Here is a 57,479-nt window from a genome sequence, read left to right as displayed (position 1 = left end):
AGATCATCAAGATTGCTCGCAGCATCGGCTACCCAGTCATCATCAAGGCCGCAGGCGGCGGCGGCGGGCGCGGTATGCGTGTAGTGCATACGGAAGCAGCGCTGCTTAATGCGGTAACCATGACCAAGACGGAAGCTCAGGCCGCCTTCAATAATCCCATGGTTTACATGGAGAAATTCCTCGAAAATCCGCGTCACATCGAGATTCAGATCCTAGCAGACCAGCACGGCAACGCCGTTTACTTGGGTGAGCGCGACTGCTCCATGCAGCGACGCCACCAAAAGATCATCGAAGAGGCTCCAGCCCCGCTGCTCAATCCGAGATTGCGCAACAAGATCGGTGAGCGCTGCGCAGAAGCTTGTCGCAAAATCGGCTATCGAGGCGCGGGCACGTTCGAGTTCCTGTATGAGAACGGAGACTTCTTTTTCATCGAGATGAATACTCGCGTACAGGTTGAGCATCCGGTCAGCGAAATGATTACCGGCATTGACATCGTACAGCAGCAGATTCGCATCGCCGCAGGTGAGAAGCTTAGCTTCCGCCAAAAGGACATTGAGTTCCGTGGTCACGCCATCGAGTGTCGCATCAATGCGGAGCACCCGTATAAATTCATCCCATCGCCAGGCCGCATCACCACTTGGCACGTTCCTGGCGGACCTGGCATTCGCGTTGATTCACATGTATATGCAAATTATTTCGTCCCGCCAAATTACGATTCCATGATCGGCAAGCTGATCGCCTACGGCGATACTCGCGAACAGGCACTAGCAAGAATGCGTACGGCTCTGTCTGAAATGGCGGTCGAGGGTATCGACACTAATATCGCGCTACATCAGGAGCTATTGCAAGATGCCGCCTTTATTCGTGGCGGTACGAACATCCATTATCTTGAGCACAAGCTGGCCGAGAAATCGAAGGTCAAATAATGGCCTGGCAAACGCTGACGGTTCATGCCGATGCCAGTTATGCCGAAGCCCTGAGTGAAGCGCTGCTGGAAAGTGGCGCTTTATCAGTGGATATGCTCGATGCGGATGCCGATACGCCGGATGAGCAAGCGATATTCGGTGAGCCGGGTGAGCCAACCACCTCTGTTTGGCAACACAATCTTGTGACGGCGCTGTTCGATAGTGCAGCTCAAGCGGAGTCGGCGCTTCGCAGTGCCTGCTCTGCCATCGGTCTAGTTGAGCTGCCGATGTTTTCGATGGCCGCGCTACCTGACAACGACTGGGTGCGCCTGACTCAATCACAGTTCGATCCCATACGCATTTCCGAACGCCTTTGGATTGTTCCTACGTGGCATTCGCCTACGGACAGTCAGGCGATCAACATCGCTTTGGATCCAGGCTTGGCTTTCGGTACCGGTAGCCACCCAACTACTCGCCTATGTCTTCGCTGGCTGGACAAGCAGATCAAGGGCCAAGAGAGTGTGCTCGATTATGGTTGCGGGTCTGGCATTTTAGCAATTGCCGCGCTCAAACTCGGGGCGGGCAGTGCCGTCGGGGTGGACGTGGATGCGCAGGCGGTGCAAGCCAGCCACGATAACGCCATGGCCAATCATGTCACCGCGACGTTCTCCTTGCCCAACTCCGCATCAAATGAACAGTTTGACGTGGTCATCGCCAACATTCTGACTAACCCTCTCCGAGTTTTGGCACCTCTGTTAGCGGCTGCCACGAAATCCGGTGGGCAAATTGTCCTATCTGGAATATTGGCTGAGCAGGCGACGGATGTAATTGCGATATACAGTGCATGGTTCGACTTCGATCCGCCTGAATTCGAGGACGGCTGGACTCGCCTGTCAGGCTGCAAGCGCTGAGACCATGAGCTGGATCACCCAGTGTCCCCATTGCAAGACACGGTTTCGCATTCATCAGGAACAACTTGATGTTCGGCGTGGCTTGGTGTGTTGTGGCCGATGCCAACATGCGTTCAATGCCCGCGAGCAGCTTTTTCCTAATGCCGATATTGACCATCCGAAGGAGCCATCTGATGGACAGGATGCCATATCGTCTCCCCTGATGGACGGCTCCAATCAGCCTTCCGCGATCCAGCCTAACAAAGCCATTCCAGAAAATATTGCTATCACGGCCATCTCGCCAACAATAGCTCCCAATATCGCATCCTCTGCCCAATTAGCGCCGCCAGAGGCAGCGCTAGAGATTCAGACACAACCTCCCCCGGCGCCTTCAGATATTCCTGCGTTGGCCAACTCCAACTCTCCTTGGTGGATTGCAGGAGTATTGGGCTTGTCGCTTATGTTGCTACTGCAACTGGGGTACTCTTTCCGAGTTGTGCTAATAGCACGTGCGCCCATGCTTGAGCCCATATTCGCTACTTACTGCAAACTTGCTGGCTGTACGATTGAGCTACCGCAGCAAGCTGAGCTATTGCTACTTGAAACCTCGGGTCTGGAGGCCATCGAAGGGAAGGGTAATCAGATAGAGCTCTCCGCCCTGATTCGAAATCGTGCCAACTTTTCGCAGACATATCCGAGTCTGCAGCTGGCATTGACTAACCAACAGGACACTGTGATCGCCCGTCGAAGCTTCGCGCCCGAGGACTACTTGCCTACAGAGATGGAGGAGAAGAAGGGGATAGGGGCCGGCCAAATACTTGAGGTGCACACTCCTTTAGACATCAACGGCTTAGCACCGGTCGGCTATAAACTATTGCTATTCTATCCGCACAGCTCAGCCAAAATTTGAGGCCATCTTTTTAGCTTGCTCAGTTTGCTCCTGAATCAAAGAGGCAATATCCTCCGCACGACTCGGGTCTATACCAAATGAGAGCCATTCATCTTCGGTAATCTCTGGCGTAACAAACTCGGCGATACCAAATGCTGGCAGCAGCTTTTCAGCGAGGTTTAGCAAGCCAACCAAGGGCTGACCTACGTCAGAGCCTTCATCAGCTGGTAAGTGGTGATAGCGCAATACTGAAACTACGTTTTCCGGCAAATCCCAGTGAGTAGCCAACTGCGCTCCCATCTCGGCATGCCCAAGCTCTAGCAACCCAGCCTCAACCTCCTGAACAGGACTCTCTGGATTCTCAGCCAGTCGGGCATGTAATTCGTCACTCAGTTTAGGATCAATGTAGTTCAGCACCAGAAACCCGATGTCATGCAATAGGCCGGCAAGGAATATCTCATCTTCTAAGGGCCGAGTGCGCAGCGGCATAGCACGTGCCAATACACGCATCGCTAGGGCAACTCCCATACTATGCAACCACAGATCCTGAACCTTTAGCTTGCCCATGGGATGCCGTGTCAGCGTTGACATGACCGCAATCCCCACTGCTACAGATTTGACCCGAGTAATGCCCAGCAACATAGCGGCATCGGAAACCGAGCTGACCTTTTTAGAGGCCCCGAACATGGGAGTGTTTGACAACCCAATGATCCGAGCAGAGATTTGTGGATCGGTGCCTATCAGCTTGAGTAAATCCCGCTCGCCTTCTTCGGTATCAAGCGGCAAAGACAGAATCCTCTGAACCACACTAGGCATGGCAGGAAGGGCTTCCAGGTTTTTGATTGAAACTTTCAAATTAGCGGACGTATTTTCACTCATCTCTACTCTCAAAACGTGTTGTTTTAGATCGAAAGCTACCGATGACATTGTAACCAAATCAGGAACAAGAGGTAGAGGAACTCTAGTAATTAATCGGACTAAATTACTAGCCACCATGTATCTCTGAGTTACTCCTGTTCTCGCTGGATGTAACTAAGCTCTGTGGACCTGCTTTGGTGAAAGGGAGGCCCACTAAGCCACTTAAAGATTATTAAAGCTTTGAGTAGATTGATTATATTCCAATAACCGCCCATGCTCTATGTCGAAATACCAGCCATGCAAGGTCAGCGTTCTACGCTCTACCCGCTCACGTATCCAATCGAAAGTCATCAGATTATTGAGTGAGCCCAAGATGGCACGCTGCTCACAGGCTTCGAGCTGCACCTCTAAGGGTGCATCCGGCAGATCGCGCAAGACGCTCGTCCTTGCATCTTCGGCCAAACGCATCCAGCTATTGATAAAAGATTCCTGCGCTTGGCCACCTCCGCCCATTAGTAGCGCACGAATGCCGCCACAATGAGCATGTCCCAAGACAATGATGTGCTCGACTCCTAATGTTCGCACGGCATAGTCGAGAGCAGCACTGGTGCCATGACGACCGCCGTAGCGTGTTTCTACAGGCGGCACCAAGTTGGCCACATTACGAATGACGAACAAATCACCTGGGGCGCAGTCGAGCACTAGCGCTGGGTCAACGCGGGAATCACAACAGGCAACGACCAGCGTCTTGGGCGTTTGTCCGTCAATCACTAATTGCCGGTAAAGCGCATCGTCTTCCGCGAAATGCTGTTCGCGGAAACGGCGAAAGCCTTCGATGAGCTGGCTGGGTGCAGTCATCAGGCGGTCAGGCGTTGCAGTGCTTCGCTGTACTTCTCAGCGGTCTTTTCCAGCACATCAGATGGCGCATTGGGTGCGGGCGGTTGCTTATTCCAGCCAGTGGACTCTAGCCAGTCGCGCACGAATTGCTTATCGTAGCTGGGTGGGTTGCTGCCTACTTGGTATTGCTCCGCAGGCCAAAAGCGGGAAGAGTCTGGCGTCAGCGCCTCGTCAATCAGATACATCTTACCTGCCGCGTCCGTACCGAATTCGAACTTGGTATCAGCGATGATGATGCCTTTAGTCAGGGCAAAATCAGCTGCCTGAGTGTAGAGCGCCAGCGTAGCCGCCTTCACTTCTTCAGCACGAGCCGCGCCGAGCAGCTTCACTACTTCGTCGAACGAGATATTCTCGTCATGGTCGCCCACGGCGGCTTTGGTCGAGGGTGTGAATAGCGGCTGCGGCAACTTCTGCGCTTCCTGCAAGCCTGCCGGCAGGGCGATGCCGCACACCGCGCCGGTCTTTTTGTAATCCTTCCAGCCAGAGCCGACCAGATACCCGCGCACAATGGCTTCGACTGGCAGCGGCTTGAGGCGCTTAACCACGAACGCGCGTCCCTGGACCTGAGCACGGTCAGCATCCGTTTTAACCACGTCTTCTGGCGCGATGCCGGAGAGATGGTTGGGGATGACGTGGCCGAGCTTGGCGAACCAGAAGTTGGACAGCGAGGTCAGCACTTCGCCCTTGCCGGGAACTGGGTCCGGCAAGATCACATCGAAGGCGGACAAACGGTCGGTTTGCACGATCAGCAGGTGCTGGTCATCTACCTCGTAGAGGTCGCGCACTTTGCCGCGATGCAGGAACTTCAGGCTGGTCAGGTTGGATTCGTGTAGAGCGGACATGATGGTCTCGGTAGTGATTCGCTCACCCGGCACAATCGTCGGGTGAGCGTGAAAGTTACAGGGTAGGCAAAGTCGTCGAGGCAATCTGGTCGGCTTGCTTTTGGCGGTAGGCTTTCAGCTTGTCGGCCAGTACAACATCGTTCAGCGCCAACATGGACACAGCGAACAGCCCGGCATTAGCCGCGCCCGCTTCGCCAATCGCGAACGTGGCCACTGGAATGCCCTTGGGCATCTGCACGATGGACAGCAGTGAATCCATGCCTTTCAAATATTTGGATGGAATCGGCACACCCAGCACCGGCAGGGTGGTCTTGCTGGCAATCACGCCAGCCAAGTGAGCTGCCGCACCGGCACCGGCGATGAAGCACTGCACACCGCTGTCGGACATCTCCTTGATGTAGGAGAACAGCAGATCGGGAGCGCGATGCGCAGAGATGACGCGCGCGTCATACTCCACACCGAAATCCTTCAAGGCCTGAGCGGATTGCTGCATAACATCCCAGTCATTGGCGCTACCCATGATGATGGAAACTAATGGCTTGTTCATGTTGCTTTCCCTCTCCTCTATCCTCGCCCGCAAGCGGGCGAGGAGGCGAACGAACCGCTACGCGGATTGTATATTTTGGACGTGAAAACGCCCCCGAACTGGGGGCGCGTTCGGAGTTAAACGCCTTGGTGGTAAGAAACCACGCGATCAACCTCGTTCTTAGAACCCAGAATCACTGGCACGCGCTGGTGCAAACCGTTCGGCTGGATTTCCATGATGCGTTGACGGCCGGTGGAAGACACCCCGCCCGCTTGTTCCACGATGAAGGACATCGGGTTGGCTTCATACATCAGGCGCAGCTTGCCAGCCTTGGTCGGATCCTTGGTGTCGAACGGGTACATGAACACACCGCCACGGCACAGGATACGGTGAACTTCCGCCACCATGGATGCGACCCAACGCATATTGAAGTTCTTCTCGCGACCGCCATCCTTGCCCTTGACACATTCTTCGACGTAGCGCTGAACGGGCGCTTCCCAGAAGCGGCGGTTAGACATATTGATCGCGAATTCAGCGGTGTCAGCTGGGATCATCATGCCGGGGTTGGTCAGCACGAATTCGCCGGTCTCGACATCCAGTGTAAAGCCATTCACGCCGTGGCCCGTGGTCAGCACCATCATGGTGGAAGAACCATACAGTGCATAGCCGCCGCACAGTTGCTGAACACCAGGTTGCAGGAAGTCAGCCACGGCTGGGTTCTTGTTCGGTGCCTTCAGGATCGAGAAGATGGTACCCACAGAAATGTTCACGTCCACGTTGGAGGAGCCGTCCAAGGGATCGTACACCAGCAGATAGTCGCCACGCTGGATGCCTGCGCTGATTTCATAGGGATCATCCATTTCTTCAGAAGCCAAGCCAGCGTAGAAGCCGGTGATTTCGTTATCGTGGGTGAAAATGTCGTTGGTGATCACATCCAGTTTCTTCTGGGTCTCACCCTGAATGTTCTCGCTAGCAGCGTAGCCCATCACACCAGACAGCGCGCCGCGATTCACAGCAACGGCGATCCTGCGGCAGGAATCAGCAATTTCAAAGATCAGTGCGGAAATATCTGGGCCGCCATGCTGGCGTTGTTCTTCAACGATAAACTCTTGCAAACTCTTGGCCATGCTGTTTCTCCTCGTAAAAATTTTTTGTGATTGCGCGATTTTACAGGTTTTCGGGCACTCACTCCATGACAACCTTGTTTATTTGAACACAATGGTCTTGTTACCGCAGACCAGTACCCTATCCTCGATGTGGTAACGCAGGCCACGCGACAGCACCGTTTTCTCGATATCGCGACCGTAGCGCACCAGATCGTCCACCGTATCACCGTGGTCGATGCGCACGGTATCTTGCTCAATGATCGGCCCCGCATCTAACTCATCCGTAACGAAATGGCAGGTCGCACCGATGAGTTTAACGCCGCGTTGGTGCGCTTGATGGTAAGGCTTGGCACCCACAAAGGATGGTAGAAAACTGTGGTGGATGTTGATGATGCGCCGAGGAAAGCGCTGACACAGCGACGGCGGCAAAATTTGCATGAAGCGCGCCAGCACCATCGTATCGCCGCGATGCTCCTCGAACAGCGCCGCAATACGCTCGAACGCGGCGGACTTATCGCTCATGTCCACATGAATGAACGGGATACCGTGCCATTCGACAAAGCTGCGCAAATCCTCGTGATTAGAGATGACGCAGGGAATATCCACCTGCAACTCGCCGCTACGCCAACGGTACAGCAAGTCGTCCAGACAATGATCCTGCTTGCTGACCAGCACTACCAGCCGCTTCTTGATGGCGGAATCTGAAAGCTGCCATTCCATGCCAAATTCGGCGGCGAGTGGCGCAAAGCGACGACAAAACTCGTCCGCATCGAACGGCAACGAGTCCGCCCGGACCTCTTGACGCATGAAGAAGCGCTGCTCCTCGTGCTCGGTGTGATAACTCGCTTCAACGATGAAGCCACCATGCTGTGCGATAAAGCCGGAAACGGCAGCAATGATGCCTGCGCGGTCAGGGCAGGAGATGGTCAGGGTGTAGTGCCGCGACATGCTAATCCTCAGAGGCTATGCGATTGGGTTGCGCTTTGTCTCACAAAACAGCCAACAAGTCTATTGTCGGAAAAAGCCATCACCAATGCTTAACAGACGTCAGGATTCCATACCTGCATCCACCTCAACCAGGTTTCGCCCTTGAGCCTTTGCACGGTACAGCGCACGATCGACACGCTGAAAAAAGGATGACTCATCTTCATTGACCGAATATTCACCCACACCGGCGCTGATCGAAACCGATACATCATCCTGATAGCTGAGATGCTCAACCATTTCCCGCAGCCTGTTGGCAAAGAGCGTAGCATCCACTAACTTAGTATTTGCCAGCAGCACAGCGAACTCCTCACCACCCCAACGTACTGCAGTATCAGTTTTCCGCACCAAACTCTCCATGATACCGGCGATGACTTTGAGTATTTCATCACCAATCAAGTGGCCGTGCTTATCGTTAATGAGCTTAAAGCGGTCAATGTCGAGAATGACCAGCGAAAATGCATCGCCTCCATAACGCCGCATCCGCTCGATCTCTTCGAGCATACGCAAATGCAACATCCGGCGATTACCCAAGCCCGTCAGCACGTCGGTCACCGTCAATTTCTCGAGGCTACGCGTGCGCTGCTCCAAAATCTCGACCAGCTCATGCAGCTCGGCAGTATGACTCTTAATCAGATTCACCCAAGAGCCGTAGGCGAACCCAACCAGTTCACTTTGCTTGAGCACGCCGACTACTCGATCCTGCTCATCCACCACAATTGCTCGCTTGATGTTGAACTCACGCAGTTGCAACAGCGCATTGCTGATGGAGAAATTAACCGGTGTGGTAATTACCGGACTAGTCATGTAATAGGCAAGTGACTGATCCATGGCCGCCCCCGACGTGACCAAGCCAAAGATGTCTTGCGCGGTAATGATGCCAACCGCTCGACCCGATTCGACGACGATGATGGAGTCTTCTTGCTTCTTGATGTGATGAGCCACATCTTCCAATATCCAGTCCGCCGTGAACATAACGGGAGCGGATCGAGCGACGATGTCCCCTACCGTCTTTCGCTCCATTAGTACCGATGGGTCGATCGAGTGCAGAATGTCGCTGTAGGTCACGATGCCGACTAGGTTGCCTGCTTGATCGGTCACGCCCAAGTGACGCCGACCAGCCCGTTCCATCAACTCAAAGGCGACCAGCACCCGCTCCGCCTCGGACAGACAGTCGATCATATGGATAGGTGTTTCATGCAGCGGCGTATTAAGGTCGCCGCCAGCATGGACAAATTCAAGCAAATCCTCCATGGAAAAGATGTGTTTTTTTCCGCCGTGTTCAATGGCAATGGAGCTAACTTTTTGCTCGCTCATCAGCTTGGCTGCGACCATAACGGTCAGATCCAAATCACCTCGCAACAAGGTTCTTTGCGCAATTGAACCAACGGTAGGAAACGCTTGGAAATCCATAATCTTCACCAAATTTTGAGCATGCTCAGCAGACGCTGGGCCGACTACTCACCCCTGATACTTAATTGCGAAAAGCTATCAAAACACCTTACCAAGTCCACCAACGAGTCAGAATTCGTTTTCTCCATCACTCTAGCGCGATGCGCTTTGACCGTTTTGATCGAGATGCCCAGTTCCGCCGCGATCTCCTGATTGGTCAGCCCCCTCACCACCAGCGACCCAACCTCACGCTCGCGCTTACTCAGGCAGGTGATCCGCTCGGTGATATGCGCAGCACCACTCAATAGTTTCTCGTGGTAGTCAAATGCGGACATCACACCCGCACCGAGCTGACCAACTGTGCAAGGCTTCTCGATAAAGCTGTAGAAGCCCATCCTTGCCAGCTTGGACAACTCACAAGAAAAATTCGGCACCCCGATGTAAATCTTGGGTATGTCACGGACAGCGTTTGGAAACGAATTTTCGTTGATCAACCTCAGTACTTGTACCTCAATCACTAAACAGCACGCCCGCTTTATGATTGTCGGATTGGCACTCTGACTCGCCATCCATTCGATGAATTCCGAGTGATTGTTGAATGTTTCGACGGAAAATTGTTGGCGCCAAGCGAAGCGAGAAAGTGCCTTGTACGTTGCGGAATCAGCATCCACCACGATTGCAGTTCTCTCCAAACTCTGCTGCATACTCCTCGGCTCCCCTATAAGTACAACTCACATATTATTATTTTGCGAGGGTGTTTGGATGATTGTATAGAAGCTACGCGAGCCCCACTATTGGACTTAAGGCTTAAATTCCTTGTTTCACATTCACAACCCGCAGTAAATTGAATATCCTTCGGTGCCGACTACCTTCACCCATCCACTAGGAGTTCTCATGTCCGCCACCCCTCCCCAATTTGAACGGACTCACATTCTTGTCGGAGACTCCGGCATCACCAAGCTCGCCAATAAACATGTGTTCGTCGCCGGAATGGGCGGTGTCGGCTCCTACTGCACCGAGGCTCTGGCGCGTGCTGGCATTGGGCGACTGACCTTGCTCGACCACGATGTGATTGCCGTCAGCAATATCAATCGCCAACTGCCTGCGCTGCTTTCCACCGTCGGCCAGTCCAAGGCTGAGTTAATGCGCGCCCGTATTGCTGACATTAACCCGGACTGTCAGGTCACGGTGCTGAGTGTCTTTCTGAACACGGAGAACGTCAATGAACTGGTGCCCGCCGACGCGGATTACGTAGTGGACTGCATCGATTCGCTGGCCTGCAAAGAGGCGCTGGTGGCAGAAAGCTTCAAGCGCGGGCTCAAGGTCGCGTCCAGTATGGGGGCAGGTAACCGCCTCGATCCGACATACATCAAGACGGCTGACATCAGCAAGACCGAAGTCTGCCCGCTAGCACGCCAACTGCGCAAACGTCTGTTGCGCCATCACAATATCCGCCGGGGCATCATCACCGTGTTCTCCAATGAATCCCCCAGCGACCCGCTACCGCCGCAACCCGTCGATGGCAGCGGTCGCCCGCGCGCCGTGAACGGCACCATCAGTTACATGCCGCCATTGTTCGGCTACACCTTGGCGGGCGCAGTGATCCAACGACTGCTTGAAGCAGATTAAACTGCATTCGCAAATTCACACTGCCGCCAAGCTTCATAAACTGCAATAGCAACGGTGTTGGAGAGGTTGAGGCTGCGGTTATCCGGCAGCATGGGCAAGCGCAAGCGCTGTTCGGGCGGGAGTGAAGCGCGCACCTCTTCCGGCAGGCCACGGCTTTCTGGACCGAACAGGAAAGCGTCGCTGGGTTGAAAGCTCACGGAGTGGTAGGGCTGTGAGCCCTTGGTGGTGAAGGCGAACACGCGCGCATCCGGCAGGGTTCGCAGGCAGGCAGCAAGATCGTCGTGGACTTTCAGCGTGGCGTACTCGTGGTAATCCAGACCGGCGCGTTTGAGCTGCTTATCGTCCAGTGCAAAACCCAACGGGCGAATTAGGTGCAATTGCGCGCCGGTGTTGGCGCACAAACGAATGACATTACCGGTGTTGGGCGGAATCTCAGGCTGGAACAGAATGACGTGGAACATCGGTACAGGCACGATCTAAAGGAGCGACGATTCTACCTCGAATGCGGCAAGGTCCGCGCCACCACCCACGCGCTCACCTCGCACGCCCCCGCCGCTTTTAGTGTCTTTGCCAACTCATTGAGCGACGCGCCGGTGGTCATCACATCGTCCACGATGGCGACATGTAGGCCCGCCACTTCGCTGCCGCAGGCAAATGCCTGTTTGAGGTTCTTCTTGCGCTCTTTCCACGGCAAGCCAGATTGCGGCGAAGTGTCGCGTACGCGCTGGGTGACGGTTGGCAATAGCGGAATATCCAAGTGGCGGGCGAGATACCGCGACAGCTCTAATGACTGATTGAAGCCGCGCTCCCGCAGCCGCGCTGGATGTAAGGGCATAGGAATAATGCAGCTCGGATGTGCCTTGATAAGCGGCAGCATCGACTCGGCTAGGCTGCGCGCCAAGGTCAATTGCTCGTTGAACTTGAGCGCTTGCACCAACTTGTCCACGGGAAAGCTGTAAGCGAACGCAGCAACAGTACGCTCAAATTGTGGCGGGCGCTGCAAACAATGACCACACACCGCGCTGTCGTGGGTAGGCAACGCACATTGCGGGCAATGGGCGGGAGATAGATAGGGCAAGGCCACATCGCAAGCATCGCACCAAGCGCGTTGGCGGCTGGGGGCTCCACACAGCAAACAGGGATGATCTGGCAAAATCCGCTCCATTTCAAGGCGAATGTTCAGCAATGCTGCGCTCAAAATTGACAAGGTAAACCCCTTCGAGGATGATGCTGCCTTGCTCCGATTCTACCTTCAAGCTCAACGATGAACACACTCAACCCACATTTTTCCCAGCACGGCGACACCCCCGAAAGCACGCACCACTGGCCGGTCGCCGAAGTCGAGGCACTGTTTAATTTGCCTTTCAGCGACCTGCTCTATCACGCACAACAGGTACATCGCGCCCACTTCGATCCGAACGCGGTACAACTTTCCACCTTGCTGTCGATCAAGACCGGCGGCTGCTCCGAGGACTGCGGCTACTGCCCACAGTCCGCGTTCCACAAGAGCGGCGTGGAGAACCAGCGAATGTTGGACGTGGCGGCAGTGGTCAAGGCTGCCGAAGCCGCGAAAGCGTGCGGCGCTGACCGCTTCTGCATGGGCGCAGCTTGGCGTGAGCCGACCGAGGCCGACCTCGACAGCGTGGTCGATATGATCAAAGCCGTGCGCGGCTTGGGCATGGAGACCTGCGCCACACTGGGAATGCTGACCGAATCTCAGGCCCAGCGCTTGAAGGGTGCCGGGCTGGACTACTACAACCACAACCTCGATACCTCGCCCGAATTTTACGGCAGCATCATTAGCACCCGCGACTATCAAGATCGGCTCGACACCCTAGAGCGGGTGCGCAGCGCGGGGATGAACGTCTGTAGCGGGGGTATCGTCGGCATGGGCGAGAGTCTTACCGAGCGCGCCGGCCTGATCGCCCAACTGGCCAATATGCAGCCCTATCCCGAAAGCGTGCCGATCAACCATCTAGTCAAGGTGGAAGGCACGGCACTGGCCAACCAGCAAGACCTCGACCCGCTGGACTTCGTCCGCACCATCGCCGTCGCGCGCATCACCATGCCAAAAGCGCGTGTACGCTTGTCCGCCGGTCGTCAGCAAATGAGCGATGCCGTGCAGACACTGTGCTTCCTCGCCGGCGCGAATTCTATCTTCTACGGCGAGCAACTGCTCACTACTGGCAATCCTGATGTAGAGCGTGACCGCGCCCTGCTTGATAAGTTGGGTATGTACGCTTACTCGGAAGATCATTGATGCAGATCGAGTTGTCGGCCGTGCCGCGCAACTCAACAGCGTATGCCATTCACTCCACTAAACCTAGAGCTCGAAACCCGCACCGAACAAGGCCTGCTGCGCCGCCGCCGTCTGCTGGACTCGCCTCAGGACGTCCATCTTTTGGCGGACGGCAAGCCCTACCTCTCCTTTTGCAGTAACGATTACCTAGGCTTGGCCAGTGACCCGCGCCTGACTGCCGCCATGCAACGCGGGGCAGCGGAGTGGGGTGTCGGTTCGGGCGCTTCGCACTTGGTCAGCGGCCACTTCTCCCCGCACCACGAACTTGAAGTCGCCCTAGCGAAATTCGTTGGCAAGCCGGAAGCTCTGCTGTTCTCTACCGGCTACCTCGCCAACCTTGGCGTAGTGCAGGCGTTGGTCGGACGCGACGATGGCGTGTTTGCCGACAAACTCAACCACGCTTCGCTCAACGACGCCATGCTGCTATCGCGCGCCGAGGTGCAGCGCTACCGCCACAACGATGTCGAACACCTAGCGCTGTTGCTGGAGAAGAGCACAAGCAAGCGCAAACTAATCATCACGGATACCGTGTTCAGCATGGACGGTGACCTTGCCCCGTTGCCAGAATTATTGGCGCTGTGTGAGCAGCACGACGCTTGGCTACTGGTCGATGATGCTCACGGTTTCGGCGTAGTGGGCGATCAGGGGCGTGGTGCGCTCTCAAACTTTGGGCTGAGCTCCCCACGCATCATTTACATGGCCACGCTGGGCAAAGCGGCGGGTATCTCCGGCGCGTTCGTCGCCGCTGAACCGGTCGTTATCGACACATTGGTGAACCAAGCGCGCAGCTACATCTACACCACCGCCAGCTCACCCGCTCTCTCGGTGGCTTTGCTTGAAAGTCTCAATATCATTCGAGTAGAAGGCTGGCGACGTGAGCGCTTGCAAGAGCTGATCCAAATACTGCGTGCAGGATTAACCGAGCTTCCGTGGAAATTGATGTCATCCGCCACACCGATCCAGCCTTTGTTGGTAGGTGGCAATCAGGATGCCGTAGAATTGAGTGATGGACTGCGCGCGCGCGGCATTCTAGTTCCGGCGATCCGCCCGCCCACCGTCCCGCAAGGTACGGCACGGCTACGCATCTCACTTTCGGCCGCGCATACCGAAGCCGATGTGAACCAACTGATCGAGGCATTACATGAGCTTGCATGTTGAAACTCACGGCAGAGGCGAACCACTCCTGCTGATCCACGGCTGGGGAATGCACGGTGGCGTGTGGGACAACCTCGTGCCTCGCTTGGCAGAGAGGTTTCAAGTACTGGTGGTGGATCTGCCGGGACATGGCCGCAGCCCCACCGGCGGTGATGGCAGCTTGGACAATATCGTCAGCACCTTCACCGCAGAATTTCCTGAAGCGCTAAACGTTTGTGGCTGGTCGCTGGGTGGGCAGATCGCTTTACGTTGGGCTGCGCTGTATCCGGCGCAGATCAAACAGATGGTGCTGGTGTGCAGCACCCCCTGCTTTGCCGAGCGTGATGATTGGCTGTTCGGCATGGAGGCTGCGACTTTGCAAAAATTCGCAGCCGAACTAGAGCAAAACCACACCGCCACTCTACGCCGTTTCCTCGCCTTACAGCTACGCGGCAGCGAACAAGAACGTGAGTTGTTGGCGCAACTACGCGCCCGTCTATTCGCCCACGGCGAACCGGATCTCGCCGCATTACGGAGCGGATTGGAGATTTTGCGCGATGCTGACCTCCGCCCGCTCCTACCCGAAATCTTGCAACCGACACTGGCGATCGCTGGCGAGCGCGACAAACTCACCTCACCCGTGGCGTCCTACTATCTGGCGCAATCCATGCCCAACGCACAGGTGGTCGAGATCGACGGCGCAGCCCATGCGCCCTTTCTCTCGCACTCGGACATCTTTATCGAACACATGACGAATTTCCTGCATGAACGAATTTGAAATCGACAAATTGGCCGTCCGCCGTGCCTTCAGCCGCGCAGCCACCCAGTATGACGCAGCCGCTGTGTTGCAACGCGAAGTATGCGGCCAGATGCTGGAGCGGCTGGATCTGGTGAAACTACAACCGGCCCGCGTGCTGGATGCTGGCTGCGGAACCGGCTGGGGCACGCGGCAGTTGTCGCTGCGCTATCCGTCCGCACAGGTCGTCGCACTCGACATCGCCTACGGCATGTTGCAGGCTGCACGTGGCGACACGGGCTGGTGGAAGAAACTGTTCGGCGGCGCGAAACAGAACCATCTTTGCGCGGACATCGAAGCGCTGCCGCTGGCGGCCAACAGTGTGGAGTTGGTCTGGTCTAACCTTGCCGTACAGTGGGTCAACGACCTACCGGGCGCGCTCGCTGAGTTGCACCGCACTCTCAAGGTCGATGGACTGCTGATGTTCTCCACCTTCGGCCCGGACACGCTGAAAGAGCTTCGCGCTGCCTTCGCCCATGTGGACAGCCACAACCACGTCAGCCGCTTCATCGACATGCACGACATCGGCGACATGCTGGTCGGCGCAGGTTTCGCCGAGCCAGTGATGGACATGGAAATGCTGACGCTGACCTACGAGGATATGCGCGCAGTGATGCAAGACCTGAAGAGCATAGGCGCACACAATGCCACCGCTGGGCGCAGCAACGGCCTCATGGGAAAAGCGGCTTGGCAACAAGTGATGGCTAACTACGAGCGCTTCCGTCGCGACGGAAAGCTCCCCGCCACCTTCGAGATCGTCTATGGCCACGCTTGGAAGGTTCCCGCAAAAAAATCGGCTGACGGGCGTGCGATCATCCAGACCCCGTTCAAGTTATGAGCTATTTCGTTACCGGCACTGACACGGGCGTGGGCAAGACGATGATCTCTTGCGCGCTGTTGCACGCGTTTGCAGCGCAGGGCAAGCGTGTGGTCGGCATGAAGCCGGTCGCGGCCGGGCTAGACGACGAGGGCAGGAACGAGGACGTGCTCGCCTTGCGCTCCGCCAGCAATGTGTCGGCTACACCGGGGCAGATCAATCCTTACAGTTTCTACCCAGCAGCAGCTCCCCATCTGGCGGCACAGCACGTCGGAGTACGCATCGAATTAGCGCGCATCTCCACTTCGTTCCACGAACTTGCCGGACAGGCGGACGTTGTCATTGTCGAGGGGGTGGGCGGATTTCGCGTGCCGCTGAACGATAAACAGGATACCGCCGACCTGGCTCGCGAATTAGCGCTACCGGTGATTCTGATCGTAGGCATACGCTTGGGCTGCATCAACCACGCCCTGCTGTCGGCGGATGCCATTGCTGCTTCTGGGCTAAAATGTGCAGGCTGGGTAGCGAATTGCGTGACATCAGGTATGACCTTGCAACAGGAGAACATCGACGCCATCCAACAACGGCTGGCCACGCCCTTGCTGGGCGTGGTCGAATATCAACCGCAACCTGACGCTTGTATCGCCGCTCGCTCACTGGATCTGAGTTTACTTAATGATTGAGTTCAGCCTCATTGCCGTTTTCTTCGTCGGCTTGCTAGGTGGCGTGCACTGTCTCGGCATGTGCGGCAGTCTGGTCGGCATCTTCACTGCGCAACTACCCACGGGTGGTAATCGCTGGCCATTCCATCTCGCCTACAGCAGTGGCCGCATCGCTAGTTACACCCTAGCTGGAGCATTGGTCGGCCTGCTCGGGCAAACAGGAATGCTCTTGCGCGATCAGGTACCGGTACAACATCTGCTGTTCGCCCTATCCAGTCTAATGCTGATCGCATTAGGGCTGTATCTGGCTGGACTATCGGGCGCAGTGCGCAGCATAGAAAAACTAGGCAGCGGCCTGTGGCAACGCATCCAGCCTTACACCAAACGGCTGCTGCCGGTAACCAGCGTGCCGCGAGCACTGGCGCTGGGCGCACTGTGGGGTTGGCTTCCGTGCGGACTGGTGTATAGCGTGCTCATCACTGCACTGGCTAGCGGCGACGCAACGCAAGGCGCGTCCATCATGATGGCGTTCGGGCTCGGCACACTGCCCAATCTGCTGGCCATCGGCCTATTCTGGGAGCGGCTACGGCACTGGGTGCAATCACCAAGCGTGCGCTTGGCGGCAGGACTGATTGTGGCGGGACTCGGTGCTTACGGCTTAGCGAAAGTCGGCTACACCTTTGCGGTGCACGGCTGGAGCGGGAGTTGCCATGTGGCGGCATAGCTCTTATCTTGGCCGCTTAATGTTAGCGCTCACCCTGATAGCATTCATTGCCATGACTGGATGTGAGGAACCTAAATTACCGTCACCCTTCGCTGCCAGCGATATGAGCGGCCAATATGCCCAAGCTGATTTCCACCTACGCGACCCGGCAGGCAATCCTCGCTCACTGGCCGATTATCACGGCAAAGTAGTCGTTCTGTTCTTTGGCTACACCCATTGCCCAGACGTGTGTCCAACCACATTGGCCGACTTGGCGCAGGTGATGAGCAAGCTGGGAAAAGATGCCGCGTCAGTTCAAGTTCTATTCGTCTCGCTCGACCCTGAGCGCGATACACCACAGATGCTGGCGGACTACGTGCCGGCCTTCCATCCCTCCTTCTTAGGTCTGACCGGCAACGCTGCAGAGATCAAGCAGGCAGCTCAAGCGTTTGGCATCATCTGGCAAAAGCGCCCGAGCAGTAATGGCAACTATACCTTGGACCATTCCGCAGGAAGTTTTCTGATCGAAGCAGCGGGTCGCCGAGTGTTACTCGCGCCTTATGCGCAACGGGCCGATTTGCTGGCGCAGGACATCAAGCTGTTGCTGGCACTTCGCCAGAAACCCTAGCAGAGGGGAGCATCATGGACAGTAAAAACCTGCCCACCTTAGTCGAGGAGCTACGATTCCATATAGATGAAAGCACCTTGCTGATCCGTGCCGATCAGATACGCACGCGTCTTGATGCCTATCCCGTAATGATTGTAAGTCAGGCATTACTCGCCCTCGCCTTGGTTTGGATGATGTGGGGAGTCGTTGCTACCCATATTCTGTCGGGATGGCTAGCGCTGATGCTCACGGGGTTGGCACTCGATGGGCTATTCCTATTCCAACATCGCGCTGAAGTAACCACGGTAGAGCAATGTCAACGCTGGGCACGCCATTTCGTGATCTTTGTCACGTTGCTGGGAGGGTTGTGGGGAGCCGCTGGAGTAGTGATGTTCGTTGCCGACAATCTCGGCTTTCAGGCGCTGCTAATCTCAGTCGCACTTGGACTCGCAGCAGGCGCAGTTACGATCAACCCAATTTTCGTACCCGCTCTGATTATCTGGGAAATACTCGTGCTAACGCCGATCACTCTGCGAGTTTTCGCCGAGGGCGATGAAATTCATTTGGCGCTAGGTGCGATGCTGTTGTTGTATTCCATCACAGTGCTCAACGATGGGTATAAATTAAGCCGTCGTTTACTCGAAGCGCTCTTGCGCGGCCACGAAAATACCGCGTTGCTGAAAGACTTATCACATGAGCAAATCATTTCCGAACAAGCGCGTGAAAAGGCCGAGACCGCCAACCGCGAGAAATCGCGCTTTCTAGCTGCTGCAAGCCACGATCTACGCCAACCTTTGCAGGCCCTGATGCTGTTCAGCGATGCGTTAAGCAGCCATATCCATGGCCGAGATCCCATTGCGCAAAAGCTGGCTGGGCAAATCGAAAGCTCGGTGAATTCGCTGACCGATATGCTTAGTGCCTTGCTCAACATTTCGCGCTTGGAGTCTGGCGTGGTCCAGCCGCAGCTGCAGCACTTCAATCTTCAGCACCTACTTGATCGCCTTTATCTGGAGTTTCATCGCATTGCACAAGAGCAGGGTTTGGCCTTCACTATTCCGGTGTTCTCTGAACAGTTTGACGGAGTGGTGATTCATAGTGATCCGCATCTACTGGAACAAATCATTCGCAACTTGGCCTCGAATGCGATTCGCTATACCACCGAAGGCAAGGTCGAGGTCATGTGTCATCTGGTTGGCGACAAAGTAAAAATCTGCGTGGCTGATACCGGTATTGGCATCAGCAAAGAAGACCTGCCGCGCATCTTTGATGAGTATTTTCAATCGAACAACTCACAACGAGATCGTCGACAGGGATTGGGGCTGGGACTTTCCATTGTGCGCCGCGTAGAAAAGCTACTCGGTTACCATTTGGTGGTTAAGTCAGAGCTAGGGCGTGGAACATCAATTTGTTTCACCGTTCCTCTGGGTGATGCGGATCGAGAGACTTTCCCTTATCGGGTCTTAGAAGAGGCGGAAGATATTTATGCCACGCACGTTGCTTTGCTGGAGGATGATGCAGAGATACGCGAGGCGACGCAGGCGCTACTGGAGTCATGGGGCTGCATCGTGTTTGCTGCTGCATTACCTGATGAATTGATCGCTCAGTACGAAAAAGAGAAGCAGCGCCCAGATGTTCTGCTCAGTGATTACCGCCTGCCTGCTGGAGTGACGGCTATCCACGCACTCAAACAAATGCGGGAGTTATGGGGGCCGTCGTTACCCGTTATCGTAGTTACTGGCGATACGGGTAGCGAAGCGCTTCGGGAAATTCAATCCAATCAAGCCATCTTGTTACATAAACCACTATCCCCAGTGCGCTTACGCGCTGTAATCTACCAATCCGTGCAAGGGCCGCGTTGACCACGCACCTCTCCGCGTCTTGCGGTATGATTACACTGAGATATTAGAAAATCAGGGGAAAACCATGAAAATACTGATCGCAGACGATCACGCGCTGTTTCGCGATGGAATGCGCTACGTATTGCAGCAACTCGGCGATGAAGTGGAGATCATCGAAGCCGCCAATTTTCCCGAAGCATTACGCCGCATGGAGGTCAGCCCTAAGTTCGATTTGGTATTGATGGATCTATCCATGCCGGGGAGCGAGGGTGCCGCATCCGTGCGGCAATTTCATCACCGTTACCCCGATGCGGTCATAGTTGTGATTTCTGGGTTGGATCATCGCGAGGAGATTGAACGGGTCATGGAAAGTGGAGCCGTAGGCTTCATCTCCAAAAGTACACCAAGCAAGGTTATGCTCAATGCTCTCAGGCTAGTATTGGAGGGAGGCATCTACCTGCCGCCACAGTTGTTGCAAGTGGCACTTCCGCATGATCAGCCTCTGAGCACACCGGTAGGATCGCGCAGACAGACAAATGCTCACGGCCTCAGCACTCGTCAGAACGAAGCGCTCACTTTGCTTGGACGAGGTCTGTCGAATAAGGAGATTGCAGAAATCATGGGCTTGGCAGAAGGTACGGTGAAGATTCACATTGCTGCCGTGTATCAGGTCCTCCACATTAGCAGTCGTTTTGAAGCCATGCGCGTAGCTGAGCGCATGGGATTAGTCCCACCTAAAGAGCAGTGAGCGCCAACCTTTGAACTTCTTAGTTTTTTCTCGTCCCTCCGTCCTAATAAGCGAAAGTTTGGCATGGCACTGAATGATGTGTCAGGTAAAACATCCTCCTTGCCTAGTCAGTTGACGACGCTGTTGCGCGAATCGCGCTGGCTGGTGCTGGCCGCTATCGCTGTTTATCTGGTATTGATTCTCTACGGATATGACCCTGCCGACCCTGCCTGGTCGCACAATGAAACCGTAGGCGTGACACGCAATCCCGGCGGCACGATCGGGGCCTGGTTGGCGGATGTGTTACTTTCGCTGTTCGGCCTATCGGCTTGGTGGTGGACAGTCTTTCTATTACAACAAGTGTGGGCGGGTTACCGTCAGCTGCGTGCCGACAGTTTGTTCGACCGCCGCGCACTCTCTGTTGCTTTGATAGGATTTTTCTTACTGTTACTATGCAGCAGCGCACTGGAATCATTACGGCTGCACAGTCTAAAAGCACTGCTACCGCAAGCGCCAGGAGGGATGTTGGGCGCATTGTTGGGTGACCCGTTGGCGCTGTCGCTAGGCTTCACCGGCTCGACGCTGATCTTGCTGGTACTAATGGCTGTAGGATTTAGCCTGTTCAGTGGATTATCTTGGCTGCGATTCTCCGACTGGCTGGGGGGCGTGATCGAGACCACTTTCATGCACTCCCGTATTCGCTGGCAAACTCGCCAAGATAAGCGTATCGGTGAGCAAGCCGCGAGCGAACGATTGGTTGAGGTGGTTGAAGAGAAGCGGCGTGTGGAGGAAAACAAACCTATTCGGTTTGAACCAGCCATAGTCGATGTGCCGCAATCCAACCGTATGGCAGTGGAACGGCAAACCCCGTTGTTCGCCGAGATGCCTGATTCGGCCTTACCTCCGCTGCATCTGCTCGACCCGCCACCGCAAGAGACCGAGACAATCTCGCAAGATACGCTGGAGTTCACCTCGCGTTTGATCGAACGCAAGCTGATGGACTTCGGAGTCGAGGTCAAAGTCATGGCTGCGTTGCCGGGGCCGGTCATCACTCGCTACGAGATCGAGCCCGCCGTGGGCGTAAAGGGAAGCCAGATCATGAATCTGGTCAAAGACTTGGCCCGTGCGCTATCAGTCATCAGCATCCGCGTAGTCGAGACCATCCCCGGCAAGGCTTACATGGCACTGGAACTACCCAACCCGCGCCGACAGGTGGTTAAGCTATCCGAGATACTCAGCTCCAAGGTCTATGCCGACATGGCATCGCATCTGACCATTGCCATGGGTAAGGATATTTCTGGCAACCCTATCGTTGCGGATCTGGGCAAGATGCCACATGCGCTGGTGGCAGGCACAACCGGCTCAGGCAAGTCGGTGGCAATCAACGCCATGATCCTCAGCCTGCTGTACAAAGCCACGCCACAGGAAGTTCGATTGATCCTGATCGACCCAAAAATGCTGGAACTGTCAGTCTATGAAGGCATTCCGCACCTACTGGCACCGGTCGTGACCGACATGCGCCAAGCCGCTTCTGCGCTCAACTGGGCCGTGCAGGAGATGGACAAGCGCTACAAGCTGATGTCAGCACTGGGCGTGCGCAACATCGGTGGCTATAACCAGAAAGTGCGTGAAGCCGCTAAGGCTGGGCAGCCACTGACCAATCCGTTCACGCTCACGCCGGACAATCCTGAAGCATTAGAAGAGATGCCGCTCATCGTCATCTTCATCGACGAGCTGGCCGACCTGATGATGGTGGTAGGCAAAAAGATCGAGGAGTTGATCGCCCGCTTGGCGCAGAAGGCACGCGCCTCGGGTATCCATCTGGTGCTAGCCACCCAGCGCCCTTCGGTGGATGTCATCACTGGCCTGATTAAAGCCAACGTGCCAACGCGCGTGGCCTTCCAAGTGTCCAGCAAGATCGACTCGCGCACCATTCTCGACCAAATGGGCGCAGAAGCGCTGCTCGGGCAGGGCGACATGCTGTATCTATCGCCCGGCACCGGTTACCCGACGCGGGTACATGGCGCCTTCGTCTCCGATCAGGAGGTTCATCGTATTGCTGAACACCTCAAGGCGCAGTCCGAACCGAACTACATCGATGGCATTCTGACGTCGATGGACGAGTCTAGCGAAGGTGGTGAAGTAAGCGAGGGTGGAAGCGATGCAGAAGCTGATCCGCTCTACGATCAAGCGGTTGAGATCGTGGTCAGTTCACGCCGCGCCTCGATTTCTCTGGTGCAGCGCCATCTGCGCATCGGCTACAACCGCGCCGCCCGCCTAGTGGAGCAGATGGAACGCGCAGGCGTGGTGACTCCGATGCAAAGCAACGGCAACCGCGAAGTGATCGCACCTACCCGTACGGAGTGAGTATGCTGCGCACAACTACCGCCCTCTTGTTTTCCCTGCTTCCACTGCTTAGTCACGCTGGCAGCATTGATCGCCTGAAAGCGTTCATGGAAGGAAGTCGCAGCGCTCAGGCCGACTTCAGCCAAACCGTGATGGACAAGAACGGCAGGAAGCTTCAGTCTGCCTCGGGCATCATGCAGTTCGTCCGCCCCGGAAAATTCCGCTGGCAGTATCAAAAACCCTATGAGCAACTCATTGTCGGCGATGGCGCTAAATTCTGGCTATACGACGTCGACCTGAATCAGGTCACGGTGAAAAAACTGGATGCCGCGCTTGGCAGCAGTCCAGCGGCATTGCTCGCGGGTAACAACGAGATCGAACGCAGCTTCAGCCTGAAAGACATTGGCAATCAGGCTGGGCTCGATTGGGTCGAGGCCACGCCCAAGAGCCGAGAAACCAATTTTGAAGTGATCCTTCTGGGCTTCAGCGCTCAGGGTGAGCTGGCTGCGATGGAGCTACATGACAACTTCGGCCACGCTACCGTGCTGCGCTTCTCCAACCTCAAGCGCAACCCGACACTCGCACCTGGGCTATTCAAGTTCACCCCACCCAAGGGTGCGGATGTATTAGGCGATTAGCTCGGCGATCAGTGTCAAAGCTTTTGCTGTCGCGCCGCGATGGGCGATCACGAATGCTTTGCCCTGCTCGCCCATCGCGGCAAGCGCAGCGCTGTCATCGCGTAGCTGGTTGACTCGTTCCAGCAACTGATTCGCATCCTTAACGCGCTCTGCCGCACCCGCCGCCACCGCCTGTTGCGCGGCTTGGGTAAAATTGTACGTGTGCAGCCCCAACAACACCGGCTTACCCACCGCACAGGCTTCCAGCAGATTTTGCCCGCCAAACTCCAGCAGGCTGCCGCCGATGAAGGCCAGATCGCACGCCTCATAGTAAGCGAACATCTCACCCATGCTGTCACCCAGCACCACTTGGGTGTCGGCTGCGATGGGCTGATTGGCGCTGCGGCGCTGATAGCGCAGACCGTATCTTTCGATCAACGCGGCGACTTCGTCGAACCGTTGTGGATGCCGCGGCACGATTACGGTCAGCAGATCGGTTTCTGTCAGCTTGGCAAGCTCGGCCAGCAGCAGCGCCTCCTCGCCTTCGCGAGTGCTCGCCGCGAGGAATACGCGACGCGACGCACCAAACAGTTCGCGCAGTTGATGTCCAAGTTCACGCTGAGCGTCAGGCGGAACGATCTCGAATTTCAAATTACCCATCACTGACACCTCGCGCGCGCCCAGTCGGCCCAAGCGTGTAGCATCATCAAAGGTCTGTGCCGCCACACCGGCCAACTCCGCCAAAGCTGCGCTCGTCAGCCCACCGAATCGAGCGTAGCCGGCCGCAGAACGCTCGGATAACCGCGCATTGAGCAACAACATGGGAATACGACACTCATGGCAATGGTGGATCAGATTTGGCCAGATTTCAGTTTCCAGCAGCACGCCTAACTTGGGACGAAAATGCTCCAGAAATCGCTGCACGGCGAAAGGATAGTCATAGGGCAAATAGACACGATGTACGCTGTCACCAAACAACTGTTCGCTCATCGCCATGCCCGTGGGCGTGGTATGGGTGAGCAGAATGTGATGGTTTGGATAATCGCGCTGTAAAGCTTGTACCAGCGTCACCGCTGCGCGCGTTTCGCCAACCGAAACTGTGTGTAGCCAGAGCACCGGGCGAATGGGAGCGGGCGTTTCATAAAGCCCAAAGCGTTCTGGGATACGCTGGCGATACTCCGGTTGTTTGCGCCCGCGCCACAATAAATGGATGAAGATGTACGGCAGCAACAACCAGAGCAGGATGTTGTAATACAGCCTAGGCACGACGCACTTGCCCCAGCGCCGCCATGACTGCTTCCACGCTGGGCGATTGCGCCTTGCCACCCAGATTGACAGCACGCGCCCCCGCGTAAAGCCCGGTCAATACCGGATCGGTAGCGGTGTAGATGCCCACGGTAGGCACAGCAAGGGCGGCGGCAAGGTGTGCCAAACCGGTGTCCACGCCGACGACGGCTTGCGCTCCTCCCAACAGCGTAGCGGCTTCGGCCAAGTCTAGGCGCGGAGCGCAGATAGCTGCGGGGATGGCCGCAGCAAGTCGTTGGGCGCGTGCCAGTTCGCTCGGGCTACCCCACGGCAAGACGCTACGCACTCCCTGTCGCTGTAGTTGTTTACCTAACTCGACCCAGTTGGCCTCTTCCCATAACTTGTCGGCGCGGCTGGTAGCATGCAGCAACACGGCATACGTACTGGCTTTCAGCCATTTCAACGCAATGTCAGGAGGCTGAATGCCGTAGTCGGCAGGTGTATCAAGCGTGTAGCCCAAGGCTTGTGCGACCAATTGGCGGTTGCGTTCAACCGCATGTTGCTTCTTCGGAACCGAAAAGCATTTGTGATAAAAAAGGCTGGCTAACGGCTCACGCGCCGATAGAAAGCTGTAGCCACAGCGCACGCCAAAGGCGTTACGCATCACCAGCGCACTTTTCAACAGGCCTTGAGTGTCAATCACAAAGTCGTAGTCGTGCTCACGGATGGCGGCAACCGATCGGCGGATCTCTTCTCGCGCAGTTTTTCGTTCTCTGCGCCAGCGACGGATCGCCACGGTAAGTACGCGTTGCACGCCAGGATGCAACTTGGGCAGCTCGGCAAAGTTCTCTTCCACCACCCAGTCGATCTCGGCTTCAGGAAAGTGATGCAGAATGTCCGTGACCACCGGCAGGTTGTGCAGCACGTCTCCCAGCGACGATGTTTTGACCAGCAAGATGCGCATCTCAGCTTAGCTCCGCGATGACAGGCGTGTGATCAGAAGGGCGCTCAAGCTTGCGTGGCGCGCGGTCGATGGTGCAGGAAGTACAACCGGCTACCAGCGGGACAGAGAGCAGGATATGATCAATGCGCAGCCCCATGTTACGGCGGAAAGCCATCATGCGGTAATCCCACCAAGAATAGGATTTCTCCGGCTGCTCGAACAGGCGGAAGCTGTCCTTCAGTCCCAGCCCTTCCAGCCGGTAGAACGCTGCGCGTTCAGGTTCACTCACCAAGATATTGCCCGCCCAGCCCTCTGGGTCGTACAGATCGCGGTCATCCGGCGCGATGTTGTAGTCGCCCAGCAAGGCTAGCTTAGGGTGGCGAGACATCTCATCGCGTAGCCAGTGAGTAAGCGCTTCCAGCCAGCGTAATTTGTACTGATACTTGTCGGAATCTAGGCTCTGACCGTTGGGGATATAGACACACACGATGCGCAAACCATCCACGGTGGCAGCAATCACGCGCCTTTGCTCATCATCGAAATTGGGAATGCCCATCTGCACATCGGAGAGCTCAGATTTAGCGAGGATCGCTACACCGTTGTAGGTTTTCTGTCCGCTGAATACCACGTGATAGCCCGCCTGCTGCAACTCTGCCAACGGGAAGTTCTTATCCTCGGTCTTGGTCTCTTGCAGGCACACGACATCGGGCTGCGTCGCCGCCATCCAGTCCAGCAAATGCGGCAGACGCACCTTGAGGGAGTTCACATTCCAGGTAGCGATTTTCATGGTTTATAGAGAATTCAGCTTGTTCAGCAGGTCGCGGATCTTCAGCGGATCATCCGAACGTAGGATCTTTTGCACCAGTGGCACGATGTCAGGCACGCTGGTGGTGAGTACGCGCTGTTTGACGCCGAGCAGTTGGCCGGCTTGCATCGAGAACTGACGCAGACCAAAGCCGAGCAACAAGCGTGTGTAAGACAGCTCACCGGCCATTTCACCGCAGACCGAAATCGGCACACCCGCCTTGTTCGCGGTGCCGATGATGTGTGCCAGCAAGTACAGAATAGCCGGATGCAGCGGATCGTACAGATGTGCCACCTCTTCGTCAGTGCGGTCGATCGCCAGCGTGTACTGAATCAAATCATTGGTGCCAATGGAGAGAAAGTCTAGCTTTTTGACGAAGACGTTGAGCGCCAGCGCGGCAGCGGGGATCTCGATCATGCCGCCGATGGGAACGGTACGATTGAACGGAATCCCTTGATCATCGAGTTGGCGCTTGGTCATCTCGATGAACTGGAGCGTCTGGTTGATCTCCGAGATGCTGGAGAGCATAGGTACCAGAATCTTCACGTTGCCATAGACTGAGGCGCGCAGCAGCGCACGCAACTGGGTTTGGAACAGCTGCGGCTCGGCGAGACACAGGCGGATGGCACGTAATCCCAGCGCCGGATTGCTGGCGACTCGCTCGGCTCCCTTGATCTGCTTGTCCGCCCCCAAGTCAAAGGTACGGATGGTGACCGGCAAACCGTCCATGCCTTCGGCGACGGCACGATAGGCTTCGAATTGCTCTTCTTCGCCGGGCAGGCTGTCACGGTTAAGGAACAGGAATTCGCTGCGGAACAGGCCGACGCCAGTGGCTCCGTTCTCCTTGGCTTCAGGCACGTCATGCGGCATCTCGATGTTAGCCTGCAACTCGATAGTGGTGCCGTCGAGGGTGTTGGCACGAGTTGAGCGCAGCCGCTTCAGTTTCTTGCGTTCCAGTTCCCACTGGCTTTGACGCAGTCGATATTCTGCCGAAATATTTCGGTCGGGATTGACGATGACTACGCCTTGATCACCATCGACCACGATCAGATCATCTTCACGGATCAGCTCGCGGGCATGATGAAGGCCAACTACGCAGGGGGTGTTCAAGCCACGCGCAACAATGGCAGTGTGCGAAGTTGCGCCCCCTAGATCGGTGAGGAACGCGGCAAATTGATGTGACTTATACTGAATCAGGTCGGCGGGCGACAGATCGTGTGCGATCAGGATGGTGCTCAGGCCGTGACTGGCGGGCGGCGGGACATGGCCAGGTTGCCCAGACAAGCTTTTGAGCACGCGCTCAACTACTTGTACCACATCGCTCTTGCGTTCGCGCAAGTAGGCATCTTCGAATGCTTCGAACTGGATGACCAAGGCGTCCATCTGTACTTTGAGCGCCCACTCGGCATTACACTGCTCGCGTTCGATCATGCTTCGTGCGGCATGGCTAATGTGCTCATCGTCGAGCAACATCAAGTGCAAATCCAAGAAGGCATCGAATTCTGCCGCGACTTGGCTGGGGCGACTGGTACGCAGATTGTCTAGCTCCTCGCGCGTGGCTTGCAGCGCCGCATCTAGCCGAGCGATCTCCTCGGAAACGAAGGCCTTGGGCAAAACATAGTGCGCCACCTCCAGAGAGGTATGCGAAATCAGATGGGCATGGCCGATAGCGATGCCGCTGGAAACCGCGATGCCGTGTAAGGTGAAGCTCACTCGCCTTCTCCGAAAAAATCGTTGATCAGCGCAAGTAGAGCATCCATCGCCTCCTGTTCGCGCTCGCCGTTGGTTTCGATGGCAATAGTGCTGCCTTTGGCGGCGGCCAGCATCATCACGCCCATGATGCTTTTGGCGTTGATGCGGCGGTTGTTGCGCGACAGCCACACTTCGCAGGGAAATTGTGAGGCGAGTTGCGTTAGCTTGGCAGAGGCTCGGGCATGCAGCCCGAGTTTGTTAATGATCAAGGCATCCTGTAGCAACATGGTGATTTTCCGAGTCCATATAAACGATACATTCGCGTCCGCCTTCCAGCGCGCGTTGCGCCATCTCACCGAGAGGCTTGTCACAGCAGCAACTGATGCGCAGCAACATGGGCAGATTGACGCCAGCCACGCCCATCACCCGATCCGATAGACACAGGCGACGCCCGATGTTGCTAGGTGTAGCACCGAACATATCGGTCAGTATTAGCACACCATCGCCCTGATCTAGCTCGGCGATCAAGGCGCGGCCTTCGGCTTCCTTTTGTGAGGGATCGTCATCCTCTTGCACGGACAGCGAACGTAAATGTGGCGGTAAAGTGCGCAGCACATGGCGCACGCAATCCAGCAGACTGTTGCCCAGCCCGTTGTGTGTCACTAGCAGAATTCCAACCATATTCCTTCCTTAGTGAGGTGCAATCTTGCGCACGGTATTTTTATCGCTGAATTCTAGCCGTTTCTGCATCGTGGCGGTGAGCTGAACATGGCCGTCGTGATCGATCAGCATGACTTCGTTTAAGCCCATCTGTTGCGCGGCTGCCAGCCACCCAGCTGCCCCAGCGATAAACAACGGCTTGGAGGCCGAGTCGGACAGCACACCCGCGCGCGCGCCGTGGGTCAGGATGGTAACGGCTTGGACACCTTGTGCGGGATGTCCGCTGCGAGGGTCGATCAGATGGCAATAGCGGTTGCCACCTAACTCAAAATAGCGCTGGTAGTCGCCCGACGTACCGATGGCTTCGCCATCATGCAATTCCAGCGTAGCAATCGGCGCGGGCTTGCGCGGATGCTGGATGCCAACGCGCCACGGACGCGAACCGTGCTGCCCCAGCGCCATCACGTTGCCGCCGATGTTGACCAGCGCGTTGTGGATACCTTGCTGTTTGAGCAAACTCACCGCGCGGTCAAGGGCATAGCCTTTGGCATAACCGCCGAGATCGAATTGAATGGAGGGATTGCGGCTGCTCACGGTGACGTTGGCGCTTGCCGAGGCAGGAGTCAATGTCAGGTCACCCATCTGAGGATTCGCGGCCACCAAGGCTGATACTTGCTGCTCATCGGGAAGCACCGCCTTGAACTCATCGGCCTGGAACCCCCACAGCTTGACTAGGCCACCGATGCCTGGATTGAACAAGCCGCCTGATTGTTGCGATAGTGCGCTGGCCTCTTGCAACATCGCCGCCAGCTCTTGCGTGACTTGATAGCCAGCGCCGGATGCCAACGCCGCGTTCAGTTCGCTCAAGGGGCTAGGTTTCCACGCGTGCAGTAAATCGTGCAGACGCTGGAACTCGTGCATTACGGTGGCAACGGCAGCTTTGGACTTCGCGTCTTCCTCGCCATAGACGGTGACTTCCACCAGCGTGCCGAAGACATAGCCCTGCTCTTGGTAAAGTAACTCTTTGCCGCACGCCGTCAGCAAAAGGGCGAGCAATAAACCACCAAGATAGCGAGCCACGGCGAGCATTACCCCGCCATCTCTTCGAGCTCCACGGCTGCTGCCAGCAGCGCCAACCGTGCCACAACACCATAGGCGTAGAAGCGATTCGGCGTATCGTCCGGTGCGCAATCAGGATTAGGTAGGGAGCAGCACGTCTCGAAGGCGAGCGGCACGAAGTGCATCCCCGGAGCGTTGAGGTTCTCATCCACGCCGCGCCCCGTGTGGACGCGGTAGAAACCGCCGACCACGTAGTGATCGACCATATAGACCACGGGCTCAGCGACGGCCTCGTTGATATGCTCAAACGTGTAAACACCTTCTTGCACCAACACATCGTGCACCTGCAAGCCTTCCTTGACCACCGCCATTTTGTTGCGCTGTTTTCGGTTCAAACCACGCACTTCGTTGGCATCTTTCACCGTCATGATGCCCATGCCATAGGTGCCTGCATCCGCTTTGACAATGACGAAAGGCTCGTCCTTGACGCCGTACTCGGCGTATTTGGCGCGTATCTTTTGCAGTACGCTATCAACTTGCGCCACTAAGCATTCTTCGCCGGTTTGCGCCTGAAAATCCACTTCGCCGCAACGGGCGAAATAGGGATTGATGAGCCAAGGATCGATGCCGATGATTTGGGCGAACTCATTAGCGACGCGGTCGTAAGCTGCGAAGTGTTGTGACTTTCGACGCGTCGTCCAACCTGCTTGCAGTGGCGGGAGCACGGACTGCTCCAGATTTTGCAAAACCTCGGGCACGCCCGCAGACAAATCATTGTTGAGCAAAATAACGCAGGGATCGAAGCCCTCGACCACCAAGCGATTCCCCTTGCGTAATAGTGGCTCTAACGTCAAGGTCGCCCCATTCGACAGCGTCAATGTGGTCGCAGCCGTGATCTCCGGCAGTAAGCTGCCGATACGCACTTTCAGGCCGGCTTGCTTCAAGATCAATGCGAGGCGCGCCACATTTTGCAGATAGAACTGGTTGCGCGTGTGATTCTCCGGCACCAGCAAAACGCCGCGCGCTTCGGGGCAGATCTTCTCGATAGCACTTTGTGCTGCCTGCACACATAGCGGCAAAAAGTCGGAATTCAGATTATTGAAGCCACCGGGAAATAGGTTGGTATCGACCGGAGCCAACTTGAATCCGGCATTGCGTAGATCCACCGAGGCATAGAACGGAATAGTGTGTTCCTGCCACTGGGTTCGGAACCAATGTTCGATGGCAGGCTGGGCGTTGAGGATGCGCTGCTCAAGATCGAGTAACGGGCCGTTCAGAGCAGTGGTGAGATGGGGAACCATAGGATTTGGAGCGGAATCAGAGGGGGTCATTCTAGCTGATTCCGAGGGGCTATCGGTGTTGGAAGCGTCAACATCTCCAGTCTTGGATGTGGTTGAAAACGCTGGGGGGCGCATCGAGTGGTAGAATCGCGCAGTTTTTTCACCGGATTCTGTAGCTATCATGCTTTCTACTGCCAATATCACCATGCAGTTTGGCGCTAAGCCACTGTTTGAAAACGTATCTGTCAAGTTCGGCGACGGCAACCGCTATGGCCTGATCGGCGCCAATGGCTGCGGCAAATCTACGTTCATGAAGATTCTCGGGCGCGACTTGGAGCAAACCTCCGGCGAGGTGATGCTGGACCGTGGCGAGCGCCTTGGTAAATTGCGCCAAGACCAATTCGCTTATGAAGACAACCGCGTACTCGATGTGGTGATGATGGGACACGCCGAGATGTGGGAGGCCATGTCCGAGCGTGACGCGCTTTACGCCAATCCTGATGCGACCGAAGAAGATTACATGCGAGCCGCCGATCTGGAGGCCGTGTTTGCGGAGTTCGATGGCTATACAGCCGAAGCACGTGCCGGCGAGTTGCTGCTGGGCGTGGGCATTCCCATCGGCCTGCACCACGGCCCGATGCGCGAAGTCGCGCCCGGCTTCAAGCTGCGCGTGTTGCTGGCGCAGGCGCTGTTCGCTAACCCAGACATCCTGCTGCTAGACGAGCCGACCAACAACTTGGACATCAACACCATCCGCTGGCTGGAAGACATCCTCAACGCGCGCAACAGCACGATGGTCATCATCTCCCACGATCGCCATTTCTTGAATAGCGTGTGCACCCACATGGCGGATCTGGATTACGGCAAGATCACCGTGTATCCGGGCAATTACGATGAATACATGATGGCGTCCGCTCAAGCGCGTGAACAACAATCCATCGACAACGCCAAGGCCAAAGAAAAAGTCGCCGAGTTGAAAGCCTTCGTGGCGCGCTTCTCCGCGAATGCTTCCAAGGCCAAGCAAGCGACTTCGCGTGCACGCCAGATTGATAAGATCAAGATCGAAGACATCAAGCCCTCCAGCCGCCAATACCCGTTCATCCGCTTCGAATATGATGAAAAGGATAAGCTGCATCGCACCGCCGTTGAAGTGCAACATATGGCAAAAGGCTTTGACCGCGTACTGTTCTCGAATGTGAATTTTCGCATCGACGCAGGCGAGCGAGTTGCCATCATCGGCCCCAACGGTATCGGTAAAACCACCCTGTTGCGCTGCCTAGCGGGCGATCTGGCCACCGACACCGGCACCATCAAGTGGACCGATAAGGCGAAGATCGGCTACTACGCACAAGATCATGCCCACGACTTCGCCGAAGACAAGCTGATGATGGACTGGATGACCGACTGGCGCGGCCCTAGCGACGACGATCAAGTGGTGCGCGGCACTCTGGGACGCTTGCTATTCTCGGGCGACGATGCCAAAAAGTACGTCAAGGTACTGTCTGGCGGTGAAAAGGGACGCATGTTGTTTGGCAAGCTGATGCTGCAAAAACACAACGTGTTGCTGATGGACGAACCGACCAACCACATGGACATGGAGTCGATCGAGTCGCTGAATACCGCGCTGGATCAGTTCAAAGGCACGCTGGTATTCGTCAGCCATGACCGCGAATTCGTTTCCTCGCTGGCCACGCGCATCATCGAAATCAGCGAAAAGGGCGTGACTGATTACCATGGCACGTACGAAGAGTATCTGCGCAGCCAGCTGGAGGCTTGATTGGCTTACCCCTGCCGCAGCAGGAGTGACGGGAGCTAGGGCGTGACATCGTTCTCTGGAACCATCGGCGTGTTTGATTCCGGCGTAGGCGGGCTGTCGGTATTGCAGCATATCCGCGCCGCTTTGCCGGATGCACACCTGGTTTATGTCGCTGACTCTGCGTACGTTCCCTATGGCGACAAGTCGCCGCTGTACATCGAGTCCCGCTCGCACATCCTCAGTCGCTTCCTGATTGAGCAAGGCGCAGAAGCCATCGTCATCGCCTGTAATACAGCCACGGCGGCGGCGGCTGGCGGATTGCGCAGCCGCTATGCGCTCCCCATCATCGGCATGGAACCCGCCGTCAAACCTGCCGTCACCGCCAGCAAGCGCGGCGTGGTCGGCGTACTAGCCACCGTCGGAACGCTGGAAAGCGCACGCTTTGCCGCTCTACTGGAAAGGTATGCCGGCAACGTGAAGATCGTCACGCAAGGCTGCCCTAGACTGGTAGAAGTAGTGGAGCGTGGCGACCTGCAAAGCACAGAAGCACGGCAGTTGGTCGAGCGCTATACCGCGCCCTTACTCAAAAATGGAGCGGATACCATCATTCTTGGCTGCACCCATTATCCTTTTCTTGCTCCGCTGATTCGAGAAGTCGTCGGCAGCAAGATCACCTTGATCGACACCGGCATGGCCGTTGCCCGCGAACTGAAGCGCCGCATCGCCCTCGAACTGCCCAAGCCACCATCCAGTGATTTAGAAGAGGTGCTTGCTCGGCCTACGGGCACCGAGCGCTTCTACACCAGTGGAGATCCCGTATCAGCAGCGCGCATCATGTCTAGGTTGTGGGGAAAAGCCGTAGATGTGCTGCGTTTGCCCTCGGCCGAAACGTGAATCTCTGCCGATTGCGGTGAAATTCAATAATTTCGTTTGCAATTCCACAAGATACAGCGCATAGTTCGCGCCTGCGATTTTCAAGTCTGTCGTTGCTGTCTGGTTTAGTTCCTGCTTTCTGCGGTATTCATCCCTTCATCACCCTGCCGTCTTGACCTTCGTCCCAATCGGGGGCAAGTCCCTTTTTATTAGTTTTTCAGGAGATTCAAGATATGGCAAACGGTACAGTTAAGTGGTTCAATGATTCCAAGGGCTTCGGCTTCATCACTCCAGAAAATGGTGGCGATGACTTGTTCGCGCACTTTTCCGCAATCCAAAGCTCTGGCTTCAAGACTCTGACCGAAGGTCAGCGCGTGAGCTTTGACATCACTGCCGGCCCTAAGGGTCAGCAAGCATCGAACATCCGCGCAGCGGACTAAACGGACAGGCTAGCATGGCTAACCATGCTGCCCTGCCGGAGAGCTCGGCTTGCCGGGCTCTTTCTTTTTGACCTTCCGAAGGAGTGTGGAAATGGCTAAAGAAGAATTACTAGAAATGAATGGTGTGGTGGATGAAGTTCTGCCGGACTCGCGCTTTCGCGTCACGCTGGAAAACGGCCATCAGCTCATCGCGTATAGCGCGGGTAAGATGCGCAAAAATCACATCCGCATCATCATGGGCGACAAAGTTTCGCTGGAACTTTCCCCTTACGATTTGAGCAAAGGACGTATTACGTTCCGCCATATCGAAGGACGCGGCGCTGCGGCCGCTCCGCAATTCAAGCGAAGATATTAAACGCCCCACCTTTCGCCATGCTCGGCTATAAGCTGAAGTGGCAAGATATTTCGGTCGTGGGCGGAGACGATCTGCATGTTCGATCACTGCTGGATCGGCAGCAGTTCCATGATCCGCTGGGAGAAGCCGAGGCCGCAGGAATTTCGCCCGCCTGTTGGCCGTTATTCGGTCAAGTCTGGCCTTCTGCACAAAAGATGGCTGATTTGATGCAAGGCTGGGAGTTTGGCTCCGGCCGGATATTAGAGATCGGCTGCGGTTTAGGGCTGGCTAGTTTGGTGATCCATCGTCGCTTAGGCGACATCACCGCGAGCGACCGCCATCCGCTGACAAACGCCTTTCTACAAGCCAATCTGCAGCTCAATCACCTGCCCGCACTGAAATACCACATTGGCAACTGGGGGCGCAGCAATCCATTATTGGGTAGGTTCGAACTGATCATCGGTAGCGATGTACTGTACGAGCGCGACCACCCAGCGCAATTAGTGGAGTTCATACTTCTGCACGCGGCAGCTCAAGCTGAAGTACTCATCATCGACCCAAACCGTAGTAATCGTAGCGCCTTCAACCAGAATATGACTCTGGCCGGCTTTACCCTGTGCGAGACGCCGATAGCCACGCCCCTACATGACGGTAGCCCCTATCGCGGACGACTACTGCATTTCCGGCGAAACTAGCCGCTACCAATCTTTTGCAACGGGAGTGTTGCAGCCTACCTGAAAGAGCCGCCGGTCGTCGAGGCGAATAGCCGTCATTGGACCGCCCCACAAACAACCTGTGTCCAGCGCGATGAGATTGGGCGTGACTTTTAAGCCAAGTGCCGACCAGTGGCCGACGACAATCGTGGCATCACGGCTGGCACGATCTGGCACCTCAAACCATGGCAGATAACCCGCTGGGATCTTACTAACCTCTCCCTTGAACTTGAACTCCATCTCACCCTGTGGCGTGCAGATGCGCATCCGCGTGCAGGCATTGGTGATGACGCGCAAACGTTGGTAACCAGAAAGCTCACTCGACCAAGCGATAGGGGCATTACCATACATTTGAGCAAAGAACTCGGCGTAGTCATCACTACGTAAAGCGCTCTCGACTTCGTGAGCCAGCCCACGCGCTTGCTCGACCGTCCAGCTTGGTAGCAAGCCAGCGTGAACCAGAACGTAGTTCTCTTCGGCATGAAGCAAACGCTGCTGGCGCAGCCAGTGTAACAACTCGTCACAGTCGGGCGCATTAAGGAGTTGATCCAAGGTATCGCCTCGGTGCAGTTTAGCCAGTCCAGCGGCGACCGCGAGCAAGTGCAAATCGTGATTACCCAGCACAGTGATGGCAGAGTCGCCCAATGATCGAACGAAGCGCAGCACCTCCAGCGATCCTGGCCCACGATTGACTAGGTCGCCCACTAGCCAGAGCTTGTCCTGAGTAGGGTCAAAGCAAATCCGCTCCAGCAAGCTCTGAAGCTCTGCGTAGCATCCCTGAAGGTCGCCAATTGCATATGTCGCCATGCTTCATTCCAAGTAGGTTTTCGGCGCGAGAGTAACAGAAAACATTGTCTACATCATGCGCCAACATCAGCAGGCGATGCGGGCAATCGGCCAACCCGTTCGGGATGGTTTTGCAGATCAAAGCCGAACCGGGAGTGTCTCGCGGCATTTGCAGACTTTAGCTTTGCGTATCCATGGCCTCGGTTGTGGTGCGACTCACTACGTACAGCGGACGCTTTTTGGCCTCATCAAACGTCTTACCCAGATATATCCCCAAGACCCCAAGCAAGGCAATAATCACCCCACCAATGAAATACAGCGATACGAACAGGCTACTCCAACCCACGATGGGAAAACCGTATATGACTGCTCGATATAGAATGTAAACACCATAAATGAAAGACAGCGATGAGAGCGCAAATCCAAAGCGTACGGCAAGGCGCAACGGCTTGTCTGAAAACGCAATGATAGTGTCTGTAGCCAACTTAAACAGCCGAGACCAAGAGTACGCTGACTTTCCCGCAAAGCGTTCGCCATGCTCAACGTCCACGTAAGCAGTCGGGAATCCAAGCCATTGCACGAGTGCACTAAAGTAGCGTAGCTGTTCACCGAAGCGGCGGTAATTCAGTACGACCTTGCGCGACAACAGGCGGAAGGTCCCGACTTCTCCGTCATACTCGATATCCGCTAACCAAGCGAATATTTTATAGAATAACCAAGATGTGATCCGCTTATGCCAGCGGTCTTGACGTTGGCCTCGTCGAGCCAAGACCACGTCATAACCCTCCAGTGCCTTGTTATACAGATGAGGAATCTCCTCTGGCCGATCCTGGAGGTCGCAATCCATCACAACCACCCAATCCCCCAGACAATAATCCAAACCAGCGGTAATGCCATAATATTGGCCAAAATTACGACTGAACTGAATGCCTTTGACGCGCGCATCTTGCACGGCTAGTCGCTCGATCACCTGCCAAGACCCATCACCACCACAATCCTCGACGAGCACGATCTCAAAATCGGGAGAAATCGGCTCCAGTACAGCTCGCAGCCGACGATACAACTCCTCTAGGCACTCCTCTGCTTTATAAACTGGAACGACGATGGAAATATGGGGTCGGTTCAAGCCTTGCTCCTATGATCTTTTGGGTCGAGTATCCCGCTTATGAGCGGCAAATTATCCCATACTCGGCGGCAACGTCGGGGGGCTTCGGGTAAAATGCCGCACGACCGCTGCGCCAACTCAACGTGCACCAATAACTAACCGATAGGTTGCTGTTTCAGATTCTTCATGCTGTTCAATTCCTACGCCTTTATTTTTCTGTTTCTACCCTTGGTGCTGCTAGGGTTCTTTCAGATCGCAAAGATCAGCCATATTTGGGCGGCGGGATGGTTGGCGACGGCGTCACTTTGTTTTTACGGCTGGTGGAGCCCAGCCTATGTCGCTTTGCTTCTTGCATCTATCCTCAGCAACTATAGCCTCGGGATGTGGATCGTTAAGGCATCTGAGGTGAAACGAAAACGGCGCATATTGGTAGTGGCTATTTCGGCCAATTTGCTTTTGCTCGCCTATTACAAATACGCCAATTTCTTTTTGGATAACCTTGGCTCGCTGGTGGACGTTCCGCTTATTCTGGGTGAGATCATTCTGCCGTTGGGCATCTCATTCTTCACCTTTACCCAGATCGCATTTTTGGTGGACACGTATCAAGGCAAGCTAAAGGAATATAACCTTATCCACTACACCTTGTTTGTGACCTACTTTCCGCATCTGATCGCTGGGCCGGTGCTACATCATAAAGAAATGATGCCGCAATTCGCGCGTCCAGCAACTTACCGCTTCAATTACGAGAATCTCGCCGTCGGCATCTCCATCTTCATTATCGGTTTATTCAAGAAGGTGATCATTGCCGATGGGCTTGCCGTGTATGTGGCACCGGTGTTCGATGCCCCGGCCGCAGGCGTATTCCCAACGTTTGTCGAAGCCTGGGGAGGCGTATTTTGCTACACCTTACAGTTGTATTTTGACTTCTCCGGCTACTCGGATATGGCCATTGGGCTCTCGCGTATGTTCGGTGTAACTCTGCCGCTAAACTTCGACTCGCCCTATAAATCGGTGAACATCATCGAATTTTGGCGACGTTGGCATATGACCCTCTCTCGCTTCTTGCGCGACTATTTGTATATTCCCCTAGGAGGGAATCGTCATGGCAAGCTGCGTCGCCACCTCAATCTGCTCGCTACCATGTTGCTCGGTGGTCTGTGGCATGGTGCAGGCTGGACATTTGTCGTTTGGGGAGGACTGCATGGCTTGTATTTAGTCATCAATCACGCATGGCACACCCTGCGTCGCAGCTTCGGGCAAGACCCTAGCCAGCCTGTGTCGCACCTATCTTACGCACTCTCTGTGCTGCTGACCTTCCTGTCAGTGGTAGTAGCTTGGGTCTTCTTCCGTGCAACCGATTTGCATAGTGCAACGGTATTACTATCTGCCATGTTCGGCGGCAATGGGTTTGAACTGCCTGACCATTGGCAGCCCAAGTGGGGGGCCTTGGGCGACTGGTTAGCCACTCACGGAGCAAGCTTTACGCCGCAACATGGCCTACTTCCCGGCGGTGCGATCAATTGGATATGGATCTGCTTGTTGGTAGTCTGGTTCGCGCCCAATACCCAGCAGATCATGGCCAGCTTCAAGCCGGCACTGGAGCCGGTGGCTACTCCAGCCCACCGCTTGTTATGGCGCCCCAGCCTTAGTGCTGCGCTACTGCTTTGGGGACTAGGCTTTGCCGCCATCATCAACCTCAACCGCCAATCGGCGTTCCTTTATTTCCAGTTCTGATGAGTCCGCGCCGCTATTGTTACACTCTGCTTACCGCCGCCCTGCTCTCGCTGCTGCCGGTACTGGTGCTCAACCTAATGCTGGGCCGCTACACCATGGATGACGGCAACAAAGCCCGACTCGCCGCCGAGTGGCAGCGCACGAGTCACGGCATCGCCTATCTACCGACCTCTGGCAGCGATGCGCTGTTCAAACTGGAGCGGCTGAATGATGAACTGCCGAATATCAATGCGGTGATCTTTGGTGCCTCAACCGCCCAGACCATCACCGCGGATATGTTTCCTGCCCCTATCCGGCCGTACAACTACGCTCAGCATGGTCACGGCTTACTCAATGCCATCGGCGAGGCCGAGGTCATACTCGATCAACAGCCGCAAGTACGCTGGTTGGTTCTGCCATTGGATTGGTCGATCGGCTTTCTTTTCGACGAAGGCACGCCACCCGTGGTTAGTCTTGACCGGCCTGATTTAGCTTCCAAAGCGATGAAGCAAGTGACAATGCGGGAGCGCCTGATAGATGCCATGTCCTATCCGCGTATCGAGGGCTTAGCCTTGATCTTTGCCGACATCATAAGGGCATCTAACAAGCGTGGTGCTTTCCGAGAGTATTTTCTGCAGGCAGCGGGAGATGAATATCGCTGTGCAGATGGTGCGTTGGCGCGCGATTTCGACACCTTAAAGCGTGGCCGCTGTGCCGGTTTGCGTTTCGATGGCAGTGCCAATTTTGCCGATAGCGACCCCGTTGGCGATGCCTCGCCACTGATAGCCAATGCACTGGTAGCCAGCTCAAAATATGCGGGCAACCTTACTCGTACACGAGGCGCACCAAATCCCGTTATCCTGCAACGTATCGCCGCGTTGACACGACAGGCCGAGCAACGCGGCGGCGGCGTAATCCTGTTCATGCCGCCACTGCTGCCCGGCATGGACCAAGCATTTTTGCGCCATCCTGAATATGGTAAATATCTCAACCATACCAAAGATGAATTGAGAGCATGGGCGCAGCGCGAGCAGCTCGTTATCTTTGATGCCAGTCAAAGTGAGCGTTTCGCTTGCTCAGTATCTGAGTTTATCGACCAACATCACGCGTTGAGTCCATGCTACCGTAAAATCTGGGCAGACTATTGGAAGCATGTTGCGCATGTGGAAAGTGGCAAGATCGTCTTGCCTGCCGAAGGAGTGTATTGATGCTTGAAACAAGAAAACTGTGGATGCTGTATGTGTTGGGAGGTCTCGTCATGTTGTTGTCTTTGACGTTTCATCCCGTCGGCGAAGAGGCCATCTATCCAATCAGCACCTTGGAGATGTGGCAACAGAACGTGTGGCTCATCCAGCTCTTGTACGGTGGCAACGTGTTGCACAACCCGCTACTCAACTGGCTGATGGTGCCGGTGGCGCAACTACTTGGTTGGACGAAGGTATTGGTCGCTGCGCGTATCGTAACGATCATCGCTACGCTGGCTACAGGAGTCGTACTAGCCTGGCTGGTTTGGCATCTAAGTCGTGAGCGTGTACTCGCTGCGCTTTCTGCACTCAGCTTCCTTAGCTTCTTTGACGTTCTGTGTTACCACGGCTGGCTAGGCTACGCTGACCCAACATTTGGCTTCTTCATCTTCAGTGCAGTAGCCACATTGTGGGTTGCCACACAAGAAAATCGTCGTTGGCTGTTGTTAGTATCCGTCATTGCCATCAATTTAGGATTTTTGGCCAAAGCTCAGACCGCTTACGTGTTCTACGCGACAGCTATATTCGTGTTGCTATTCCGACGAGATGCCCGCGCATTCTTACTTCACCCTCTTTCTGTCGTACTGTTGCTAATGGCATTTTCCTTCCCCTTCGCTTGGTATGGACTCTTGCCGAGTGGCCACGCGCAAGGCGGACGGATGGCAGACGAAATTCTTGCCAAGCTGGCCGGTATCGGCCTGCTCGACTATCTGCGCAAGTTGGTTGCCTACCCGCTGGAAGTCCTGTTGGGCCTCTTTCCTGTTGCTTGGTTAGCAGCATGGTTACTATTCCGCCAACGCACTCAACTGTTACGCTCCGCACCCGCTTGGTTGCACACCGGAGGCTGGATGGCGTTGTTTATGCTTCTTCCCTACTGGCTGGCACCACAAAGCGGCATTCGCTATCTGATTCCGGCTTACCCTATATTTGCGCTGTTTGCGGCCGGTATCGTGTGGCAGGCTGGGCCAGACTGGCTGGAGCGCTCTCGCCGCTGGATCTTGTTCGTATTGGGACTACAAGCGCTACTCTTTACAGTGCTGTTTCCTTACTATCAAGATCATTATCGCGGTAAGAACTACCTTGATACGGCGCAAGATGTACTACTGCTCACTCAGGGACACGCCTTGTATAGCAATGATTCGACCGCCAGCGGGTTGAATGTAGTGATGTATCTAGATGTGTTGCGCTATCCGCAACAGGCAGTTCAATTTCCACCTGCTCAGTGGACAGACGGCTACGCTTTAGCACGCACTACCGATGCGACCTTAGGACGGGTGGTGAAGACCTACCGACTAGGAGCTGATGACGTGGTGCTGCACTGCCGAGGTGGGGCTTGCCCAAGTAAGTCAGACTAGTTTGACTTACTTGGGCGTGACGGTTTCCGTTGCAACTTCGTGCTCGATCACCGGGAATCCACGAGCGCCGCGAATCACACGCACATGTTCGCCGACTTGGAACATACCTCTGAGTTTGATGGGTTGACTGATAACTAGCGGTTCGAGCTTGTCTTCTATCTTTACCCAAATTTCTTGGCCAGCGACTACCCCGTTGTTCTGGGCGGAGTCGCCTGCCTTTGCGCCGGCAACACCACCCAGAACTGAAGCGGCTACCGAGCCGCGCCCACCACCGCCAAGCACAGCGCCCCCGATGTTGCCCAGAGTGCCACCCAGAAAATAGCCGGAAGCCCCTTGTTCGCCAGGCAGGTCTATAGCTTTGACCGACTCGACTACTCCGACCTTGGGTGGCAACGCGCTACCGCTCGACTCTGCTGGATTTAGCCCAGCATTACTTGCGCAGGCACCGAGCAGCGTGGCAAGGAATAGCCACGTCAGCCCAACAAATATCCTATTGCGCATTACAACGTGATGCTGGAGCCGAAATGTTTACGGTAAGCGTCCATCAGCTCAGCACGGGTCAGGTCGTGATTCTGCCCACCACGATGGGCGATCTTAATCGAGCCCATCAATGAGGCCAGACGGCCGGTCGCTTCCCACGCCCAGCCGCGCTGAATGCCATACAGCAAACCAGCGCGATAGGCGTCACCACAGCCCGTGGGATCGACCACCGCATCGGGTTTCGGCGTAGGAATGGCGATCTGCTTGCCGTCGGCATAGATCATTGAGCCGTCCGCACCCAGCGTAACGATCAGCGCCTTCACCGATGCTGCTAGCTCCTCCAACGTCTTGCCGGTCTTGTCTTGCAGCAGCTTGGCTTCGTAATCGTTGACGGTGACGTAGGTCGCCTGATCGATGAAGCGCAACAGGTCTTCGCCGGAGAACATTGGCATGCCCTGACCTGGATCGAACACAAAGGGAATGCCCGCTTCGACGAACTGCTCCGCGTGCTCCATCATGCCGGTACGACCGTCAGGCGATACGATACCCAGCGTCACGCCACTGGCATCGCTGACTTTGTTCTGCTCGGAAAAGCCCATCGCACCGGGGTGGAAGGCCGTGATCTGGTTATCGTCGAGATCAGTAGTGATGAAGGCTTGGCCAGTGAAGCTGTCCGGCACCTGACGGATATGTTCCTGCGAGATGCCGAGCTTTTCTAGTCGTTTGGCATAGGGCGCGAAGTCATCGCCTACGGTCGCCATGATCTGCGGATGTCCGCCCAATAGTTGCAGGTTGTAGGCGATGTTACCCGCACAGCCGCCGTACTCGCGGCGCATGGTGGGCACTAGGAACGCCACGTTCAGGATGTGTAACTGCTCGGGCAGGATGTGTTTCTTGAATTGATCGTGGAACACCATGATGGTGTCGTAAGCCATGGAACCGCAGATGAGAGTCTTCATGTGAGCGCCTGTAATGGGTAAATGGGTAGTGTGGCTCAGGCCTGTAAAACAGCCAGCGCCGCGTCGTAGTTCGGTTCGTGGGTAATGTCGTCCACTAGTTCGGCATGCAACACCGTGTTGTTCTCGTCCAGCACCAACACAGCACGCGCCGTCACGCCAGCCAACGCTGTATCAGCGATCTTTACGCCATAGTTGCGCATGAAGTCGCGACCGCGCATCAGCGATAGCGTAGTGACATTCTCCAGCCCCTCGGCCACGCAGAAGCGGCTCATCGCAAACGGCAAGTCGGCAGAGATCACCAGAACCACGGTGTTCTGCAGCTTGTTCGCTGCTTCATTGAAGCGGCGGGTCGAAGTCGCACACACGGCCGTGTCCAGACTTGGAACAATGTTCAGTACCTTGCGCTTGCCTGCGAAGCTTTGCAGCGCGACATCCTTCAAGTCTTTATCTACCAACGTGAATGCTGGCGCGATCTGCCCTACGACAGGGAAGGTACCGTACAGGGTGACGGGCGCGCCGCCGAGTTTGACGGCGACGGTGTCCTTGGTATCTTTAGCCATGCTGTGTCTCCTTAGATGTACGACTCGATGGGTGGGCAAGAGCAAATCAGATTCTTGTCCCCATACACATTATCCACCCGCGCCACGCTAGGCCAGAACTTGTTTTCGCGCACCCAGTTGAGCGGATATGCTGCCTGCTCGCGTGAGTAAGGGCGAGCCCACTCGTTGGCACAGACTGATTTCGCAGTGTGTGGGGCGTGTTTGAGGATGTTGTCCTTCTTGTCCACTGCGCCGGAGATCACCGCCTCGACTTCGCCACGAATGGCGATCATGGCCTGACAGAAGCGATCCAGCTCGGCTTTCGATTCGCTTTCGGTCGGCTCGACCATTAGCGTATCCACCACTGGGAACGAGGTAGTCGGCGCGTGGAAGCCAAAGTCCATCAGGCGCTTGGCGATGTCAGCCACCTCCACCCCCTCCTTCTTCCATTCACGGCAGTCGAGGATCATCTCGTGCGCGCAACGGCCATTGCTGCCGCTATACAGCGTGGCGTAGTGATCCTTTAGCGATTCCTTAATGTAGTTTGCATTCAGGATGGCCATCTTGGTTGCTTCGGTCAGCCCTGTGCCGCCCATCATCTTGATGTAGCCGTAGGAGATCAGCAGTATCAGCGCGCTGCCATACGGAGCAGCCGATACCGCGTGGATGCCTTGCTCGCCCCCCACTTTGACTACCGAGTGAGAAGGCAGGAAGGGAGTGAGGTGCGCAGCCACACCAATGGGACCTGCGCCCGGTCCGCCACCGCCGTGCGGAATGGCGAAGGTCTTGTGCAGGTTGAGGTGACACACATCCGCGCCGATATTGCCGGGGCTGGTCAGCCCGACTTGCGCGTTCATATTGGCACCGTCCATGTACACCTGGCCGCCGTTGGCGTGAATGATCGCGGTGATGTCTTTGATGCTTTCCTCGTACACGCCATGCGTGCTGGGGTAGGTCACCATCAGGCAGGACAGGTCGTCCCGGTGCTCTTCGGCCTTGGTGCGCAAGTCGTCCACGTCGATGTTGCCGCGCGCGTCGCACTTGACCACCACGATGCTCATGCCACACATCGCCGCACTCGCCGGATTGGTGCCGTGTGCGGAAGACGGGATCAGCACCACGTTGCGTTGTGCTTCGCCGCGCGAACGGTGATATGCCTGAATCACCAGCAGACCGGCATATTCGCCCGACGCACCGCTGTTGGGCTGAAAGCTCATCTGCGCGAAGCCGGTAATCTCAGACAAGGCCGCATCCAGTCCGGCGATGACTTCTTGATAACCTTCGGCCTGCTCCAGCGGTACGAAAGGATGCAGATTGGCGAATTCCGGCCAAGTCAGCGGCAGCAGTTCAGAGGCCGCGTTCAACTTCATGGTGCAGGATCCGAGCGAAATCATCGAATGGGTCAGTGACAGATCCTTGTTCTCCAGCCGTTTGATGTAACGCATCATCTCGGTCTCGGAGTGGTAGGTATTGAACACCGGATGACTTAAAATAGACGACTGGCGCGGAGTGAATGCTAGCTTCTGAGCAGACACCTCCAAAGCGGTAAGTATGGGTGCAGACATGTTTGCCGCCTGCGCGAACACTGCAAGGATGGCATTCAGATCATCAACAGAGGTTGTCTGATCCAGCGCGATCGACAGACCGACAGCGGTGTAACGGAAGTTGATCCGCGCAGCTTCCGCCAGCGCATGGATCTTCACATTGTCGGTGTGCAACAACTTGATCGTATCGAAAAACGCGCCTTCGACCACTTGATAGCCCAACTTTTTCAGCTCGCCAGCCAGCGCCACGGTGGACTGATGAACCTGCGTAGCGATACCGCGCAACCCGTCCGCGCCGTGGTACACCGCGTACATCCCGGCCATGATCGCCAGCAATGCTTGCGCGGTGCAGATGTTGGACGTCGCTTTTTCGCGGCGTATATGTTGCTCACGAGTCTGCAACGCCATACGTAGCGCAGTCCCGCCATCGGCATCCACCGACACACCAATGATGCGTCCCGGCATCGAGCGTTTGAAGGCATCACGACAGGCAAAGAACGCCGCGTGCGGACCGCCATAGCCCATCGGCACGCCAAAGCGCTGCGTCGAACCGAACACCACATCCGCACCCCACTCGCCCGGAGGTGTCAGCAGCACCAGACTCAAAATGTCCGCTGCAACGGCGATGGTCATTCCGTGCGTCTTAGCACGGGCGACGAAATCGGCGTAATCATGCACCGTACCCGTGGCTGTCGGATATTGCAGTAGCGCACCGTACAGCTTGTCGTTCAACGTCACGGTTTTGAAATCGCCAATCACCAGCTCGATGCCCAGCGGCTTGGCTCGAGTCTTCAGCAGTTCGATGGTCTGCGGGAAGCATTCGTGCGACACGAAGAAACTGTTCTTACCCGCCGCCGCAGCTTCGCGCGAACGTAAGCCATGCAGCATGGTCATGGCTTCCGCCGCCGCCGTTGCCTCGTCCAATAAAGACGCATTGGCGATTTCCATGCCGGTCAAGTCCGTCACCATCGTCTGGTAATTCAACAGCGCTTCCAAACGACCTTGCGCGATTTCGGCTTGATATGGCGTGTAGGCGGTGTACCAGCCCGGGTTCTCCAAAATGTTGCGCTGAATCACCGACGGCAGGATGGTGTTGTAATACCCCAGCCCGATGTAGCTCTTGTAAAGCTTGTTCTTGGCGGCGATGCCGCGCAGATGCTGAAGGTAAGCATGTTCAGACAAGCCCTCCGGCAGATTCAGCGGCTGTTGCAAACGGATGGCGGCAGGCACTGTCTGGGCGATCAGCGCATCAAGCGTGGGCGCATTGACGGTGCGCAGCATGGCTTGGACTTCCTGCACGGAAGGGCCGTTGTGGCGATAGACGAATTGGTCGGACATGGGATTGCTTTCTGATGAAGAGGGAGGGGCCGCGGTGGGAAGGGAGAAGAGGGAAGGGAGAAAAGTGGTGCGCTTTGCGCACTATATTTTCCCTTCCCCCTTGAGCGCCAAAGGTGCGATCCCTTCACTCTTTCCGGCTTTTTAGTGTGAATCGCTGTCCGCGTGCACCTGATACGCATCAGCGTCCATCAGCGCGCTCACATCGGCCATATTGTCCGGTTTCATCTTGAACATCCAAGCGGCGTAAGCATCTTCGTTAATGCCCTCCGGAGCACTGTCTAAGTCAGCGTTCACTTCCGTGACTTCGCCTGATACTGGTGCATACACGTCAGCGGCAGCCTTGACCGACTCCACCACGGCGCACTCTTCCTTGGCCTTCAACTTGCGACCAACGGCGGGTGTTTCGACGAACACCATGTCGCCCAGCAATTCTTGCGCATGGTCAGTGATGCCGACAGTCACGGTGCCGTCAGCCTCGACGCGTACCCACTCGTGGGATTCGGTGTATTTCAAGTTGGATGGATTGCTCATTTTGGTCTCCAGTTCAGTGATTCGGTGGTTTACAGACAGCTCTTGCCGTTGCGGGCGAATGGATATTTCACGACTTTTGCGGCCAACATCTTATCGCGAATCGCGACCTGCACGCTGTCGCCGATCTGCACATCCTTGGGCACGCGCGCCAAGGCGATAGACTTCTCCAGCGTGGGCGAGAAAGTACCGCTGGTGATCTCACCGTCGCCGTGCGGTGTGACGACTTTCTGATGGCCACGCAGTACCCCGCGATCCAGTAGCAGCAAGCCTGCCAGCTTACTGCTAGGTGGGTTGGCCAGCAGTGCAGCTTTGCCGATGAAGTCACGCTCACTTTTCAAGTCCACCGTCCAGGCCAGTCCAGACTCTAGCGGGCCGACTGTCTCGTCCATGTCCTGACCGTACAGATTCATGCCGGCTTCCAGACGCAACGTGTCGCGCGCGCCAAGGCCAATGGGCTTCACGCCGACTTTACTCAGCGCGTACCAGAACTCCTCGACCATGGGCTTGGGCAACATCACTTCGAAACCGTCTTCGCCGGTGTAGCCAGTACGCGCCACGAAATAGTCACCGCAATCGGCGGCCTGGAAGTTCACTAGCCCCTCGGTTGCAGCCTTGGTCTGTGGCAGCACATCCCACACCTTGGCGCGGGCGTTCGGGCCTTGGATGGCGACCATCGCCAGATCGTCGCGCGAGATAATATTGAGATTAGGCGCGTGAATCGCAGCCTGCTCTTTCATCCATGCGATATCCTTGTCTGCGGTACCGGCGTTGACGACGATGCGGAACCACTGCTCGGTCATGAAGTAGATGATGAGGTCGTCGATTACGACGCCGGTGGGACGCAGCATGGCAGAATAAAGTGCTTTGCCGGGGACGGAGATCTTGTCGGCATTGTTCGCCAGCAAGTAACGCAGAAAGGCACGCACACCGTCGCCCTTGGCATCAACGACGCGCATGTGGCACACGTCGAACATGCCGGAGTCGTTACGCACCTGATGGTGCTCTTCGATCTGGGAGCCATAGTTGACCGGCATGTCCCAACCGCCGAAATCCACCATCTTGGCGCCCATAGCGCGGTGGGCTGCATTGAGAGGAGTCGTTTTGAGCGTCATCGTTTTCTTTCCATAAATAAAAAAGGCGCTGCGCGAATTCGCGCAGCGCCCCATCTGTCCTTGGTACCTGAGAGATTGCAACTTTCATCGCGTGCCCCTTCGGTGGCTGCGTCAGCAGCACTCTCCAGATTTACCTATGCCACTGGTTCTTGAGCCTGAGCGATTACGGGTGTTACGCCTTCGGCGGTGCTTTAGCACGCTCTTCCAGTGGCCTTAACGGCAGGCGCGACTATACCGGAAGCGCTTCACTGCGGCAATCAACTGCTGCCAAACGAAAGTCGGTCAGAATGTGGCTTGAGCTAGCTCAGCCGACTATAATGCGCCGTCCCGCAATTCCCTGAATTTCCCCGCGATGAAAACCCTGCTTTCCTTACTGTTTGCATTCCTTTGCTGCCCTTTCGCGCAGGCGGACTCTACGCCCGTCCAGCCCCGTGTCTTGCCAGTAGCGATTCCCGTCGCCCCCGTGCTGGAAGCCCGCGCGTATCTACTTTATGACTTCACCAGCAATCAAATTCTGGTCAGCCAGAATGGCGATGAGCGACTGGAACCGGCTTCGCTGACTAAGCTGATGACGGCTTACCTCACCTTCTCCGCCATCCGCCAGAAATCGCTGACGCTGGATAAATCCATCACACCAACGGCTGATGCGATTCGCCCTCAGGGTGAGGAGTCGCGCATGTTCCTAGAGGTCACCAAGCCCGTCACGGTGGCAGAGCTATTGCGCGGTCTGATCATTCAATCCGGCAACGATGCCGCTCGGGTGCTGGCCGAAACCGTTTCCGGTAACGAGGCGGCCTTTGCCGTGCGTATGAATCAGGAGGCACAGCGGCTGGGCATGAAGAACACCCACTTCGTCAACGCCACGGGCTTACCATCTCCACAGCATTACTCTACCGCTTATGATCTGGCCATGCTGGCCGCCGCTATCGTGCGCGACTTTCCCGAGCACTACCCGCTCTACAGCGAACGTAACTATTTCTACAACAACATCAATCAATTCAACCGCAACCGATTGCTGTGGATGGATCCATTTGTGGATGGTATGAAGACCGGTCATACCAACAGCGCCGGATTCTGCTTGGTTTCTTCGGCAAAACGCGATAACCGCCGCCTGATCTCCGTGGTGCTCGGCACCGATTCAGATAACGCCCGCGCCACCGAAAGTCAGAAGCTGCTCAACCACGGCTTTCAGAATTTTGAGTCGGTGCGCCTCTTCAAAAAGGATGAGTCCGTCACCCGTTTGCGCGTTTGGAAGGGAACAGAAAAGTACCTGACTATCACCTTCCCACGCGATATGGCAGTTGCCATCCCTCGCGGCCAGCAAGCACAACTGCGCGCCACACTGGACACCGTGCAGCCACTTATTGCCCCAGTAAGTGCTAGCCAACGCGTAGGTACGCTCAGACTCACGCTGGGCGGCAAGCCTTATTTCGATTACCCGCTTGTCGCCCGCGAGAGCGTACCGCTGGCTAATGTCTTTTCGCGCGGTTGGGATACTATACGGTTGTTCTTCCAATAGGAGCGAGCCATGACCGTCTATCTCAACGGAAGCTTCATGCCTATCGAGCAGGCGCAGGTTCCAGTGCTGGATCGCGGATTCATCTTTGGTGATGGCGTGTATGAGGTCATTCCCGTGTACTCTCGCCGTCCGTTCCGGCTCGACGGCCACCTCTCCCGTTTGCAAAACAGTCTCGACGGTATTCGACTACCCAATCCGTACGCTAAGGAACACTGGGCAGACCTCATTGCGGAACTGATTGAGCGTAATGCTTCTGAAGACCAATACCTCTATCTACACATCACTCGTGGCGTGGCTCAACGTGACCACCCTTTCCCCTGTCCGCCTGTGCAGCCCACCGTATTCCTGATGAGTAGTCCTCTCAACACTCCACCTGCACAGTTGTTGCAATCCGGTGTCAGCGCTATCACAGCCACTGATAATCGTTGGCTACGCTGCGACATCAAAGCCATCTCTCTACTACCCAACCTTTTGTTGCGCCAGCTCGCGGTCGATGCAGATTGCTCCGAAACCATCCTGTTTCGCGAAGACCTCTATCTGACCGAAGGCACTGCCAGCAACATCTTCGTGGTCAGAAATGGTTGTCTGCTTACGCCGCCGAAAAGCCACCTCATGCTGCCAGGAGTGACCTACGACGTCTTACTCGAACTCGCTGTTGCTCATGGAGTTTCCGTTGAGATGCGCCAGATCAGCAAAGACGAGTTGCTTGCAGCTGACGAGCTTTTCCTTACCTCGTCCACCCGGGAGCTACAGCCCATTATTCGTGTAGATGGGCAAGCAATCGGTAACGGAAGGCCCGGTGCCGTATTTGCTCGCATGAATGAGTTATACCAGTCGTTTAAACGTGAAGTGATGCGCGGAGTGTAGTCGCAAACCCACTCTGAATATCTAGTCGCTATTCAGTTACTCCCACAACTACGGTCGTGTAGGCATTCGACTTTTAGCTTAAGTAGGGGTAGCATCCCCGCCTTTTTTGGCTCGGTTATTCCCCCATGTTTGTTGAAACTCCCGCCCGCGCCTGCGGCATCGATTTCGGCACCTCCAATTCCACGGTGGGCTGGCTCCGTCCTAATCAACCTGCCTTACTGGCACTGGAGGACAGCCATACTACACTGCCCTCAGTGATCTTCTTCAATGCTGAAGAAAACTGCATCAGCGTTGGTCGCACAGCACTTAGCGAATACTTGGCTGGCTACGAGGGCCGTCTGATGCGCGCATTGAAGAGTCTATTGGGCAGCAGTCTTATGGATGGAAAAACCGAGGTACAGGGGCGATCGCTTCCCTACATGGATTTGTTGAGCCAGTTTATTGCCGAACTAAAACACCGTGCAGAAGTAACTGCTGGAAGGCCCTTCGACCACGCAGTAATCGGCCGTCCAGTGTTCTTTGTAGATGATGATTCAGCGGCAGATCACAAAGCCGAGGCTACCCTTGAGGCTATCGCCCATGCCTCAGGTTTCCGCGAGGTATGTTTTCAGTACGAGCCTATCGCGGCCGCCTACCATTACGAACGCCAGATTGTACGTGAAGAGCTAGTATTGGTTGCTGACATTGGCGGAGGCACCACAGACTTCTCACTGATTCGGTTATCGCCACAACGTGCACGGAGCGCGGATAGGCGCGAAGATTTGTTGGCTAATGGAGGTATACATATTGGCGGCACCAACTTCGACCGTCAATTAAGCCTAGCCGGAGTGATGCCACTACTTGGCTACCGAAGCATGCTTAAGCGTGGCTTGGATATGCCATCGAGTCATTACATGAATCTTGCTACTTGGCATACCATCAACCAAGTATATACCCGCCGAACTTGGGCCGAGCTGCAAGAGCTGTATTTGGATACACTGGCCCCTGAAGCCATGGATCGACTTCTCAAGCTAATCCGAGATCGCTCTGGACACTGGTTAGCCATACAGGTGGAAGCGGCCAAGATATCACTCTCTGCGGGAGATAGTGTAACGCTACATTTATCTAGGTTAGCTCCAGACCTTCATCACACACTGACTCGGCTCGAGTTTGAACAGGCATCTACAAATTTAGTAGAGCGAATTGGGGTCACACTGAGTAACTTGCTCGCAAATGCAGGGGTAAGTACGGAGATGGTGGATACTATATTTTTTACAGGAGGCGCCAGCGGAGTGCCCATGGTTCGTGAGCGAATATCATCCCTACTACCCCAAGCACGGCGCATCGAAGGCGATTTGTTCGGCAGCATAGGTGCTGGACTTGCTGTCGAGGCTCATCGAAGATTCGGATGATGGTGCTCCCTGCACCTTACTTTCAATTTTGAGAATAAAACAGTATCCACATCAGTCGCTAAAAATATAAACGCCTGCTGAGGCTTGTGCATTGGCGAATTATGGTGAGCAGGTTTCACTGAAGCTGCTCTTCCACCTCGGTGATCTTGTGCGCGAGGTCTTCTTTCTTTGCCTCGATGACACCGACGGCTTTTTTATCTACGAACAGAACGTAGTCGGCAGGGCCGATGTCGGTGTAATACTCCCGCACTGCTTGGCCAAGCCCTACATTCAGGTCAATCTTCTTTGCCGACTGCACAACCCAACCTGCCTGCTTGAGCAGCGCGTCGATGTTGTCGCGGGCTTTCTGTTCGGGGTTCTGGTTCTCGGTCATTGAGATTCGGTATTCTTAGTTTTTGAATGACCAATATTTCGGTTTCTTGTTCGGTGATACGGTATCACAGAGCGTGGAATATCTGGATAGGCCAATGGATATAGATCTCTACACTTCAGCACTATAACCCCACCAAATACACTCGAAAATCACACAAAAATGGCCACAATTAATGTGGCCATTTTTGCTATTTCTTACAGCTTATCTCTTCAGACCCTTATATTAAAAGGCCTTACAAGTTAGTGGTCGCTTCGTCACATATTGAGAATGAAGTCAACTTATGTGAGAACCTACAACAACAACTGTTATACATCGAGATTTTTTACTCCTAGTGCGTTCTGTTCAATGAACGCACGTCGTGGTTCAACGACATCACCCATTAAAGTCGTGAATATTTCGTCGGCAGCAATTATGTCTTCAATACGAACTCTTAGCAGTATGCGATTACTTGCATCCATGGTTGTTTCCCAAAGCTGTTCGGGATTCATTTCACCTAGTCCTTTGTATCGCTGAATACTTACTCCACGCTTAGCCTCTTCTAACAGCCACTCGATTGCTTCCTTAAAGTCTTTGATAGGTTTTCGCTGCTCACCACGTTTAATAAATGCTCCTTCTCCTATCAATCCAGTCAGTGCAAGAGACGTCTGTTTAATCTGCACATAATCACCACTGCGAAGGAAGTCTGATCGGATGTAACTAATGGAGCTATTTCCATGCGTATTTTTCTCTATACGTAATGAAATATTCCCAGTTTCTGATTCCTCTTCCACAAAAATCTTAGTTCTAGCTTCGCATGCTTCCTGGAGTTTTATTGCACTTACCCTTGCAGCATCGAGGTTATCAAGATTTAACTCTGGGTGATCAAGTAAAACATGAAGAATCTCTGGCGCTATTTGCTTTGACAGCCTATCAATAATTGCCTCAGCTAAAAAGTATTCTTTTGACAGTGATTCCAGTCCCTCAAGAGTAAGCGCCACTGAACCAACAGTTGGATATAACTCAGCGTTAGCTAAAGCAGATCGCAACATATAGCTCTTCATCTCATGATCATCTTTCAGATAGCGTTCTTCCTTTCCTTGCTTGATTTTATATAGTGGAGGTTGCGCAATATAGATATGACCACGCTCTACTAGCTCAGGCATTTGTCTATAGAAAAATGTAAGTAACAAGGTGCGAATATGCGATCCATCTACATCAGCATCAGTCATGATAATGATTCGGTGGTATCGAAGTTTTTCTGGGTTGTACTCGTCCTTACCGATGCCAGTTCCCAATACAGTTATCAGTGTTGCGATTTCTTGGGAAGCAATCAATTTTTCAAATCGCGCTTTCTCTACATTCAGAATTTTTCCTTTGAGTGGCAAGATGGCTTGAAATTTTCTATCTCTCCCTTGTTTTGCTGATCCACCAGCCGAATCACCTTCAACTAAGTAAAGCTCCGATAAGGCAGGATCCTTTTCTTGGCAGTCAGCAAGCTTTCCAGGTAATCCCATTCCTTCCAAAATTCCTTTGCGTCGAGTTAGCTCTCTTGCCTTACGAGCAGCTTCTCTAGCGCGGGCCGCGTCGATAATCTTACCTACAATCACTTTTGCATCGGTTGGATTTTCAAGCAAAAATGCCATTAGGCGTTGGCTTACCATTTCTTCTACTACTGGCCGAATCTCGGAAGAGACCAGTTTATCTTTTGTTTGTGAGGAAAACTTTGGGTCGGGTAACTTCACTGACAGAATTGCAGTCAGCCCTTCCCTCATGTCATCTCCAGCGGTTTCTACTTTTGCTTTTTTCGCAAAATCCTCCGCCTCGATGTATTGATTCAGGGTTCTTGTCATTGCTGTCCGCATGGCGGTCAAATGTGTACCGCCATCACGCTGTGGAATGTTATTTGTGAAACATTGGATTGTTTCTTGGTATGAGTCATTCCACTGCATTGCAATTTCTGCAGTAATCCCATCTTTCTCCATGAGTGAATAGAATATTTCCGGGTGTAGCGCTGTTTTGTTTCGGTTTATGTACTGAACAAAACCCTTAACCCCCCCACTAAACGCAAAGTGCTCTTCTTTTCCGTTTCTTTGATCGATTAGAGATACGCTAACTCCATTATTCAAGAAAGAAAGCTCTCGCAGCCTCTTTGCCAGTATATCGAAGTGAAACTCAATTTGACCGAAGGTTTCCGTACTCGGCATAAAATGCACTTCCGTCCCTCGCTTATTGGTATTTCCAACTACCTTAAGCGATTCCATGGGTTCACCATGACGAAATTCCATGAAGTGTACTTTTCCTTCACGATAAATGGTTAACCTTAACCACTCTGATAGCGCATTTACTACTGATACCCCAACTCCATGCAATCCGCCAGAAACTTTGTATGAATTACTATCGAACTTTCCACCGGCATGCAAGACTGTCATGATGACTTCTGCGGCAGATCGATTTTCTTCTGCATGGATATCAGTTGGTATCCCACGCCCATTGTCACTTACAGATATTGAGTTATCTATATGTATTTTTACAATAATCTCATTGCAATGTCCGGCAAGTGCTTCATCCACCGCATTATCAACGGCCTCAAATACCATATGATGTAGGCCGGTTCCATCGTTTGTATCACCAATGTACATGCCGGGACGCTTGCGTACTGCTTCTAATCCCTTGAGTACCTTAATGCTGCTTGAATTGTATTCAGTCATTTTTTCCCTTGTTTCACGTGAAACAACTTTATATTCTCATCGGCATTACAACATACCGAAATTCCAAGTTATTTTGAAGAGCTATCAAAACGCTACTATTAGCTCCACCAAACGAAATTTGCACAGTATCCGCGCTAATATTATTAAGCCCATCTAGCAGATAATTCACATTAAAACCTATATCTAAAGCTTCGCCCCGATAATCCGTTTCAATATCCTCTTGCGCCTCTTCTTGTTCGCTGTTGTTACTAATGATTTTTAGATTTTTTTCGGTAAGAATAAAGCGAACACCATGGAATTTCTCGTTTGATAAGATGGAAACTCTGCCAAGAGCTGACAATATAGTTTTTCTATCGAGAAGTAGATGGTTACTATATTCTGGAATTACTCGCCTGTAATCAGGAAATTTCCCATCTATTATTTTAGATTGAAAGAAAACATTAGAGAATTCAGCCGAAATATTGTTATCCGATATATTTAGTACTATTTCAGAATCAGAGTCGTCAAGAAGCCGAAGAAGCTCGTTTATAGCTTTTCTTGGGATAATGACTTCTTTCTTAGGATAGGTGTTTTCAAGTATGGTGCTAGTAAAAGCCAGACGATGTCCATCAGTAGCTACTAAACACAAGTTAGGCCCATCTAATGAAAATAAGACTCCATTAAGATAATAACGGATGTCCTGTTGAGCCATTGAGTACTTTACTTGCCCGAGTAGTTTCTTTAACTTTCCTTGAGCCAATACTACGCAAACATTTGCCTCAATAGATTTTTTTAAAGTTGGAAAATCGTTAGATGGCAAGGTTTGAAGGTTGAATCTACTATTACCAGAGCGAATCTGCAGTTTTCCATCACTTAAATCTAAAGATACATCTTTGTCATCCGAGATTTTGGAGAGGATATCTGCCAGTTTCTTAGCGCCCAAAGTAATAGCGTAATCATCCTTAGAAATTCCCACATCAACAGACACAGTAGAAACTTGTATTTCTAAGTCTGTCGCTGTTAATTTCAACTCCCGCTGACTTTTTTCAATGAGAACATTAGATAAAATTGGAAGTGATTGCTTCCGTTCTACTATGCCAATGACTATTTGCAAAGGCTTAAGTAAAGCATCTCTAGTCAGAGTATCAATAAGCATATAGATTCCTTAATCTTATATAATAAGTACAGCGGTTAGTTGTTAGTAACTGAAATATTTCCATATATTTATGTGCTTAGGTAGAGTAAAAACTCATCCTTTTTATGCAAAAAACCACCTTAAAAATTGTGGATAACTCTTTCTTCCTACGATGAAGTTTGAGTTACCCACAAAGTATCAACAACTAATTTCGCAAACTCTGGCTTAATGTGTTGTACTCGGCATTAGTTATTGAGTTAGACCGTTTCAATAGTTCAATTGTGCGACACGCATATAGAACCGTAGAGTGATCCCTGTCTCCAAATGCAGCACCAATTTCAGGCAAACTAAACGGCGTGAGTTCCCTTGCTAAAAGCATAGCCATTTGACGTGGCCGAGTTATGTTCCGAGTGCGTTTCTTTGATAAAAGATCAGCTACTTTGATTCGGTAAAAATCAGCGACTGTTTTTTGAATATTATCTATAGAGACCTGCTTGTTTTGTGAAGCAAGTAGATCTTTAAGGGCATCCTTTGCTACTTCTACTGAAATCGGCCGTCTATGGAAACGAGAAAAAGCTTCAACGCGCTTCAGAGCTCCTTCAAGTTCGCGTATATTTGATCGAACATGTTTCGCAATAAAAAATGCAACGTCCTCACCAAGAGACATTTTAGACTGCGATGCTTTTTGCAATAGAATCGCAACGCGCATTTCAACATTGGGTGGGTCAACAGCAACGGTTAATCCCCAACTAAATCGTGAAGTGAGGCGCGGTTCAATACCAGAAATTTCTTTTGGAAAGGTGTCACAAGTTATTACCACTTGTTTATGCGCTTCAGTTAACGTGTTGAGCGTATAAAAGAACTCCTGTTGCGTTCCTGCTTTATCGGCTATGAACTGAATATCATCAATTAATAGTAAATCCAAAGAGTTATAGAATTGCTTGAACTCATCGAAGCGCTTGGTTTGTACTGCTTTTACCCAATCAGAAACATAGTTCGTAGCATGTATGTAGCAGACTTTGGCTTTAGGTGAGTTGGATTTAATTTGATTTCCAATAGCCTGTAATAAATGTGTTTTTCCAAGACCCACACCACCGTAGATAAATAGAGGGTTGTAAACACTACCTGGCGTGTCTGCAACCTGTATAGCAGCAGCATGAGCTAATTGATTTGCCTTCCCGGTAACAAAATGGTCAAAACATAGCGTTGGATTTAACTTTCCAAACTCTTTTTGCGATTTAGGAGATGAAGCTTCACATGGAGCCGTCGGCAAAATTGATGTTTCAGGGGTGGTCTGTTGTGTAGTAGGGATTCGTTTTTTTCCGACTTTTAATTCGATTGTAGGAACAAAAGGAAGTAAAGACTCTGCACGTTGAGAAATAACCGATAGAAAGCGTTCTTGAATTAATTTGAGCGCAAAAGAGTTAGGTGCTGTAAGTACAATTTGACTACCAACGATGTCGAACGTTAGTGGTTTGATCCAAGAATTGAACTGTTGAGGCGGTAAACTTTCTTGAAAAAAATCAAGGCAAGAAACCCACACGGGATGGTCTGGCAT

At 54.3% G+C, this 57,479-nt stretch carries 56 protein-coding genes and 1 riboswitch (1 of these 57 running past the window's edge); of the genes, 26 read left to right on the top strand and 30 right to left on the bottom strand.

From position 1 onward, the window contains the following. The 3 genes in view from accC to OYT1_RS00270 are tightly spaced (at most 4 nt apart) and all read left to right on the top strand, a layout consistent with a single transcriptional unit that may run on beyond the window. Window positions 1–926, top strand: the 3' portion of a protein-coding gene (gene accC / locus OYT1_RS00280) for an acetyl-CoA carboxylase biotin carboxylase subunit (protein ID WP_062627359.1). It extends 430 nt beyond the left edge of the window; the window shows 926 of its 1,356 coding nt (coding positions 431–1,356); its start codon lies beyond the left edge, outside the window; the stop codon is at window positions 924–926. Continuing rightward, entirely contained in the window at window positions 926–1,816 is an 891-nt protein-coding gene (prmA, locus tag OYT1_RS00275; protein ID WP_062627224.1) for a 50S ribosomal protein L11 methyltransferase, read from the top strand. The genes accC and prmA overlap by 1 nt, the downstream gene beginning before the upstream one ends. A 4-nt stretch (window positions 1,817–1,820) precedes the next feature. Beyond that, entirely contained in the window at window positions 1,821–2,705 is an 885-nt protein-coding gene (locus OYT1_RS00270; protein WP_084612038.1) for a DUF3426 domain-containing protein, read from the top strand. Here OYT1_RS00270 and OYT1_RS00265 read toward each other — a convergent pair. The 8 genes from OYT1_RS00265 to OYT1_RS13505 all read right to left on the bottom strand — a co-directional run bounded on the left by OYT1_RS00265 (window position 2,691) and on the right by OYT1_RS13505 (window position 9,723). Then, window positions 2,691–3,563 carry an HDOD domain-containing protein gene (locus tag OYT1_RS00265; protein ID WP_062627226.1) on the bottom strand — a complete coding sequence of 291 codons (873 nt, stop codon included), beginning with the start codon at window positions 3,561–3,563 and terminating at the stop codon, window positions 2,691–2,693. The genes OYT1_RS00270 and OYT1_RS00265 overlap by 15 nt on opposite strands. A gap of 201 nt (window positions 3,564–3,764) precedes the next feature. Next, complete coding sequence (locus OYT1_RS00260) at window positions 3,765–4,400, bottom strand: carbonic anhydrase (RefSeq protein ID WP_062627227.1); 636 nt, start codon at window positions 4,398–4,400, stop codon at window positions 3,765–3,767. After that, window positions 4,400–5,284: a phosphoribosylaminoimidazolesuccinocarboxamide synthase gene (locus tag OYT1_RS00255; protein WP_062627360.1), complete on the bottom strand. Its 885-nt coding sequence runs from the start codon at window positions 5,282–5,284 to the stop codon at window positions 4,400–4,402. Before OYT1_RS00255 ends, OYT1_RS00260 begins: the two co-directional genes overlap by 1 nt. A 52-nt stretch (window positions 5,285–5,336) precedes the next feature. After that, on the bottom strand, window positions 5,337–5,828 hold the full coding sequence (gene purE / locus OYT1_RS00250; RefSeq protein ID WP_062627228.1) for a 5-(carboxyamino)imidazole ribonucleotide mutase: 492 nt from the start codon (window positions 5,826–5,828) through the stop codon (window positions 5,337–5,339). 116 nt (window positions 5,829–5,944) lie between these two features. Then, window positions 5,945–6,934 (bottom strand): class 1 fructose-bisphosphatase, encoded by a 990-nt coding sequence (locus OYT1_RS00245; RefSeq protein WP_062627229.1) that lies wholly within the window; start codon window positions 6,932–6,934, stop codon window positions 5,945–5,947. A 78-nt stretch (window positions 6,935–7,012) separates the two neighbouring features. Continuing rightward, on the bottom strand, window positions 7,013–7,861 hold the full coding sequence (purU, locus tag OYT1_RS00240) for a formyltetrahydrofolate deformylase (protein ID WP_062627230.1): 849 nt from the start codon (window positions 7,859–7,861) through the stop codon (window positions 7,013–7,015). A gap of 99 nt (window positions 7,862–7,960) precedes the next feature. Next, complete coding sequence (locus tag OYT1_RS00235) at window positions 7,961–9,247, bottom strand: GGDEF domain-containing protein (RefSeq protein WP_172588484.1); 1,287 nt, start codon at window positions 9,245–9,247, stop codon at window positions 7,961–7,963. Between the two features lie 107 nt (window positions 9,248–9,354). Then, the gene (locus OYT1_RS13505) at window positions 9,355–9,723 is read right to left on the bottom strand and encodes a response regulator transcription factor (protein ID WP_232013199.1); all 369 of its coding nucleotides are present in this window, start codon (window positions 9,721–9,723) and stop codon (window positions 9,355–9,357) included. A 460-nt stretch (window positions 9,724–10,183) separates the two neighbouring features. On the opposite strand from OYT1_RS13505, the gene OYT1_RS00225 reads away from it, so the two are divergent. Continuing rightward, on the top strand, window positions 10,184–10,918 hold the full coding sequence (locus tag OYT1_RS00225; RefSeq protein ID WP_062627233.1) for a tRNA threonylcarbamoyladenosine dehydratase: 735 nt from the start codon (window positions 10,184–10,186) through the stop codon (window positions 10,916–10,918). Here the strand turns inward: OYT1_RS00225 and trmL are convergent. Beyond that, on the bottom strand, window positions 10,915–11,379 hold the full coding sequence (trmL, locus tag OYT1_RS00220; protein WP_062627234.1) for a tRNA (uridine(34)/cytosine(34)/5-carboxymethylaminomethyluridine(34)-2'-O)-methyltransferase TrmL: 465 nt from the start codon (window positions 11,377–11,379) through the stop codon (window positions 10,915–10,917). The two genes, OYT1_RS00225 and trmL, sit on opposite strands and share 4 nt — an antisense overlap. 32 nt (window positions 11,380–11,411) lie before the next feature. After that, window positions 11,412–12,125, bottom strand: a complete 714-nt coding sequence (locus OYT1_RS00215) for a ComF family protein (RefSeq protein ID WP_232013198.1) — start codon at window positions 12,123–12,125, stop codon at window positions 11,412–11,414. 57 nt (window positions 12,126–12,182) lie between these two features. Between OYT1_RS00215 and bioB the strand changes: the two genes are divergently transcribed. From bioB to lolA, 11 genes are all read left to right on the top strand, one after another. Further along, window positions 12,183–13,178 (top strand): biotin synthase BioB, encoded by a 996-nt coding sequence (bioB, locus tag OYT1_RS00210; RefSeq protein ID WP_062627236.1) that lies wholly within the window; start codon window positions 12,183–12,185, stop codon window positions 13,176–13,178. A gap of 42 nt (window positions 13,179–13,220) precedes the next feature. Beyond that, entirely contained in the window at window positions 13,221–14,375 is a 1,155-nt protein-coding gene (bioF, locus tag OYT1_RS00205; protein ID WP_062627237.1) for an 8-amino-7-oxononanoate synthase, read from the top strand. After that, window positions 14,359–15,129 carry a pimeloyl-ACP methyl ester esterase BioH gene (gene bioH / locus OYT1_RS00200; RefSeq protein ID WP_084612039.1) on the top strand — a complete coding sequence of 257 codons (771 nt, stop codon included), beginning with the start codon at window positions 14,359–14,361 and terminating at the stop codon, window positions 15,127–15,129. The genes bioF and bioH overlap by 17 nt, the downstream gene beginning before the upstream one ends. Further along, a complete protein-coding gene (bioC, locus tag OYT1_RS00195) occupies window positions 15,116–15,985 on the top strand; it encodes a malonyl-ACP O-methyltransferase BioC (RefSeq protein WP_062627239.1) in 870 nt (289 codons plus the stop codon). Before bioH ends, bioC begins: the two co-directional genes overlap by 14 nt. Then, window positions 15,982–16,647, top strand: coding sequence for a dethiobiotin synthase (bioD, locus tag OYT1_RS00190; protein WP_062627240.1), 666 nt, complete (start codon window positions 15,982–15,984; stop codon window positions 16,645–16,647). Before bioC ends, bioD begins: the two co-directional genes overlap by 4 nt. Next, window positions 16,640–17,350 carry a sulfite exporter TauE/SafE family protein gene (locus tag OYT1_RS00185; protein ID WP_062627241.1) on the top strand — a complete coding sequence of 237 codons (711 nt, stop codon included), beginning with the start codon at window positions 16,640–16,642 and terminating at the stop codon, window positions 17,348–17,350. The genes bioD and OYT1_RS00185 overlap by 8 nt, the downstream gene beginning before the upstream one ends. Window positions 17,351–17,402: 52 nt before the next feature. Further along, window positions 17,403–17,957, top strand: a complete 555-nt coding sequence (locus OYT1_RS00180; RefSeq protein WP_232013197.1) for an SCO family protein — start codon at window positions 17,403–17,405, stop codon at window positions 17,955–17,957. 14 nt (window positions 17,958–17,971) lie between these two features. Next, on the top strand, window positions 17,972–19,795 hold the full coding sequence (locus tag OYT1_RS00175; RefSeq protein ID WP_062627243.1) for a hybrid sensor histidine kinase/response regulator: 1,824 nt from the start codon (window positions 17,972–17,974) through the stop codon (window positions 19,793–19,795). A gap of 64 nt (window positions 19,796–19,859) precedes the next feature. Next, window positions 19,860–20,522, top strand: a complete 663-nt coding sequence (locus tag OYT1_RS00170; protein ID WP_062627244.1) for a response regulator transcription factor — start codon at window positions 19,860–19,862, stop codon at window positions 20,520–20,522. Between the two features lie 63 nt (window positions 20,523–20,585). Continuing rightward, window positions 20,586–22,868: a DNA translocase FtsK gene (locus OYT1_RS00165; protein WP_062627245.1), complete on the top strand. Its 2,283-nt coding sequence runs from the start codon at window positions 20,586–20,588 to the stop codon at window positions 22,866–22,868. Window positions 22,869–22,870: 2 nt separating this feature from the next. Then, window positions 22,871–23,485: an outer membrane lipoprotein chaperone LolA gene (gene lolA / locus OYT1_RS00160; RefSeq protein ID WP_062627246.1), complete on the top strand. Its 615-nt coding sequence runs from the start codon at window positions 22,871–22,873 to the stop codon at window positions 23,483–23,485. Here lolA and waaA read toward each other — a convergent pair. The 8 genes from waaA to gshA are packed head-to-tail and all read right to left on the bottom strand — an operon-like array spanning window position 23,474 to window position 31,169. Further along, a complete protein-coding gene (gene waaA, locus OYT1_RS00155; RefSeq protein WP_331838571.1) occupies window positions 23,474–24,805 on the bottom strand; it encodes a lipid IV(A) 3-deoxy-D-manno-octulosonic acid transferase in 1,332 nt (443 codons plus the stop codon). The two genes, lolA and waaA, sit on opposite strands and share 12 nt — an antisense overlap. Further along, window positions 24,723–25,673 (bottom strand): lipopolysaccharide heptosyltransferase I, encoded by a 951-nt coding sequence (gene waaC / locus OYT1_RS00150; RefSeq protein ID WP_062627248.1) that lies wholly within the window; start codon window positions 25,671–25,673, stop codon window positions 24,723–24,725. Before waaC ends, waaA begins: the two co-directional genes overlap by 83 nt. A gap of 1 nt (window position 25,674) precedes the next feature. Continuing rightward, window positions 25,675–26,439: an exodeoxyribonuclease III gene (xth, locus tag OYT1_RS00145; RefSeq protein ID WP_062627249.1), complete on the bottom strand. Its 765-nt coding sequence runs from the start codon at window positions 26,437–26,439 to the stop codon at window positions 25,675–25,677. A 3-nt stretch (window positions 26,440–26,442) separates the two neighbouring features. Further along, on the bottom strand, window positions 26,443–28,170 hold the full coding sequence (ptsP, locus tag OYT1_RS00140) for a phosphoenolpyruvate--protein phosphotransferase (protein ID WP_062627250.1): 1,728 nt from the start codon (window positions 28,168–28,170) through the stop codon (window positions 26,443–26,445). Beyond that, window positions 28,167–28,436 carry an HPr family phosphocarrier protein gene (locus OYT1_RS00135; RefSeq protein ID WP_062627251.1) on the bottom strand — a complete coding sequence of 90 codons (270 nt, stop codon included), beginning with the start codon at window positions 28,434–28,436 and terminating at the stop codon, window positions 28,167–28,169. The genes ptsP and OYT1_RS00135 overlap by 4 nt, the downstream gene beginning before the upstream one ends. Continuing rightward, entirely contained in the window at window positions 28,408–28,830 is a 423-nt protein-coding gene (locus OYT1_RS00130) for a PTS sugar transporter subunit IIA (protein ID WP_062627252.1), read from the bottom strand. The genes OYT1_RS00135 and OYT1_RS00130 overlap by 29 nt, the downstream gene beginning before the upstream one ends. A 9-nt stretch (window positions 28,831–28,839) precedes the next feature. Next, entirely contained in the window at window positions 28,840–29,898 is a 1,059-nt protein-coding gene (locus tag OYT1_RS00125) for an FAD:protein FMN transferase (protein WP_062627253.1), read from the bottom strand. Continuing rightward, a complete protein-coding gene (gene gshA, locus OYT1_RS00120; RefSeq protein WP_062627254.1) occupies window positions 29,898–31,169 on the bottom strand; it encodes a glutamate--cysteine ligase in 1,272 nt (423 codons plus the stop codon). Before gshA ends, OYT1_RS00125 begins: the two co-directional genes overlap by 1 nt. Before the next feature lie 160 nt (window positions 31,170–31,329). Here gshA and OYT1_RS00115 point away from each other — a divergent pair, with 160 nt between their 5' ends. The 5 genes from OYT1_RS00115 (at window position 31,330) to OYT1_RS00095 (ending at window position 35,246) form a co-directional block, all read left to right on the top strand. Further along, window positions 31,330–32,925 (top strand): ABC-F family ATPase, encoded by a 1,596-nt coding sequence (locus OYT1_RS00115; protein ID WP_062627255.1) that lies wholly within the window; start codon window positions 31,330–31,332, stop codon window positions 32,923–32,925. A 42-nt stretch (window positions 32,926–32,967) separates the two neighbouring features. After that, complete coding sequence (murI, locus tag OYT1_RS00110; protein ID WP_062627256.1) at window positions 32,968–33,798, top strand: glutamate racemase; 831 nt, start codon at window positions 32,968–32,970, stop codon at window positions 33,796–33,798. 212 nt (window positions 33,799–34,010) lie between these two features. Beyond that, window positions 34,011–34,217 carry a cold-shock protein gene (locus tag OYT1_RS00105; protein ID WP_062627257.1) on the top strand — a complete coding sequence of 69 codons (207 nt, stop codon included), beginning with the start codon at window positions 34,011–34,013 and terminating at the stop codon, window positions 34,215–34,217. Between the two features lie 91 nt (window positions 34,218–34,308). After that, window positions 34,309–34,572, top strand: coding sequence for a translation initiation factor IF-1 (infA, locus tag OYT1_RS00100; protein WP_062627258.1), 264 nt, complete (start codon window positions 34,309–34,311; stop codon window positions 34,570–34,572). Window positions 34,573–34,589: 17 nt separating this feature from the next. Continuing rightward, the gene (locus OYT1_RS00095) at window positions 34,590–35,246 is read left to right on the top strand and encodes a class I SAM-dependent methyltransferase (RefSeq protein ID WP_062627259.1); all 657 of its coding nucleotides are present in this window, start codon (window positions 34,590–34,592) and stop codon (window positions 35,244–35,246) included. A gap of 3 nt (window positions 35,247–35,249) precedes the next feature. On the opposite strand, the gene OYT1_RS00090 is transcribed toward OYT1_RS00095, so the two are convergent. Both OYT1_RS00090 and OYT1_RS00085 read right to left on the bottom strand, forming a co-directional pair. Then, window positions 35,250–36,071 carry a symmetrical bis(5'-nucleosyl)-tetraphosphatase gene (locus OYT1_RS00090; RefSeq protein ID WP_062627260.1) on the bottom strand — a complete coding sequence of 274 codons (822 nt, stop codon included), beginning with the start codon at window positions 36,069–36,071 and terminating at the stop codon, window positions 35,250–35,252. A 157-nt stretch (window positions 36,072–36,228) separates the two neighbouring features. Further along, entirely contained in the window at window positions 36,229–37,176 is a 948-nt protein-coding gene (locus OYT1_RS00085) for a glycosyltransferase family 2 protein (RefSeq protein WP_084612040.1), read from the bottom strand. A 165-nt stretch (window positions 37,177–37,341) separates the two neighbouring features. Here OYT1_RS00085 and OYT1_RS00080 point away from each other — a divergent pair, with 165 nt between their 5' ends. Genes OYT1_RS00080 through OYT1_RS00070 form a run of 3 tightly spaced genes read left to right on the top strand, consistent with a single transcriptional unit; the run spans window position 37,342 to window position 41,467 of the window. Then, window positions 37,342–38,889: an MBOAT family O-acyltransferase gene (locus tag OYT1_RS00080; protein ID WP_062627261.1), complete on the top strand. Its 1,548-nt coding sequence runs from the start codon at window positions 37,342–37,344 to the stop codon at window positions 38,887–38,889. After that, a complete protein-coding gene (locus OYT1_RS00075) occupies window positions 38,889–40,076 on the top strand; it encodes a hypothetical protein (protein ID WP_062627262.1) in 1,188 nt (395 codons plus the stop codon). Before OYT1_RS00080 ends, OYT1_RS00075 begins: the two co-directional genes overlap by 1 nt. After that, the gene (locus tag OYT1_RS00070; protein WP_062627263.1) at window positions 40,076–41,467 is read left to right on the top strand and encodes an ArnT family glycosyltransferase; all 1,392 of its coding nucleotides are present in this window, start codon (window positions 40,076–40,078) and stop codon (window positions 41,465–41,467) included. Before OYT1_RS00075 ends, OYT1_RS00070 begins: the two co-directional genes overlap by 1 nt. Window positions 41,468–41,473: 6 nt before the next feature. On the opposite strand, the gene OYT1_RS00065 is transcribed toward OYT1_RS00070, so the two are convergent. From OYT1_RS00065 to gcvT, 6 genes are all read right to left on the bottom strand, one after another. Further along, on the bottom strand, window positions 41,474–41,968 hold the full coding sequence (locus OYT1_RS00065; protein ID WP_062627264.1) for a hypothetical protein: 495 nt from the start codon (window positions 41,966–41,968) through the stop codon (window positions 41,474–41,476). Continuing rightward, entirely contained in the window at window positions 41,968–42,906 is a 939-nt protein-coding gene (locus OYT1_RS00060; RefSeq protein ID WP_062627265.1) for a carbohydrate kinase family protein, read from the bottom strand. Before OYT1_RS00060 ends, OYT1_RS00065 begins: the two co-directional genes overlap by 1 nt. Window positions 42,907–42,941: 35 nt before the next feature. Beyond that, window positions 42,942–43,466, bottom strand: coding sequence for a thiol peroxidase (gene tpx, locus OYT1_RS00055; RefSeq protein ID WP_062627266.1), 525 nt, complete (start codon window positions 43,464–43,466; stop codon window positions 42,942–42,944). A gap of 11 nt (window positions 43,467–43,477) precedes the next feature. After that, window positions 43,478–46,327, bottom strand: coding sequence for an aminomethyl-transferring glycine dehydrogenase (gcvP, locus tag OYT1_RS00050; RefSeq protein ID WP_062627267.1), 2,850 nt, complete (start codon window positions 46,325–46,327; stop codon window positions 43,478–43,480). Between the two features lie 141 nt (window positions 46,328–46,468). Next, complete coding sequence (gene gcvH, locus OYT1_RS00045; protein ID WP_062627268.1) at window positions 46,469–46,858, bottom strand: glycine cleavage system protein GcvH; 390 nt, start codon at window positions 46,856–46,858, stop codon at window positions 46,469–46,471. Window positions 46,859–46,887: 29 nt separating this feature from the next. Further along, window positions 46,888–47,970, bottom strand: a complete 1,083-nt coding sequence (gcvT, locus tag OYT1_RS00040; protein ID WP_062627269.1) for a glycine cleavage system aminomethyltransferase GcvT — start codon at window positions 47,968–47,970, stop codon at window positions 46,888–46,890. Window positions 47,971–48,103: 133 nt separating this feature from the next. Then, window positions 48,104–48,187, bottom strand: a riboswitch (glycine riboswitch). Window positions 48,188–48,322: 135 nt separating this feature from the next. Between gcvT and OYT1_RS00035 the strand changes: the two genes are divergently transcribed. The 3 genes from OYT1_RS00035 (at window position 48,323) to OYT1_RS00025 (ending at window position 51,747) form a co-directional block, all read left to right on the top strand. Next, complete coding sequence (locus OYT1_RS00035; protein ID WP_084612041.1) at window positions 48,323–49,489, top strand: D-alanyl-D-alanine carboxypeptidase family protein; 1,167 nt, start codon at window positions 48,323–48,325, stop codon at window positions 49,487–49,489. A gap of 9 nt (window positions 49,490–49,498) precedes the next feature. Next, the gene (locus OYT1_RS00030; protein WP_062627271.1) at window positions 49,499–50,356 is read left to right on the top strand and encodes a D-amino acid aminotransferase; all 858 of its coding nucleotides are present in this window, start codon (window positions 49,499–49,501) and stop codon (window positions 50,354–50,356) included. A gap of 125 nt (window positions 50,357–50,481) precedes the next feature. Next, a complete protein-coding gene (locus OYT1_RS00025; protein ID WP_062627272.1) occupies window positions 50,482–51,747 on the top strand; it encodes an Hsp70 family protein in 1,266 nt (421 codons plus the stop codon). A 115-nt stretch (window positions 51,748–51,862) separates the two neighbouring features. Here the strand turns inward: OYT1_RS00025 and OYT1_RS00020 are convergent, their stop codons facing one another. The 4 genes from OYT1_RS00020 to dnaA all read right to left on the bottom strand — a co-directional run bounded on the left by OYT1_RS00020 (window position 51,863) and on the right by dnaA (window position 57,479). Beyond that, window positions 51,863–52,120 (bottom strand): hypothetical protein, encoded by a 258-nt coding sequence (locus OYT1_RS00020; protein ID WP_062627273.1) that lies wholly within the window; start codon window positions 52,118–52,120, stop codon window positions 51,863–51,865. Window positions 52,121–52,425: 305 nt separating this feature from the next. Then, window positions 52,426–54,807, bottom strand: a complete 2,382-nt coding sequence (gene gyrB, locus OYT1_RS00015; protein ID WP_062627274.1) for a DNA topoisomerase (ATP-hydrolyzing) subunit B — start codon at window positions 54,805–54,807, stop codon at window positions 52,426–52,428. Window positions 54,808–54,835: 28 nt separating this feature from the next. Continuing rightward, complete coding sequence (gene dnaN / locus OYT1_RS00010; protein ID WP_062627275.1) at window positions 54,836–55,942, bottom strand: DNA polymerase III subunit beta; 1,107 nt, start codon at window positions 55,940–55,942, stop codon at window positions 54,836–54,838. A gap of 184 nt (window positions 55,943–56,126) precedes the next feature. After that, on the bottom strand, window positions 56,127–57,479 hold the full coding sequence (gene dnaA, locus OYT1_RS00005; protein WP_062627276.1) for a chromosomal replication initiator protein DnaA: 1,353 nt from the start codon (window positions 57,477–57,479) through the stop codon (window positions 56,127–56,129).

Source organism: Ferriphaselus amnicola (assembly GCF_000974685.2).
Lineage (GTDB): Bacteria > Pseudomonadota > Gammaproteobacteria > Burkholderiales > Gallionellaceae > Ferriphaselus > Ferriphaselus amnicola.
The sequence above is the reverse complement of the archived record's forward strand: the minus strand, read 5'-3'. Positions and strand labels throughout refer to the sequence as shown.

Excerpts from the sequence above, each read along its gene's own strand:
- prmA (WP_062627224.1), top strand. The coding sequence starts at position 926 with ATGGCCTGGCAAACGCTGACGGTTCATGCCGATGCCAGTTATGCCGAA.
- OYT1_RS00270 (WP_084612038.1), top strand. The coding sequence starts at position 1,821 with ATGAGCTGGATCACCCAGTGTCCCCATTGCAAGACACGGTTTCGCATT.
- OYT1_RS00265 (WP_062627226.1), bottom strand. The coding sequence starts at position 3,563 with ATGAGTGAAAATACGTCCGCTAATTTGAAAGTTTCAATCAAAAACCTG.
- OYT1_RS00260 (WP_062627227.1), bottom strand. The coding sequence starts at position 4,400 with ATGACTGCACCCAGCCAGCTCATCGAAGGCTTTCGCCGTTTCCGCGAA.
- purE (WP_062627228.1), bottom strand. The coding sequence starts at position 5,828 with ATGAACAAGCCATTAGTTTCCATCATCATGGGTAGCGCCAATGACTGG.
- OYT1_RS00245 (WP_062627229.1), bottom strand. The coding sequence starts at position 6,934 with ATGGCCAAGAGTTTGCAAGAGTTTATCGTTGAAGAACAACGCCAGCAT.
- purU (WP_062627230.1), bottom strand. The coding sequence starts at position 7,861 with ATGTCGCGGCACTACACCCTGACCATCTCCTGCCCTGACCGCGCAGGC.
- OYT1_RS00225 (WP_062627233.1), top strand. The coding sequence starts at position 10,184 with ATGTCCGCCACCCCTCCCCAATTTGAACGGACTCACATTCTTGTCGGA.
- trmL (WP_062627234.1), bottom strand. The coding sequence starts at position 11,379 with ATGTTCCACGTCATTCTGTTCCAGCCTGAGATTCCGCCCAACACCGGT.
- bioB (WP_062627236.1), top strand. The coding sequence starts at position 12,183 with ATGAACACACTCAACCCACATTTTTCCCAGCACGGCGACACCCCCGAA.
- bioF (WP_062627237.1), top strand. The coding sequence starts at position 13,221 with ATGCCATTCACTCCACTAAACCTAGAGCTCGAAACCCGCACCGAACAA.
- bioH (WP_084612039.1), top strand. The coding sequence starts at position 14,359 with ATGAGCTTGCATGTTGAAACTCACGGCAGAGGCGAACCACTCCTGCTG.
- bioC (WP_062627239.1), top strand. The coding sequence starts at position 15,116 with ATGAACGAATTTGAAATCGACAAATTGGCCGTCCGCCGTGCCTTCAGC.
- bioD (WP_062627240.1), top strand. The coding sequence starts at position 15,982 with ATGAGCTATTTCGTTACCGGCACTGACACGGGCGTGGGCAAGACGATG.
- OYT1_RS00185 (WP_062627241.1), top strand. The coding sequence starts at position 16,640 with ATGATTGAGTTCAGCCTCATTGCCGTTTTCTTCGTCGGCTTGCTAGGT.
- OYT1_RS00180 (WP_232013197.1), top strand. The coding sequence starts at position 17,403 with ATGACTGGATGTGAGGAACCTAAATTACCGTCACCCTTCGCTGCCAGC.
- OYT1_RS00175 (WP_062627243.1), top strand. The coding sequence starts at position 17,972 with ATGGACAGTAAAAACCTGCCCACCTTAGTCGAGGAGCTACGATTCCAT.
- OYT1_RS00170 (WP_062627244.1), top strand. The coding sequence starts at position 19,860 with ATGAAAATACTGATCGCAGACGATCACGCGCTGTTTCGCGATGGAATG.
- OYT1_RS00165 (WP_062627245.1), top strand. The coding sequence starts at position 20,586 with ATGGCACTGAATGATGTGTCAGGTAAAACATCCTCCTTGCCTAGTCAG.
- lolA (WP_062627246.1), top strand. The coding sequence starts at position 22,871 with ATGCTGCGCACAACTACCGCCCTCTTGTTTTCCCTGCTTCCACTGCTT.
- waaC (WP_062627248.1), bottom strand. The coding sequence starts at position 25,673 with ATGCGCATCTTGCTGGTCAAAACATCGTCGCTGGGAGACGTGCTGCAC.
- xth (WP_062627249.1), bottom strand. The coding sequence starts at position 26,439 with ATGAAAATCGCTACCTGGAATGTGAACTCCCTCAAGGTGCGTCTGCCG.
- OYT1_RS00135 (WP_062627251.1), bottom strand. The coding sequence starts at position 28,436 with ATGTTGCTACAGGATGCCTTGATCATTAACAAACTCGGGCTGCATGCC.
- OYT1_RS00130 (WP_062627252.1), bottom strand. The coding sequence starts at position 28,830 with ATGGTTGGAATTCTGCTAGTGACACACAACGGGCTGGGCAACAGTCTG.
- OYT1_RS00125 (WP_062627253.1), bottom strand. The coding sequence starts at position 29,898 with ATGCTCGCCGTGGCTCGCTATCTTGGTGGTTTATTGCTCGCCCTTTTG.
- gshA (WP_062627254.1), bottom strand. The coding sequence starts at position 31,169 with ATGGTTCCCCATCTCACCACTGCTCTGAACGGCCCGTTACTCGATCTT.
- OYT1_RS00115 (WP_062627255.1), top strand. The coding sequence starts at position 31,330 with ATGCTTTCTACTGCCAATATCACCATGCAGTTTGGCGCTAAGCCACTG.
- OYT1_RS00105 (WP_062627257.1), top strand. The coding sequence starts at position 34,011 with ATGGCAAACGGTACAGTTAAGTGGTTCAATGATTCCAAGGGCTTCGGC.
- infA (WP_062627258.1), top strand. The coding sequence starts at position 34,309 with ATGGCTAAAGAAGAATTACTAGAAATGAATGGTGTGGTGGATGAAGTT.
- OYT1_RS00095 (WP_062627259.1), top strand. The coding sequence starts at position 34,590 with ATGCTCGGCTATAAGCTGAAGTGGCAAGATATTTCGGTCGTGGGCGGA.
- OYT1_RS00090 (WP_062627260.1), bottom strand. The coding sequence starts at position 36,071 with ATGGCGACATATGCAATTGGCGACCTTCAGGGATGCTACGCAGAGCTT.
- OYT1_RS00080 (WP_062627261.1), top strand. The coding sequence starts at position 37,342 with ATGCTGTTCAATTCCTACGCCTTTATTTTTCTGTTTCTACCCTTGGTG.
- OYT1_RS00075 (WP_062627262.1), top strand. The coding sequence starts at position 38,889 with ATGAGTCCGCGCCGCTATTGTTACACTCTGCTTACCGCCGCCCTGCTC.
- OYT1_RS00070 (WP_062627263.1), top strand. The coding sequence starts at position 40,076 with ATGCTTGAAACAAGAAAACTGTGGATGCTGTATGTGTTGGGAGGTCTC.
- OYT1_RS00065 (WP_062627264.1), bottom strand. The coding sequence starts at position 41,968 with ATGCGCAATAGGATATTTGTTGGGCTGACGTGGCTATTCCTTGCCACG.
- OYT1_RS00060 (WP_062627265.1), bottom strand. The coding sequence starts at position 42,906 with ATGAAGACTCTCATCTGCGGTTCCATGGCTTACGACACCATCATGGTG.
- tpx (WP_062627266.1), bottom strand. The coding sequence starts at position 43,466 with ATGGCTAAAGATACCAAGGACACCGTCGCCGTCAAACTCGGCGGCGCG.
- gcvP (WP_062627267.1), bottom strand. The coding sequence starts at position 46,327 with ATGTCCGACCAATTCGTCTATCGCCACAACGGCCCTTCCGTGCAGGAA.
- gcvH (WP_062627268.1), bottom strand. The coding sequence starts at position 46,858 with ATGAGCAATCCATCCAACTTGAAATACACCGAATCCCACGAGTGGGTA.
- gcvT (WP_062627269.1), bottom strand. The coding sequence starts at position 47,970 with ATGACGCTCAAAACGACTCCTCTCAATGCAGCCCACCGCGCTATGGGC.
- OYT1_RS00035 (WP_084612041.1), top strand. The coding sequence starts at position 48,323 with ATGAAAACCCTGCTTTCCTTACTGTTTGCATTCCTTTGCTGCCCTTTC.
- OYT1_RS00030 (WP_062627271.1), top strand. The coding sequence starts at position 49,499 with ATGACCGTCTATCTCAACGGAAGCTTCATGCCTATCGAGCAGGCGCAG.
- OYT1_RS00025 (WP_062627272.1), top strand. The coding sequence starts at position 50,482 with ATGTTTGTTGAAACTCCCGCCCGCGCCTGCGGCATCGATTTCGGCACC.
- OYT1_RS00020 (WP_062627273.1), bottom strand. The coding sequence starts at position 52,120 with ATGACCGAGAACCAGAACCCCGAACAGAAAGCCCGCGACAACATCGAC.
- gyrB (WP_062627274.1), bottom strand. The coding sequence starts at position 54,807 with ATGACTGAATACAATTCAAGCAGCATTAAGGTACTCAAGGGATTAGAA.
- dnaN (WP_062627275.1), bottom strand. The coding sequence starts at position 55,942 with ATGCTTATTGATACTCTGACTAGAGATGCTTTACTTAAGCCTTTGCAA.
- dnaA (WP_062627276.1), bottom strand. The coding sequence starts at position 57,479 with ATGCCAGACCATCCCGTGTGGGTTTCTTGCCTTGATTTTTTTCAAGAA.